50 protein-coding genes are annotated in these 46860 nt (G+C 37.3%); 37 read left to right on the top strand and 13 right to left on the bottom strand.

Annotation, left to right across the window (positions count from 1 at the left end):
* The first annotated feature begins 302 nt into the window (after nucleotides 1-302).
* Both Q1B07_RS18115 and mgrA read left to right on the top strand, forming a co-directional pair.
* Nucleotides 303-1634 (top strand): hemolysin family protein, encoded by a 1332-nt coding sequence (locus Q1B07_RS18115; protein WP_299092790.1) that lies wholly within the window; start codon nucleotides 303-305, stop codon nucleotides 1632-1634.
* 100 nt (nucleotides 1635-1734) lie between these two features.
* Nucleotides 1735-2727, top strand: coding sequence for an L-glyceraldehyde 3-phosphate reductase (gene mgrA / locus Q1B07_RS18110; protein WP_299092788.1), 993 nt, complete (start codon nucleotides 1735-1737; stop codon nucleotides 2725-2727).
* A gap of 260 nt (nucleotides 2728-2987) precedes the next feature.
* On the opposite strand, the gene Q1B07_RS18105 is transcribed toward mgrA, so the two are convergent.
* Genes Q1B07_RS18105 through pgaC form a run of 3 tightly spaced genes read right to left on the bottom strand, consistent with a single transcriptional unit; the run spans nucleotide 2988 to nucleotide 4763 of the window.
* Entirely contained in the window at nucleotides 2988-3110 is a 123-nt protein-coding gene (locus Q1B07_RS18105; RefSeq protein ID WP_299092787.1) for a hypothetical protein, read from the bottom strand.
* Nucleotides 3111-3123: 13 nt separating this feature from the next.
* A complete protein-coding gene (locus tag Q1B07_RS18100) occupies nucleotides 3124-3567 on the bottom strand; it encodes a poly-beta-1,6-N-acetyl-D-glucosamine biosynthesis protein PgaD (RefSeq protein ID WP_299092786.1) in 444 nt (147 codons plus the stop codon).
* Nucleotides 3528-4763 (bottom strand): poly-beta-1,6-N-acetyl-D-glucosamine synthase, encoded by a 1236-nt coding sequence (pgaC, locus tag Q1B07_RS18095; RefSeq protein ID WP_299092784.1) that lies wholly within the window; start codon nucleotides 4761-4763, stop codon nucleotides 3528-3530. The genes Q1B07_RS18100 and pgaC overlap by 40 nt, the downstream gene beginning before the upstream one ends.
* 374 nt (nucleotides 4764-5137) lie before the next feature.
* Between pgaC and Q1B07_RS18090 the strand changes: the two genes are divergently transcribed.
* From Q1B07_RS18090 to Q1B07_RS18055, 8 genes are all read left to right on the top strand, one after another.
* On the top strand, nucleotides 5138-5527 hold the full coding sequence (locus Q1B07_RS18090; RefSeq protein WP_299092782.1) for a ribbon-helix-helix protein, CopG family: 390 nt from the start codon (nucleotides 5138-5140) through the stop codon (nucleotides 5525-5527).
* Nucleotides 5528-5905: 378 nt separating this feature from the next.
* The gene (locus Q1B07_RS18085; protein WP_299092781.1) at nucleotides 5906-6859 is read left to right on the top strand and encodes an ABC transporter permease; all 954 of its coding nucleotides are present in this window, start codon (nucleotides 5906-5908) and stop codon (nucleotides 6857-6859) included.
* The gene (locus Q1B07_RS18080; protein WP_299092778.1) at nucleotides 6849-7802 is read left to right on the top strand and encodes an iron chelate uptake ABC transporter family permease subunit; all 954 of its coding nucleotides are present in this window, start codon (nucleotides 6849-6851) and stop codon (nucleotides 7800-7802) included. Before Q1B07_RS18085 ends, Q1B07_RS18080 begins: the two co-directional genes overlap by 11 nt.
* Nucleotides 7799-8566 (top strand): ABC transporter ATP-binding protein, encoded by a 768-nt coding sequence (locus Q1B07_RS18075; protein WP_299092777.1) that lies wholly within the window; start codon nucleotides 7799-7801, stop codon nucleotides 8564-8566. Before Q1B07_RS18080 ends, Q1B07_RS18075 begins: the two co-directional genes overlap by 4 nt.
* Before the next feature lie 200 nt (nucleotides 8567-8766).
* Nucleotides 8767-9813 carry a siderophore ABC transporter substrate-binding protein gene (locus Q1B07_RS18070; protein ID WP_299092776.1) on the top strand — a complete coding sequence of 349 codons (1047 nt, stop codon included), beginning with the start codon at nucleotides 8767-8769 and terminating at the stop codon, nucleotides 9811-9813.
* Between the two features lie 313 nt (nucleotides 9814-10126).
* Nucleotides 10127-12202: a GAF domain-containing protein gene (locus Q1B07_RS18065; protein WP_299092775.1), complete on the top strand. Its 2076-nt coding sequence runs from the start codon at nucleotides 10127-10129 to the stop codon at nucleotides 12200-12202.
* Between the two features lie 196 nt (nucleotides 12203-12398).
* On the top strand, nucleotides 12399-12977 hold the full coding sequence (locus tag Q1B07_RS18060) for an NAD(P)H-dependent oxidoreductase (protein WP_299092774.1): 579 nt from the start codon (nucleotides 12399-12401) through the stop codon (nucleotides 12975-12977).
* Between the two features lie 143 nt (nucleotides 12978-13120).
* Complete coding sequence (locus tag Q1B07_RS18055; protein WP_299092772.1) at nucleotides 13121-13699, top strand: class D sortase; 579 nt, start codon at nucleotides 13121-13123, stop codon at nucleotides 13697-13699.
* Between the two features lie 29 nt (nucleotides 13700-13728).
* Here Q1B07_RS18055 and tatC read toward each other — a convergent pair whose 3' ends face one another.
* From tatC to Q1B07_RS18040, 3 genes are all read right to left on the bottom strand, one after another.
* Nucleotides 13729-14475 (bottom strand): twin-arginine translocase subunit TatC, encoded by a 747-nt coding sequence (gene tatC / locus Q1B07_RS18050; protein ID WP_299092770.1) that lies wholly within the window; start codon nucleotides 14473-14475, stop codon nucleotides 13729-13731.
* Between the two features lie 99 nt (nucleotides 14476-14574).
* On the bottom strand, nucleotides 14575-14805 hold the full coding sequence (tatA, locus tag Q1B07_RS18045) for a twin-arginine translocase TatA/TatE family subunit (RefSeq protein ID WP_299092769.1): 231 nt from the start codon (nucleotides 14803-14805) through the stop codon (nucleotides 14575-14577).
* A gap of 266 nt (nucleotides 14806-15071) precedes the next feature.
* Nucleotides 15072-15965: an RluA family pseudouridine synthase gene (locus tag Q1B07_RS18040; protein WP_299092767.1), complete on the bottom strand. Its 894-nt coding sequence runs from the start codon at nucleotides 15963-15965 to the stop codon at nucleotides 15072-15074.
* A gap of 178 nt (nucleotides 15966-16143) precedes the next feature.
* Here Q1B07_RS18040 and Q1B07_RS18035 point away from each other — a divergent pair, with 178 nt between their 5' ends.
* Entirely contained in the window at nucleotides 16144-16548 is a 405-nt protein-coding gene (locus Q1B07_RS18035; protein WP_299092793.1) for a DUF5365 family protein, read from the top strand.
* 58 nt (nucleotides 16549-16606) lie between these two features.
* Here Q1B07_RS18035 and Q1B07_RS18030 read toward each other — a convergent pair whose 3' ends face one another.
* Complete coding sequence (locus Q1B07_RS18030) at nucleotides 16607-17077, bottom strand: thioredoxin family protein (RefSeq protein WP_299092766.1); 471 nt, start codon at nucleotides 17075-17077, stop codon at nucleotides 16607-16609.
* Between the two features lies 1 nt (nucleotide 17078).
* Entirely contained in the window at nucleotides 17079-17510 is a 432-nt protein-coding gene (locus tag Q1B07_RS18025) for a disulfide oxidoreductase (protein WP_299092765.1), read from the bottom strand.
* 191 nt (nucleotides 17511-17701) lie between these two features.
* Here Q1B07_RS18025 and Q1B07_RS18020 point away from each other — a divergent pair, with 191 nt between their 5' ends.
* The 7 genes from Q1B07_RS18020 to Q1B07_RS17990 all read left to right on the top strand — a co-directional run bounded on the left by Q1B07_RS18020 (nucleotide 17702) and on the right by Q1B07_RS17990 (nucleotide 25134).
* A complete protein-coding gene (locus Q1B07_RS18020; RefSeq protein WP_299092764.1) occupies nucleotides 17702-18133 on the top strand; it encodes a CBS domain-containing protein in 432 nt (143 codons plus the stop codon).
* 221 nt (nucleotides 18134-18354) lie between these two features.
* Nucleotides 18355-19014, top strand: coding sequence for an HAD family hydrolase (locus Q1B07_RS18015; RefSeq protein ID WP_299092762.1), 660 nt, complete (start codon nucleotides 18355-18357; stop codon nucleotides 19012-19014).
* 42 nt (nucleotides 19015-19056) lie between these two features.
* A complete protein-coding gene (locus tag Q1B07_RS18010; RefSeq protein ID WP_299092760.1) occupies nucleotides 19057-20601 on the top strand; it encodes a bifunctional GNAT family N-acetyltransferase/carbon-nitrogen hydrolase family protein in 1545 nt (514 codons plus the stop codon).
* Between the two features lie 303 nt (nucleotides 20602-20904).
* Nucleotides 20905-22650: a phospho-sugar mutase gene (locus Q1B07_RS18005; protein ID WP_299092758.1), complete on the top strand. Its 1746-nt coding sequence runs from the start codon at nucleotides 20905-20907 to the stop codon at nucleotides 22648-22650.
* A 162-nt stretch (nucleotides 22651-22812) separates the two neighbouring features.
* Nucleotides 22813-23928 (top strand): GAF domain-containing sensor histidine kinase, encoded by a 1116-nt coding sequence (locus Q1B07_RS18000; protein ID WP_299092757.1) that lies wholly within the window; start codon nucleotides 22813-22815, stop codon nucleotides 23926-23928.
* A gap of 13 nt (nucleotides 23929-23941) precedes the next feature.
* Nucleotides 23942-24595 (top strand): response regulator transcription factor, encoded by a 654-nt coding sequence (locus Q1B07_RS17995; RefSeq protein ID WP_299092756.1) that lies wholly within the window; start codon nucleotides 23942-23944, stop codon nucleotides 24593-24595.
* Between the two features lie 11 nt (nucleotides 24596-24606).
* On the top strand, nucleotides 24607-25134 hold the full coding sequence (locus Q1B07_RS17990) for an NADPH-dependent FMN reductase (RefSeq protein WP_299092753.1): 528 nt from the start codon (nucleotides 24607-24609) through the stop codon (nucleotides 25132-25134).
* A 192-nt stretch (nucleotides 25135-25326) separates the two neighbouring features.
* On the opposite strand, the gene Q1B07_RS17985 is transcribed toward Q1B07_RS17990, so the two are convergent.
* Nucleotides 25327-25566 carry a YhdB family protein gene (locus tag Q1B07_RS17985; RefSeq protein WP_299092751.1) on the bottom strand — a complete coding sequence of 80 codons (240 nt, stop codon included), beginning with the start codon at nucleotides 25564-25566 and terminating at the stop codon, nucleotides 25327-25329.
* Nucleotides 25567-25753: 187 nt separating this feature from the next.
* Between Q1B07_RS17985 and Q1B07_RS17980 the strand changes: the two genes are divergently transcribed.
* Together Q1B07_RS17980 and Q1B07_RS17975 are read left to right on the top strand one after the other, a co-directional pair.
* The gene (locus tag Q1B07_RS17980; RefSeq protein ID WP_299092749.1) at nucleotides 25754-26701 is read left to right on the top strand and encodes a M14 family zinc carboxypeptidase; all 948 of its coding nucleotides are present in this window, start codon (nucleotides 25754-25756) and stop codon (nucleotides 26699-26701) included.
* Between the two features lie 67 nt (nucleotides 26702-26768).
* Nucleotides 26769-27110, top strand: a complete 342-nt coding sequence (locus Q1B07_RS17975; RefSeq protein ID WP_299092747.1) for a DUF3889 domain-containing protein — start codon at nucleotides 26769-26771, stop codon at nucleotides 27108-27110.
* Between the two features lie 10 nt (nucleotides 27111-27120).
* Here Q1B07_RS17975 and Q1B07_RS17970 read toward each other — a convergent pair whose 3' ends face one another.
* Nucleotides 27121-27573 carry an Rrf2 family transcriptional regulator gene (locus Q1B07_RS17970; protein WP_299092745.1) on the bottom strand — a complete coding sequence of 151 codons (453 nt, stop codon included), beginning with the start codon at nucleotides 27571-27573 and terminating at the stop codon, nucleotides 27121-27123.
* Nucleotides 27574-28049: 476 nt separating this feature from the next.
* Here Q1B07_RS17970 and Q1B07_RS17965 point away from each other — a divergent pair, with 476 nt between their 5' ends.
* From Q1B07_RS17965 to Q1B07_RS17890, 16 genes are all read left to right on the top strand, one after another.
* Nucleotides 28050-28772, top strand: a complete 723-nt coding sequence (locus tag Q1B07_RS17965; protein WP_299092743.1) for a GntR family transcriptional regulator — start codon at nucleotides 28050-28052, stop codon at nucleotides 28770-28772.
* Nucleotides 28773-28851: 79 nt separating this feature from the next.
* On the top strand, nucleotides 28852-29886 hold the full coding sequence (locus Q1B07_RS17960) for a PhnD/SsuA/transferrin family substrate-binding protein (RefSeq protein WP_299092741.1): 1035 nt from the start codon (nucleotides 28852-28854) through the stop codon (nucleotides 29884-29886).
* Between the two features lie 27 nt (nucleotides 29887-29913).
* Nucleotides 29914-30702, top strand: a complete 789-nt coding sequence (phnC, locus tag Q1B07_RS17955; protein ID WP_299092739.1) for a phosphonate ABC transporter ATP-binding protein — start codon at nucleotides 29914-29916, stop codon at nucleotides 30700-30702.
* The gene (locus tag Q1B07_RS17950; RefSeq protein WP_299092737.1) at nucleotides 30695-31477 is read left to right on the top strand and encodes an ABC transporter permease subunit; all 783 of its coding nucleotides are present in this window, start codon (nucleotides 30695-30697) and stop codon (nucleotides 31475-31477) included. The genes phnC and Q1B07_RS17950 overlap by 8 nt, the downstream gene beginning before the upstream one ends.
* Before the next feature lie 56 nt (nucleotides 31478-31533).
* Nucleotides 31534-32331 carry an ABC transporter permease gene (locus Q1B07_RS17945; RefSeq protein WP_299092792.1) on the top strand — a complete coding sequence of 266 codons (798 nt, stop codon included), beginning with the start codon at nucleotides 31534-31536 and terminating at the stop codon, nucleotides 32329-32331.
* Between the two features lie 202 nt (nucleotides 32332-32533).
* Complete coding sequence (gene phnG / locus Q1B07_RS17940; protein ID WP_299092735.1) at nucleotides 32534-32971, top strand: phosphonate C-P lyase system protein PhnG; 438 nt, start codon at nucleotides 32534-32536, stop codon at nucleotides 32969-32971.
* The gene (gene phnH / locus Q1B07_RS17935; protein ID WP_299092733.1) at nucleotides 32958-33587 is read left to right on the top strand and encodes a phosphonate C-P lyase system protein PhnH; all 630 of its coding nucleotides are present in this window, start codon (nucleotides 32958-32960) and stop codon (nucleotides 33585-33587) included. The genes phnG and phnH overlap by 14 nt, the downstream gene beginning before the upstream one ends.
* Nucleotides 33588-34709: a carbon-phosphorus lyase complex subunit PhnI gene (locus tag Q1B07_RS17930; RefSeq protein ID WP_299092731.1), complete on the top strand. Its 1122-nt coding sequence runs from the start codon at nucleotides 33588-33590 to the stop codon at nucleotides 34707-34709.
* A 39-nt stretch (nucleotides 34710-34748) separates the two neighbouring features.
* The gene (locus Q1B07_RS17925; protein ID WP_299092728.1) at nucleotides 34749-35609 is read left to right on the top strand and encodes an alpha-D-ribose 1-methylphosphonate 5-phosphate C-P-lyase PhnJ; all 861 of its coding nucleotides are present in this window, start codon (nucleotides 34749-34751) and stop codon (nucleotides 35607-35609) included.
* An 11-nt stretch (nucleotides 35610-35620) separates the two neighbouring features.
* Complete coding sequence (locus Q1B07_RS17920) at nucleotides 35621-36463, top strand: ATP-binding cassette domain-containing protein (protein WP_299092791.1); 843 nt, start codon at nucleotides 35621-35623, stop codon at nucleotides 36461-36463.
* Between the two features lie 19 nt (nucleotides 36464-36482).
* On the top strand, nucleotides 36483-37676 hold the full coding sequence (locus Q1B07_RS17915; protein ID WP_299092726.1) for an alpha-D-ribose 1-methylphosphonate 5-triphosphate diphosphatase: 1194 nt from the start codon (nucleotides 36483-36485) through the stop codon (nucleotides 37674-37676).
* 16 nt (nucleotides 37677-37692) lie between these two features.
* Nucleotides 37693-38301 (top strand): DapH/DapD/GlmU-related protein, encoded by a 609-nt coding sequence (locus Q1B07_RS17910; protein ID WP_299092723.1) that lies wholly within the window; start codon nucleotides 37693-37695, stop codon nucleotides 38299-38301.
* 24 nt (nucleotides 38302-38325) lie between these two features.
* Entirely contained in the window at nucleotides 38326-39039 is a 714-nt protein-coding gene (gene phnL / locus Q1B07_RS17905; protein WP_299092721.1) for a phosphonate C-P lyase system protein PhnL, read from the top strand.
* A 25-nt stretch (nucleotides 39040-39064) separates the two neighbouring features.
* The gene (locus tag Q1B07_RS17900; RefSeq protein ID WP_299092718.1) at nucleotides 39065-39925 is read left to right on the top strand and encodes a PHP domain-containing protein; all 861 of its coding nucleotides are present in this window, start codon (nucleotides 39065-39067) and stop codon (nucleotides 39923-39925) included.
* 95 nt (nucleotides 39926-40020) lie between these two features.
* Entirely contained in the window at nucleotides 40021-41436 is a 1416-nt protein-coding gene (locus Q1B07_RS17895) for a SpoVR family protein (RefSeq protein WP_299092714.1), read from the top strand.
* A 530-nt stretch (nucleotides 41437-41966) separates the two neighbouring features.
* The gene (locus Q1B07_RS17890) at nucleotides 41967-42566 is read left to right on the top strand and encodes a YdhK family protein (RefSeq protein ID WP_299833205.1); all 600 of its coding nucleotides are present in this window, start codon (nucleotides 41967-41969) and stop codon (nucleotides 42564-42566) included.
* A gap of 58 nt (nucleotides 42567-42624) precedes the next feature.
* Here Q1B07_RS17890 and Q1B07_RS17885 read toward each other — a convergent pair whose 3' ends face one another.
* Nucleotides 42625-43311, bottom strand: coding sequence for a response regulator transcription factor (locus Q1B07_RS17885; protein ID WP_299092711.1), 687 nt, complete (start codon nucleotides 43309-43311; stop codon nucleotides 42625-42627).
* A 1-nt stretch (nucleotide 43312) separates the two neighbouring features.
* A complete protein-coding gene (locus Q1B07_RS17880) occupies nucleotides 43313-44680 on the bottom strand; it encodes a HAMP domain-containing sensor histidine kinase (protein WP_299092710.1) in 1368 nt (455 codons plus the stop codon).
* A 457-nt stretch (nucleotides 44681-45137) separates the two neighbouring features.
* On the opposite strand from Q1B07_RS17880, the gene Q1B07_RS17875 reads away from it, so the two are divergent.
* Nucleotides 45138-45767 (top strand): hypothetical protein, encoded by a 630-nt coding sequence (locus Q1B07_RS17875; RefSeq protein ID WP_299092709.1) that lies wholly within the window; start codon nucleotides 45138-45140, stop codon nucleotides 45765-45767.
* 48 nt (nucleotides 45768-45815) lie between these two features.
* On the opposite strand, the gene Q1B07_RS17870 is transcribed toward Q1B07_RS17875, so the two are convergent.
* Nucleotides 45816-46673 (bottom strand): Cof-type HAD-IIB family hydrolase, encoded by an 858-nt coding sequence (locus Q1B07_RS17870; RefSeq protein WP_299092708.1) that lies wholly within the window; start codon nucleotides 46671-46673, stop codon nucleotides 45816-45818.
* Nucleotides 46674-46860 lie beyond the last annotated feature (187 nt).

The raw sequence follows: 46860 nt of genomic DNA, 5'->3' as shown, positions 1-46860 counted from the left end.
TCATGGAATAGAGTACAAGCTATCGGATATTCGCTAGACAAAAAAGGACCGGGCGGTTTTTGCCCGGTTTTTCTTATGTTTTAAAGTAATTTGTTATTAGTTTTACTGATAAGCTGGGATTAACCAGAGTTTGTCCTTTAGGAGCTTTCAACGGAACTTTTCAGTGTTTTTTTAAAAGGGAGAATTCGCTTTTCAACATTCAGAAATATCTTCCTTAAAAAAATCAACAATTTAGGGCATGATAAAATATTATACTTTGGATTTGTATTGAAATGATTTATTAACACCGGGGGTTGGTTTTATTGGCATTGGAAATCATGATCCTAATCGTCCTTATTATAGTAAATGCATTTTTTGCTGCTTCTGAAATCGCTTTGATTTCATTAAATGATAACAAGATCAAGATATTAGCTGAAGGCGGGGATAAGAAGGCGAAAATGTTGAATAACCTTTTGTCTGAACCGAGCAGCTTTTTGGCAACGATTCAAATTGGGATTACGCTTGCAGGATTTTTGGCGAGTGCATTTGCGGCTGAAAGCTTTGCAGGGCAATTAGCCAGCTTGCTATATGAATGGGGTGTGCCAATTTCTGAGGAATTGCTAGGGACAATCTCGGTGATTGTCATTACACTCGTTCTTTCCTATTTCACGTTAGTTTTAGGTGAGCTTGTACCAAAACGGCTTGCGTTGCAAAAAGCTGAAGCGATCTCATCATTTGCTGCCACCCCGCTTACCCTTTTATCGAAAATATCATCTCCATTTGTTAAATTGTTGACATTATCGACGAATTTCATCGTTCGTTTATTTGGAGTAGACCCAAATGCGGATGAAGAAAATGTCACGGAAGAGGAAATCCGCATGATGGTCGATGTTGGAAAAGAAAGAGGAACGATTCAAGAAACAGAAAAAATCATGATTAATAATATTTTTGAATTGGATAACAAAACAGTTTCGGATATTATGACACATCGGACAAACATTGTCGGGATCCCTCTAGACTATACGTTAATTGAAACCGTTCGGTTAGTGAATGTTGAGAAATACACAAGATTCCCGGTTTATGAAGAAAAAATCGATCATATTGTCGGGATTTTACATGTTAAAGATTTAATTCAGTTTATTGAAAATTGCCATGAACAAGCATTTAAACTAAAGGAACTACTAAGAGAACCCTATTTTGTTTTAGAGTCAAAGCGAATTGATGAATTGTTTAAAGAAATGCAGATGAATAATATTCATATGGCAATTGCCATTGACGAATATGGAGGTACAGATGGGCTCGTAACAATTGAAGACGTGATTGAAGAAATCGTGGGAAATATCTTTGATGAATACGATGATCGTGGGATCGATGAAGAAGAAATAATTGAGCTTGATGAAAACACATATCTCATACCTGGGATGACCAATCTTTATGTTGTTGAAGATCTTTTAAACATTCATTTTCCAACAGAGGATTTTGATACATTAAGCGGCTTTGTCATTGGGCAGCTTGGCTATATTCCGAATGAGGATGAAAAGCCTGAAGTTGAATTGGAAAATATCGTGTTTAAAGTTGAGAAAATGAATGATAAGCGAATTATGCAATTACGTGCATCGGTAATGGAAAAGACTGAGGAAGAAGTACTTGAATGAAGCCAGCTTTTAAAAAAAGCTGACTTCATTCATTTTGAACACAAATAGAGAAGAAATTGAGGTAGAATGGAGGAGAAAGTAATTTTGAAAGGGGATACATATGGGATATATAGCGAGTAAAGAGCGTTATGAGACGATGAAATATAACCGTGTTGGGAACTCAGGTTTGTTATTACCAGCCATTTCACTTGGGTTATGGCATAATTTTGGTGGAGTAGATCCGTTTGAAAATGGCCGTGCAATATTGCATAGAGCATTTGATTTAGGAATTACCCATTTTGATCTCGCGAATAACTACGGACCGCCGCCAGGAAGTGCGGAAGAAATGTTTGGAAGGATGTTGAAAACAGATTTTGCTGCTTATCGAGATGAAATGATCATTTCGACAAAAGCGGGCTACCATATGTGGGATGGCCCATATGGTGACTGGGGATCAAAAAAATACTTGATTGCCAGCCTTGATCAAAGCTTAAAACGGATGGGGCTCGATTATGTTGATATTTTTTATTCCCACCGTCCTGATCCAAACACACCTTTAGAGGAAACAATGGGTGCTTTAGCTCAGATTGTTAAACAAGGGAAAGCATTATATGTTGGGATTTCAAGCTATGATGCAGTGCAAACAGCAGAAGCGGTGAAAATCTTAAACGATCTAGGTACACCATTACTCATTCATCAACCAAGTTATTCCATGTTCAATCGCTGGATTGAAGACGGGCTTCAAAATGTATTAGCAGAAAATGGTGTTGGTTCGATTGCATTTTGTCCTTTAGAGCAAGGTCTGCTAACGAATAAATATATTTCCGGCATCCCAGCTGACTCGAGAGCGGCAAAAGCGAATACGTTCTTAAATAGGGACAGGGTTACAGAGCAAGTAGTTAGCCGCTTGAGACAGCTAAATGAGCTTGCGGTAGAACGCGGCCAAAACCTTGCACAAATGGCATTGGCTTGGGTGCTTCGAGAAGGACGGTTAACCTCTGCTTTAATTGGCGCAAGCAAGGTAAGTCAAATCGAAGAAAATGTTGCTGCACTTAATAATCTTTCGTTTTCAGAAGAAGAATTAGCTATGATTGATGAGATTTTAAAACAATAATAGTGAAGCAATGGCTGACTAAAAGAATGACTTCACAATATGTTGAGGTTAATTATTTTCGTCAGCTTTTTTTATTTTTCGCAGACCATAAGGGCAAGATTGGGGACGAAATTCATGTAGATTCCTTGATAGAAAGAGAAACGACTAATATAGATAGTCACATCAATACAAGCTCAGCTCTCAAAAGTTCCTACGAATGCGTTGGCATCCTCATATTTTATCCTATTTCAGAGTTAGTTGTCCTTATTGGGTAAGGACAACTAATCAAGTTCTTCTGGAAAAAACATGGTTGATTTAGAATCATTCATATTATGAAAGAAGAAAAAAATACATCCAAAAGCAACAATTAAAACAATACTGGCACCAATAATTTTTTTCTTCATAAAAATGCACCTATTATATTTCTTTTATTGGATTTTTCTCAAATATAATAACATTTGATTGCTGTAATGAGTCATAATCTTTTTCGCTCATGAACTGAAGACTTAGAAGATCTTCTTTTGTAGCATTTGCTGGATAGGTTCTTCTATTTAAAGATCCAAATCTTTTTTTGTTGTAAATTTTCCAGCCCCAAAGCATTAAATAAAAGATAGCCCAAATGAATAGGATAATAAAAAGAAAGGCACGGATGTCGCTATTAGTCATTTTAAAGGACATTTTTATAAGACTGCTGTAAGGATCATGATAATCAAATATAGCAGTAATGAAAAAGATAACAACAAGTGCACAATAAGCCCAAACAACTAAAAAAAAAATCGAGATTACTAGTTCTCTTAAGCAATTCATTTTTGTATGAACGATTAACCCACTTTTCTGTTCCCTCTGTCTGGGCTTACCCATGTAGCATAACCTCCATTTAATCTGGATTTAATTGCTTTTGGAAGAGCAAACATCACTATAACCGTGTTCAATAACCAGTAAATTGCAGGATACCACGCAGCCCATAAATAATACATTAAAATATTGTCATACTTTGAATCTGTTCTTATTGATACCCAAAGCTGGATAAGACTCATAAAAACAAGGGAAAAGGATGAAAAAGTAATCCAGATAAAAAACTGCTGTATGGATGATGCTGATAATAAATAATAAAGAGTGACGAAAACCCATGAAAAAGACCATATTAAACTCGCCCATTGTTCTAAATAAACAGGCCAAATTCTCCTTTGTTTCCAGTTTAATAGAATCCGCCAATATCTCATCATCACCTCTTGTCCACCTTGAGCCCATCTGATTCTTTGTTTCCAAATGCCTTTTATGGTTTCGGGAACAAGCATCCAGCACAATGCACGAGGTTCATAGCGAATATCCCAAAAGCGCTGTTGCAATTTCCGAGAAATGGAAATATCTTCAGTGATCATATCTCTATCCCAAAGGCCAACATCAATAAGTGCTTTTTTTCGAAAAGCAACAACTACTCCTGAAACAGTCATGATTTTACCCAGTATTCTTTGGGTTCTTTTGATTGCTCCTATAATTGATGCGTATTCGACGATCTGTAAACGGCTGATCAGTGTATCCCGATTACGGATCCTAGGGTTACCTGTTACTGCTCCTAATCTTTCTCCTTTATGAAGAAAATGGTAAACTAGGTAATGTGCTGCATATGGGTCCAATAAAGCATCAGAGTCTACACATACAAGATACTCAGCATTCGATGCATGACTGGCAATAATTAAAGCATTTGCTTTCCCTCTATTTTCTTGGCAATCTATAACTTTTAGATCTTGATATTGTTTAGCTAGCTCCTGAAGGATTTTAAATGTATCATCTGTACTTCCATCATTTACAACGATAATTTCCTTCTTCGGATAATAGATTCCAGTTAAATTCTTGATCGTTTCTTCAATTGTTTCTTCCTCGTTAAAGCAAGGGACCAAAATGCTAATCAATGGCCATTCAATATGTTCAAAGTCAATAACTTTTTCTTTCTCACGATATTTAAAGAATAGACTGGAACCAGCTATCCAAAGCAAAGACATCATTAAAGGATACCAAAAGACAAATTCGGACAGAAAACGAATAAAGCCTTCCATATTTCACCTATCACTTCTACTTTATTTTATTTGAATAAGGGAATTAACTAGTGAACCATACATATTACCTAAGTAATAATACCCATTTTGTTAACCGACTACAAGATAAACTTACAGACTATTTATGAAAATCTCCAATTAGCTCCTACACATTGCCCGCAAGCATTGAAATAACTCCCAATGAAGGTTATCATTTTATTAAAAGATAAGTATAAAAATTGAACTTAGTTTTAGTGTCTAGCTCCAGGCGCCATCGGCTCTAGGGTCTAGTCAAATAGGAATTGAAGGTAAAGAACACCTTCTATTCCTATTCGCCTTATGCTTGTCGCCGAATGCTTAGCGCCTTGCGCTTTTCTTATTTCAGGAGAGGGAAAATGAAGGAACTTACATTTAAATCGTATGCTCAATTCCAGCAATTTATTGAGCATAAGGCGATGGAAAAGGCAGTCATGAAAGGTTTGGAAGGTGAAGAGCTGACCACATTTAAAAATGAATTTAAAGAAAGAGCAAATAAAATGTGGAAAGAAAATGATTGTGACCATTGGATTGAAAAGCATGGCTATGTCATTATCAACGTGTGGAAGGATGAAATTGGCAGAAGAAAAATAGCGAGAGGCAGGCCGAAAAAGCTTGATTCAGACAAGTTTAATCATTCAATCCATGTACGACTGGATGATGAGGCATACGCAAAGCTTAGCCAATATTGTCGTGAAAAAGATATGGATATCTCAGAAACGATTAGGGAAATGATTAGAAAACTCTAGAGGATACGTATATGATAGGATGGATCCCTCCGAAGTGGACAGATAAAAGTCTGTTTACATTGGGGGGATTTGTTATGCCGTCTCATTATTAATCGGAAATGGAACCTGCGTAAATAAATATTTGGAAATTTTGTGAACTTGATTTATTTAATAAAAATATTTCGAAAATAGTACTTTCCACTAAATATTTTTTGTGATACATTAAATAATGTAGTTGATAATCAATCTCATTGAAAACGAACTTGAAGCAAAACAAGCTCATTTTTTTTTGAGTCCAATGATAATGATTATCAAAGATAGTTAAAGAAAGTCAGCACTTGGAATGATAATCGTTTTCCAATTGTCATGCTGAGAATAAATACGTAATGAGGATTACATATGAGATTATGGATGTTAGTGATTGCGACGATCATCCTGTCATGTATTTCGCTTTTTATAGGTGCGATTGATATCAAGATAAGTGACTTGCTCGATTGGAATTCGGATAAGACGCAGCTTTTCTTGATCAGTCGAGTGCCTCGTTTATTGGCGATTATTTTGGCGGGAGCAGGAATGAGTATAGCGGGTTTAATTATGCAGTCTTTAAGTCGAAATAAATTTGTATCGCCAACAACAGCCGGTACGTTAGATGCAGCAAAACTAGGAATTTTAATTTCCATGCTGTTTTTTACAAATACAACATATATGCAAGAAATTATTTTTTGCTTCGGATTTGCTTTAGCTGGTACCTTAATTTTTATGCAAATTCTCGATCGTATTAAATTTAAAGATGTCATTTTCGTCCCGTTAATCGGGATTATGTACGGAAATATATTATCATCGATTACAACGTTTTTTGCATATGAAGAAGATCTTATTCAAAACATTTCTTCTTGGTTAATGGGGAGTTTCACCTTAATTATTGCGGGTCGTTATGAATTGTTATATGTAAGTATTCCCGCTGTTATTTTAGCGTATCTTTATGCAAATAAATTTACTGTTGCAGGTATGGGCGAAGATTTCGCGAAAAACTTAGGCTTAAGCTATAAGCTTGTGTTAAATATAGGTCTTATCCTTGTTGCGATTATTTCGACAACAGTTGTACTAACAGTCGGGGTTATTCCGTTTTTAGGTTTAATCGTACCGAATATTGTCTCTCTTTATTTAGGTGATAATTTACGGAAAACAATTCCTCATACGGCAGTATTAGGGGTTGTCTTTCTATTAATATGTGACATTATTGGCCGAATTGTTATTCATCCTTATGAGATTCCAGTTAATGTAACTGTAGCAGTAATCGGCAGTGCGATCTTCTTAATTATGTTATTTAGGGGGAGAGCATATGCGAAATAGTACGAAGTTGATATTATTAGCTGTAATAGCCATTATTTGTATTTTGTTATACGGGTTTTATGATATAAAAGGCGGCTTTGATTATGCCTTCCCACGACGTATGATTCGTGTGACGGCAATGGTTGTAACAGGGGTTGCGATTGCGTATGCAACAGTCGTGTTCCAGACAATTACACATAACCGTATTTTAACACCTTCTGTAATGGGCATTGACTCGATGTACGAAGTCGTACAAACATTAATTTATTTCTTTGCTGGGTCAATGTCGATTTGGGTATTAAATAAATATTTAAATTTCGGTGCAGCGATTTTTGCCATGGTCTTATTTGCTATCCTATTATATCGTTTCTTATTCCGAGCAGATAAGCATCCTATTTATTTACTCCTTTTAATAGGAATGATTTTAGGTGCGCTTTTAGGAAGTCTTGTGACATTTTTGCAAGTACTGATCGATCCGGTGGAATATTTAAGTCTGCAATCTCGTTTATTCGGGAGCTTTGCAAATGTAAAGGCTGATTTATTATATATTTCAATCGCTATATTAATCATTGCCTTTATTTACGGTTATTCGATTATGGATAAGCTGGATGTTATGTCACTTGGTCGTGAAAATGCGATTAACCTAGGTATTAACTATGACCGTATGGTAATGAATATTTTAATTTTATCGTCCGTCTTAATTGCGACATCCACAGCACTTGTCGGCCCGATTACGTTTTTTGGCTTAATCGTGGCGAATCTTTCTTATCAATATTTAGTTACGTATAAGCACTCTATTTTAATTTTAGGTGCAAGTTTGATTAGTATTATTGCATTAGTCGGTGGTCAGTTCCTTGTTGAACATATTTTTGAATTACGGACAACGCTAAGTGTCATTATTAACTTCATCGGTGGTATTTACTTCATTTACTTATTATTAAAGGAAAGTAGGGCAGCAGGATGATTGAAATCAAGGGATTAACGAAGCGATTTGGTAAGAAACCTGTTGTAGAAGACGTATCTGTCACAATTGAGCCGGGGACGATTACATCGTTTATCGGACCAAATGGTGCCGGTAAATCGACACTTCTTTCCATGGTGAGCCGATTATTAGAAGCAGATACAGGGGAAGTATTACTTGATCAAAATAATGTGAAAAAGTGGAAGTCGTCTGAGTTTGCCAAGCGAGTTTCGATTTTGAAGCAAGCAAACTTTATTAATGTTCGATTATCGGTACGTGAGCTTGTTGCATTTGGGCGCTATCCGTATTCAAAAGGTCGTCTTACAGCTGAGGATGAAAAATTTGTTGATCAAGCAATTGAATATATGAACTTGACAGAGATGCAAGATAAGTTTTTAGATGAATTATCGGGCGGGCAAAAACAACGTGCGTTTATTGCGATGGTTATTGCGCAAGATACGGACTATGTATTGCTTGACGAGCCTTTAAATAACCTGGATATGAAGCACTCTGTTCAAATCATGAAGATTTTGCGTAAGCTTGTAGATGAACTTGGGAAAACAGTGATCATTGTCCTGCACGATATTAATTTTGCATCTGTTTATTCAGACCGCATTGTTGCATTAAAAAACGGTAAGCTTGTTAAAAACGGATTAACAAATGAGATTATTAATTCGGATGCACTGCGGGATATTTACGATATGGATATTCCAATTCAAGAACAAAATGGATGCCGTATTTGTGTATACTTCAATTCACATATGTGAGCCAGCAGTAAAGACCAGCCTAGAGAAAATATCTATCAAGTATAATGTTTTTCTCTAGGTATTGTTATTCGAAATTGTCTAATATATTTTTTTAAATGTTTTGACGCTAATGATTAAATGATCTTATAATGACAATCGTTATCAATGATAATGATAATCATTAATGATAAAAACAAATAGATAAGAGGAGAGTAAGGCAAATGAAAAAATGGAATTTAGCCATTGTACTAGTAGCTATGTTGTTAATGCTTGCTGCATGTGGTTCTAATGAAGAAGCTTCAACAGAAGAACAAAATGAAACGATTGCAGCTGAAAATCAAGCAGCAGGAACAGAAGAAGCTAAAGAAGGAGAAGGTCCTGTTTATCCAATGACTGTATCTCCAACAATTGGTTCAACCGAAAGTGAAGAAGCAGGTACAATTAGTTTTGAGGATGTTACATTCGAAAAGATGCCGGAAAAAATCGTTGTATTTGATTATGGTATGTTAGATACATTAGATGCTCTTGGAGTTGAAGGGATCGTAGGGGTTGCTAAAGACTCAAGCTTACCGGCTCACCTTGAAAAATATGAAAGTGATGAGTATGCAAACATTGGTAATTTAAAAACCCCATTACTTGAAGATATCGCAGCACTTGAACCAGACGTTATCTTCATCTCTGGTCGTCAATCTGCCTTCTATGAAGAATTAAAAGAAATCGCTCCAGTCGTATTCGTTGGTACTTCACAAGACGATTACTGGAATACATTCTTAGCTTCTGTAGATACCGCAGCTAAAATGTTTGGTAAAGAAGCCGAAGCTGATGAATACCTAGCTAAATTTGATGCAGCTTTTGAAGAAATTAAAGCTTTAGCTGGTAACTATGAAACGTCATTAGTTTCGATGTACAACGAAGGGAACTTATCAGGATTCGCACCAAATTCTCGATTCGGTTACATTTATGATCTATATGGCTTCAAACCTGTAACAGAAGATATTGAAGCTTCTTCACACGGTTCAAACTTCGGATTCGAAGCAATTTTAGAATTTGATCCACAAGTATTATTCGTAATTGACCGCACAGCGGCAACAAATGGTAACAAATCTAACATTGAAGCAGACATGGAAAACGACATTATTAAGCAAACGACAGCTTATAAAAACAATCGTATCGTATACTTAGATGGTCCACTTTGGTACTTAAGCGGCGGCGGTTTACAATCTGAGCTTGCAAAAATTGAAGAAGTATTAGCTGAATTAGGACAATAATTTGTGTGAAGGCTGTCCAGGGAGTTAGTGAAAACTGACTTTCTGGCAGCCTTTTTGTTGTTTTTTAAAGGTCTTTTATCTCATATAGGAACTTAAAACATTTTGTACAATAGGGGCTGGGACAATAATAGGTTCCAGTTTTTGTTTTTTCTCTCACTAGTACAATAGTACCTCAAGTATTTACTTTTAAATATGGTAGGATAAATATAGTTTGAAAGTAAGGTAATTTTTATAAATCTCATTGGCCAATAAACCCTAAAGGGATGCTGTATTTTTTTAACATAGAATTTTCGGATAGGGTACATGTGATTAAATGTTTGGAGTGATTTCTATTTTTAAGCTAGAGGGTATGTATAATGAAAATAGCTCCTCTTTTTTAGAAAAAGAACAGAGGAGATTAACAGAGCTATATCATCTTAATCTCATTGATACTCCTGAAGAAAAATCTTTTGACCGGATTACAAAATTGGCAAGCAAGCTTTTTAACGTTCCAATCTCTCTCATTACGTTAATAACAGAGGATAAACAGTGGTTTAAATCATTCGTTGGTTTACCTGAGAACATAAAGGATTCGCGTTCAACTGAAAGAAGTGCTGCTTTTTGCCATTATGTAGTGGTTGATGAGAACCCAATGGTTGTTCAGGATTCATTAATGGATGAGAGATTTGTTCATAATCGACTTGTAAAAGAATACAATATCCGTTTTTACGCAGGTGCGCCGATTATAACAAAAAATAATAATGTATTAGGGACTTTATGTATTATCGATACAAAGCCCCGTTCGTTCAGTGATGAAGATTTAAAAACATTAATCGATTTAAGCAATTGGGTCAAAGCAGAAATTGATTTAAAGGCAGACTTAATGGAGAAAACCATTAGTGAACGGTCAATCAGGATTCTGCATGAAGTAACTAGTAATCTTGAACTGGGTTTTCAGGAAAAGTTAAAAAATCTTTTGGAATTAGGTTGTGAACGGTTTCAGATGCCCCACGGGATTGTTTCCCGGATCAATGATGGAAAGTATAAGGTTTTGGAGGCCAAAACTGAGACAGGCTTTCTGAAATCAGGAGATCAACTTCCATTGGAAGAAACCTGTTCATCCAAAGTGGCTGAAGCTTTAGAGCCGATTCATCTTAAACAAACTCCATATAATATTAATGGTTTCAAAATCAATGAGTATATCGGAGCACCAATCTTTGTCAATCATCAATTCTATGGAACGTTTTGCTTTTTATCTGATAAACAGGCTGCTTATAAAATAAGTTATACAGACTTAGAGTTTTTGCAATTAATGGCCCAATGGATTGGAAATGAAGTTGAGCGAATCCAATCAGAAAAAAAGCTGAAGGAAAGTCAAGATCGCTTTCAACAAATTGTGAACAATATTAAAGAAGCCTTTTGGATGTATGATTTAAATGAAGAGAAGCTTTTATACCTGAGTTCGACATGGCATGATTTTTCAGGGAGGACCTTTGAGGAGTATAGCGAAAATCCTTTACTATGGCTAAACGCTATTCACCCGGATGATCTTGATTTCACCCTGAAAAGTTTTAATAATCGTAAGGAAAGAGTAGATTTTGAATCCCGCATGTTTCATGCAAATGGGTCAATGCGTTGGATACGTCATCGCGTCGTACCAATCATAAATAAGGACGGATCAATCAATCAAATCGCAGGGGTTGCCGAGGATATAACGGAAGCAAAAATGAAGGAAGATCTCCTTAGAAAAGCAGATAAGCTGGCAGCGGTAGGGCAATTAGCAGCAAGTATCGCTCATGAAATAAGAAACCCGCTAACAAGTATTAAAGGCTTTATGCAGTTAATTAATGACACTCAGTTTCCTTTTCAGGATCTTTTATTTTCAGAACTGAAGCAAATTGAAAATTTTATCACTGAAATTTTGCTGCTTGCGAATCCGCATCATGAAATAAAGCGAGAGCAAAAGAATATGTATACACTTCTTCAGGAGGTTTTGTCTGACATAAAGGATCAGGTAAGCTTGTTAAATATTCAGTTTTCATTAAAAGTCGCTGATTCTTCTGTATCCATTCTTTGTGATGAAAGTCAGATTAAATTAGTATTGAGAAATATAATAGACAATGCGATTGAGGCGATGCCAAATGGCGGAACCGTTTCAATTGAGCTCGGCAAAGAAAAGAATCAATTTGTCTATATTCTCATTGAAGATGAGGGCATTGGGATAGCCGAGGAAAGGCTGGATACTCTCGGGGAACCCTTTTACTCCAATAAGGAAAAAGGCAGCGGTTTAGGCTTAATGATCAGCTATAAAATGATTCAAAATCATAAAGGAACCATCGAGTTTAAAAGTCAGGTGAATATTGGTACAAAAGTGAAGATTTTATTGCCAATTGAAGATCTTGAAACATGATCCATATACAATCGGAATTGGACAAGCTCATACTGGATAAGGCAGAATGAGCATGCAGGCAGATAACCGGCAATATGACCTCACCCCAGGCTTTTATGCCATGTTCCTGTTTAACAATCATTATTTGTAAAGCTTTTTTATGAATACAGGCCACGAAAAGATCCATACTAGAAAAAAATAACGTTTGGAGGCTTGTATGAAAACGCTCATCATATTGGCACATCCTAATGAGGATAGCTTTAATCATGCTATTTGCAGTGAGGTAAAAGAACATTTAACCAAGAGAAATTTTGAGGTTAAAATACGGGATCTCTATAAGCTGAAATTTGATCCACTATTAACAGAGGATAATCATACAGAGTTTTATCAAACTAAGCTTCCTAAAGACATTTTGGAAGAACAAAATGAGATAACCTGGGCGGAAAACCTCGTCTTTATTTTTCCTACCTGGTGGTGCGGCATGCCAGCAATTCTGAAAGGGTATATTGACCGTGTGTTTACAAATGGATTTGCATTTAGATTTGGAAAAGGGGAGATTGACGGTCTTCTTAAAGGGAAACGAGCCATCATATTGCAAACGACCAGCCAAACAGAAGAGTTTATGAAGCCCAGCCAGCTTGTTTCATCCATGGAAACATCAATGGATGTTGGGATTTTTGATTATTGCGGAATCAATGTGATCACACATAAATTCTTATTTTCCGTGCCCCATGTTGATAAAGAAACGAGAGAAAAAATGTTAAAGGAAATTAAAGGGATAACGGAAATTTTATAAATTAGTTTCACAGTTAGTTATCGGAATGATCGGCATTTACAAAAATTTAACAATTGAACCCCCTATTTACTCTGCTCTTTTAATAAAGGACATCTTCTCTGTGATATAATGAACTTATTAATAGAAGAAAGAGTGGAAGGTAGATGAAGAAGCTATCCTATTTATTAATTGTTGTTGGCCTTTGTATTGTGGCATATGCTGGTTGGGAAATGGTTGATACCAAAAAGCAAACGTCAAAATCATTAGAGGAAGCTCAAGCAATGGTTGAATCTCCACCTGCTAAAGAAGTGTTTAAGGATAAGAATGGGGCATTTAAACCGCCGGTAGGGGAAGCGGTTGGGATCTTACATATACCAAGGCTAAATGCGCATTTGCCGATTGTGGAGGGAACAGATCCTGATGATCTCGAAAAAGGTGTAGGCCACTATAAAGGCAGTTATTATCCGGGTGAAAATGGACAAATTGTTCTATCAGGACATCGGGATACTGTATTTCGCAGAGCTGGAGAGCTTAAAATCGGTGATTCGCTCGAAATTGGTTTGCCATATGGCAGCTTTGAATATGAAATCACGAAAACAAAAATTGTCGAAGCAGATGATGTTAGCATTATCACCTTACAAAATGAAACAGAGGAGCTTCTTTTAACAACCTGCTATCCGTTCAGCTATGTTGGCAATGCTCCGCAACGTTATATTATCTATGCCAAGAAAAAGAGTGTTTAATAGTAAACAGCCTGAAGAAGTGAGAAAGCTCAGGCTGTTTTTTCATTTGATTGCAGCATGGTTTGTTCGAGAGAAATCTTCTTACGGTACACAATTTTTGATAAGGTAATGCTGAACTCGTAGAGCAGCAATAAAGGGATAATCACTAAAATATCTGATATAAAATCAGGAGGTGTAATAAAAACAGAAATGATGATTAAAACAAAATAAGAGACCTTTCTGGTTTTTGCTAGCCTCTGCGGATTAATAATACCTAGTCTTGTTAAGAACATGACAACCGCGGGCATTTCAAATAAAAATCCGAAAGGTAAAGTAAGATTAATCATAAAACGAAAATATTTATCGACTGTAAAAAAGGTTTCAAATTGATCTCCAGCAAGGCTTTGCAGGAACGACAGGACGATGGGAAATAATACAAAATAACCAAAGGTAATCCCTGAAAGAAATAAAATAAAAATTCCAGGAATAAATGCTAACGTAACCCTTTGCTCCTCCTTTTTTAACCCAGGCTTGACAAAAAGCCATATTTGCAAAGCTGCAACAGGAATCGTTAAGGTAATCGCGCTAAAACCTGCGATCGCCATATAAATCCAAAGAATATCTCCTGGCCCCAAAATGGCTAATTTATCATGAAGGTCTTTTACTAAAAAATCATGAATGTCCTTTACGAAGATAAAGGAGGCAAGGAGGGAGAGGAGGAAAAAACTCAAGGTAATAATGATCCTTTTCCGCAGCTCACTCAAGTGTTCAATCACGTTCTTTTCTGTTAAGTCCATTCCATTGCTCCTTTCCGTAAAAAAGAAAGATTCGAATTCATCATAAGAGAAAAAAGATGTAAGCAAGTTATGGATTATTCCTGCCTACATCAACTTATGTTAGCTTCCAGTTTTCGTTTTTGCACTTTCAACCGCATGAAGCTTTTTATCATCTTCCTCGTTATCTGAATCCTTTTTGTCACCATTTACTAAATCATTTGTTGCCTTTTTAAACTCTTTTAAGGTTGATCCGAAAGCACGTCCAATTTCCGGTAGCTTTGAAGGGCCAAAAATAATTAATGCAATAACTAAAATTAAGATCAGTCCTGGTATACCTATGTTTTGTAACATATGAAACCTCCAATTATAAATATTGATGTTAAAGTACCGAGAAAATCCTGCCTATGTACAAACTATCAATAAATTATTAACTTCATGTTGATGTACTGTAAATATTTTATTAAATCAGAAATTCAGGCAAAAAGCACCACATAGTCCGTAAACCATAGGAAATAATTCTCGGAAAATGTGGTGCCTTTGTTTGTCAAATAAAGTTCGTAGATCAATCAGTCTTCTTCTTCAAAAATAAATCATCGAATTAGTGAATATTGCCCTTTTTAAAGAAAGGGAAGCATATCCTTTGGAAATTCAGCTTCAACCTCGACCCCTTCTCCAGTTAGGGGATGGATAAGTGTCACCTTTGCAGCATGTAGTGCTTGTCTGTTCATGATTCGCTTTTTCGCCCCATATAGCACATCACCAATGATTGGATGGCCGATCGAGCTTAGATGCACACGAATTTGATGAGTTCTTCCTGTATCAAGCCTGAGTTCAACAATTGATAATTGTTGATCAGGGATATAATGTTTGACTTGAAAATGGGTTATCGCCCTCTGACCAGTAGGTGATACCCTTCTTCGTGTCGCATGGTGACGGTCCTTTCCAATCGGCTTATCAATCGTTCCTTTCCTTTGAGCAAGCTTGCCTTCAGCTATAGCAATATAGGTCCGTTTAATTTTTCTTTGCTCAAGAGCTTTATCCAATAATGTATGGGCCAGGTCATGCTTAGCAAAAATGATCGCTCCCGATGTATCCTTATCAAGTCGATGAATATGCCTTACTTTGAGTTGTTGTTCGTTCATTTGATAGTAATAGGCAATGCCATTTGCCAATGTCCCTGTTTGTTCAGGAGCATTTGGGTGTGTATCGATACCTGCCTGTTTATTCACAATCAGCATATGGTCATCCTCATAAAGGACTTCAATAGGAAGCTGCTCTGGAACTACACCATAATCCTCCGTTTTAAATAAATGTAAGGATAAGCTGTCATTGATATGAAGCCTATGATTTACATCTGCTTGCTGATCATTTTTTCTAATGGCTTTCATCTGATTCCATTTTTGAACGAGGGCTTTTGAAGCGCCAAGTTTATTAGTTAGAACATGGAAGACGGTGTTATTTGCCCAGTTTTCGGGAATGTCGATTTCAAGCCATTCACCCACTCGTTTCAAGTACTTCACCAACCTTAACTGTTTTCATTTATCTGTAAAAAAGTATACAGAACCAATATTGGATGTACAATCTAGTTCCGGTAACACTTACCTCTAAAATGACCGAATATACTATGGTATGCTTACAGTAGTTCAAGATAAAGAAGAATTGATAGGAAGAATAAAAAGGGTGATTGAAATGAAGGTTGTTGTTGCGTCAACTGAGGAACAAGAGCGTCATATAGATGAACTTGTTGAACAATTATATACGGAGATTTTTCCGAGATTTTTTCCAGACAAAGAAATTAAATTGCTAAAAGGACAAAAGGTATTACAGCCGCAAGAATCTGATCAAATGTATAATGGGACTTTAAAGGATGCCTTTCATATTATTTCAAGCCTTCAAGCGGTCATTGCGGTGCTTGATCATATTGACGATTGCAAGCATGAAAAAGAATATCAAGAAATGTTTGAACGAAACAGTCATAATTTAAATGAATATGGCTATTTTTTTCCGCTGTCTTTTTCTCAATTCAAAGAAGCTGAAAGTCAGGATGGGGAGTTTAGTCAGTTTATAAAACCGGCAAATAACTTAATCATTTAACAAAAAAGGAGGATGTTTCAAAAGGGTCTGACCCTTAGAACATCCTCTTTTTACATGTTTATTTAGCTTCCCATTCAGTCAGCAAATTACGGAAATATTCCTCCGTATTTGAACCTACACTGCGGGCAACCTCTTTTCCATCCTTGTAATGAACAAGCGTTGGTGTTGACTCAATACCATATTGGGTCCAGCCGTCCTCAAATTCTAACAAATTAAATTGGTCGATCTCAACACCAACCTCGTCTGCAACAGGCATAAGAACAGGGGTTGTTGCCTGACAATGTGTACATTCTGGACTGAAGAAGTAAACAATGATTTCCTCTTTATTTTCCAGTTTTGCTTCCAGCTCGTCTGGAAGGATAATGTTTTGATAATTCGGGTCATCTAATTGATCAATAGTTGCTGGCTTAAGATTATCTTTTCCATATACATTTCCTTCTGCTTGTTGTTTATTTTGATAGGTATTGATGAATGCCAGTGCCCCAAATAAAATGACTATGATTGCACCAAATATAAGTATTTTCTTCAAGTTAACGACCTGCCTTTTTTAAAATTAGTAAGCTTGTGGAGAAAATAATGATAAATCCGACAAGTGCCAAAAACGGGATCGTAATAAATCCCAGCCAATTGATGTATTCACCTGTACAAGGGACAATCCCGCAAGAAATCGATTTTTCCCCCAAAAAGTCGATCTTCTGAATGCTGTAATGGTAAATGGAAATACAGCCGCCAATGGCTGACAGAATAAGTGAATAAAGCGCAATTGAAGCATCCTTCTTAAATACGCCAACACCTAATATAATGACTAAAGGATACATAAATATTCGCTGATACCAGCAAAGATCACATGGTGTATATTGTAATATTTCTGAGAAATAGAGACTGCCTAATGTAGCAATAAATGAAGCAATCCAACCGATGGATAATAAATTTTCAATCTGCTTTTCCTTAGTACTCGACATGACATCTCCTCACAGTGATAATGTTTTCTTAAATTATAGTCGTAATCTGTATGATCTGTAAAATGGATAGATTGTGAACAGAAGTGAAACGGTCTATACAAGAAAACGAATTATCCGTTACTATTCCCGAGAAAATTTTCTATAAATAAAGTACAGCAATCTGTTCAAACTATGTACGAAAGGAGATGATGATGTTGAATAATACAATTCAGGAATGTATGACAACAAATGTTGACACGATTTCTTCTAATCAAACGATTAAAGAAGCAGCAGAATTAATGAGTAGAGATAATGTTGGCTCAATCCCGGTGGTTGATAATGGTCAGCTTAAAGGAATTGTAACTGACCGTGACATCACGGTTCGTTCAACTGCACAAGGACTTGATGGTAATACACCTGTTTCACAGGTTATGTCCACTAACCTTGTATCAGGACACAAATCAATGTCTGCTGCTGAAGCAGCAAAGATTATGGCACAGCATCAGATCCGTCGCTTGCCAATTGTCGAAAACAATCAACTAGTTGGTATCGTTGCATTAGGTGACCTTGCAACGAACCAATTGTCAGACCAAGCTGCTGGTGCAGCCTTAACAAACATTTCTGAACCAAACAAAACAACTTAAGCAGAAATCTCCTTGAGGGCTGACGATGTCAGTCCTCTTTTTCATTTAAAGGACAAAATTCAATAAGAGAACCTAAGAAGAGTCCCATAAAAGGCTTATAAAGGACAAAAACCAGTAAGAGAACCATAGAAAAGTCTCATAGCAGGCTCCCTGAATTAGGCCTACACCTCAAAAATGAAAAGTAATGTTAATTTCTGTATAATGAGGTAGAGGTGATCGATATGATAAAAGCGATAATTTTTGATTTTGATGGATTGATTTTAGATACGGAAACACATGAATATGAAGTTTTATGTGAAATTTTTGCTGAGCATAACTGTGAATTGCCTTTAAGTCTTTGGGGGGAATTGATCGGTACGAAGTCTGATTTTAATCCTTACACATATCTTGAAGAGCAGGCGAAAAAAACACTTGATCACAATGAATTGTCACAACGCCAAAAGGAACTATTTATGAAAAGGATCGTCGAAGAAAAGGAAAGGCCTGGTGTCGTGGACTATTTAGATGCTGCAAAAACTCTAGGTCTCAAGGTTGGCCTGGCATCGAGCTCTAATTACGAGTGGGTGTCATCACACTTAAAAAGGCTAAATCTATTAGAGCGGTTTGAATGTATCCGTACATCAGACCATGTCCAAAACGTAAAGCCTGATCCAGCACTATATCTGGAAGCTGCCAAATGCCTCGGAGTAATGCCTGAAGAGTGTATTGCTTTTGAAGACTCGGCAAATGGCGCTTTAGCAGCAAAGCGAGCGGGGATGAAATGTGTTACAGTTCCAAACACTGTCACAAAGGATTTAACATTTTGCGAAATAGATCACAGCATAGAATCAATGGCACATATGGAATTGAAGGAATTAATCTCGTTTTTAGATAAGCAATAAAGGGTAAAATATACTGAAATTAGATCAGGAGGAGTATCCATTATGTCGGAAAAGCTAGATTTATCTAAATTTGAGAAGAAAATGGTTATACGCAATATTGAAGAAAGTGACATTGATGAAATTTTAAAGCTGCAAACGAAATGTTTTCCAGGAATGACACCGTGGAAGCGAGAGCATTTAGAAAGCCATCTTGAACATTTTCAAGAGGGTCAGTTTTGTGCGGAACTAGATGGGAAAATCATTGGTTCCTGTTCCAGCTTGTTAATTAACTTTGATGAATACGATGACCGCCATACATGGGATGATATTACAGATAACGGCTATATTACAAACCATAATCCTGATGGCTATAATATGTACGGAATTGAAGTGATGGTCCATCCAAACTACCGCAGGATGAAAATCGGTCACCGTTTATATGAAGCGAGAAAGGATCTTGCAAGAAGGCTGAATTTAAAAAGTATTATTATTGGGGGAAGAATTCCTAATTATTATAAATATGCAGACGAATTAACACCAAGACAATATGTCCAGCAAGTAACCTTACATAAAATTTATGATCCAGTTCTTTCTTTCCAATTATTAAACGGGTTTACGTTAATGCGAATTAATCCTAATTATTTGCCGGATGATTTAGCCTCTTATAAATACGCAACACTTATGGAATGGAATAATGTTGATTATCATGCAAATACAAAACGATTTTATAAAACATCCCATCCCGTTCGGATCTGTGTTGTACAATATATGATGAAGCAAATTAATTCTTTTGAGGAATTTGCGAAGCAAGTAGAGTATTACACAGATGTCGCTTCAGATGCCGGTTCCGATTTTGCTGTTTTTCCAGAAATCTTTACAACACAGCTCATGTCCTTCCTTGATGAAAAAGTACCAAGTAAGGCGATACAAAGGCTGACTGAGTATACGGAAGAATATATCGAGCTATTCACCGAGTTAGCAGTACGATACAACGTCAACATCATTGGCGGATCACATGTTGTAGAGGAAGAAGGGCGAATCTACAATATTGCCTATTTATTTAGAAGAGACGGGACAATTGAAAAGCAATATAAACTTCATATTACGCCAAACGAACGTAAATGGTGGGGGATTAGCAGAGGCGATCAAGTAAAAGTGTTCAATACTGACTGTGGGAAAATTGCCATCCAAATTTGCTATGACATTGAATTTCCTGAGCTTGCAAGGATTGCAACAGATAAGGGAGCGAAGATTATTTTCACTCCGTTCTGTACGGAAGACCGCCAAGGCTACTTACGAGTCCGGTATTGTGCGCAGGCTCGTGCTGTTGAAAATCAAATTTATACAGTGATCGCTGGAACTGTCGGCAACCTGCCGCAAACCGAAAATATGGATATTCAATATGCACAATCTGCTGTTTTCGCACCTTCAGATTTTGAATTTGCCCGCGATGGCATTGTTGTTGAATGCAATCCGAATATTGAAATGGTTGCCATCGGAGATGTAGACTTGGAGATCTTAAGACGCCAGCGCCAATCCGGTACAGTTAATCAATTAAAGGACCGCAGACATGATATCTATTCCATTCATTATAAAAAGAACAAGTAAGCGAAAGGGTCTGTCCTCAATCATCTCGGGGACAGACCCTTTTTATACTTTGCCCATATAATGACGGCTTTTGTCGATTTTTTTTATTATACTAGAAAAATAAAAAATAAGTTGAATGTTGTTTATCAATCTTTGCCTTACTTCCCAACATTGTTTTAAAATAACTTCCCCCCTAAACTTCCTAAACAACACCACCAATTCTGTTGGAATTTGTAGAAATTCAAGTATGTGGAAAGTCCAAGAATATGCTAAAATAGGAATGTTATTTCGGGGAGAATACTATGAAGAATCCAGGAGGTAAAGATGAGCTGGGAACAAAGCTATCAACGTTGGAAAAATAAGCAGGATTTAGATCAAGAATTACAAACGTTATTAAGTACGATCGAAGGAAATGCCAAAGTATTAGAAGATTGCTTTTACAAGGACTTAGAATTTGGAACAGGCGGTATGCGCGGTGAGATTGGACCTGGTACAAACCGAATGAATATCTATACTGTTCGAAAAGCATCTGAAGGATTGGCAACTTACATAGATTCATTTGGTGAAGAAGCGAAAAAGCGCGGTGTAGCGATTGCATATGATTCTCGCCACAAATCACCGGAATTTGCAATGGAAGCGGCTAAGACATTAGCTTCACACGGCATTCAAACATATGTATTTGAGGAATTACGCCCTACTCCAGAGCTTTCATTTGCTGTTCGTTATTTAAATGCATTTTCAGGAATTGTCGTAACAGCAAGTCATAATCCGCCTGAGTATAATGGCTATAAGGTTTATGGTGAGGATGGAGGCCAATTGCCCCCAGCAGCAGCTGATACGGTGATTTCTTATGTCAATAAAGTAGAGGACGAATTGCTTGTTGAGGTGAAAGAAGAGGCAGAATTAAAAGCACAGGGTCTAATCAAAATGATCGGCGAAGAAATTGACCAAGCCTATACAGAAAAATTAAAAACGATTTCTGTTAACCCTTCTTTATCAACTGAAGTGGATGTAAAAATCGTCTTTACGCCATTACATGGAACAGCAAATAAGCCTGTACGCCGCGGGTTAGAAGCGTTGGGCTATAAAAATGTGACAGTTGTAAAGGAACAGGAGCTTCCAGATCCTAATTTCTCTACAGTTAAATCTCCTAATCCAGAAGAGCATGAAGCTTTCACACTTGCGATTCGTGATGGTGAAGCAATTGATGCAGATATTCTGATCGGAACAGATCCTGATGCTGACCGCCTTGGAGTTGCCGTAAAAAATAATGAGGGACAGTATGTTGTATTAACAGGAAACCAAACGGGTGCATTGCTGCTTCATTATTTGCTTTCTGAGAAAAAGGCAAATGGAACTCTTCCAAGCAATGGGGTTGTGTTAAAAACGATTGTGACATCTGAAATTGGCCGTGAGATCGCAAAATCGTATAACTTAGATACAATTGATACATTAACAGGATTTAAATTTATTGGTGAGAAAATCAATGAATACGAAAGAACTGGACAGTATGAATTCCAGTTTGGCTATGAGGAAAGCTATGGCTATTTAATCGGAGATTTCGCACGTGATAAAGATGCGGTACAAGCAGCACTGTTAGCTGTTGAAGTATGTGCTTTCTATAAAAAGCAAGGATTAACCTTATATCAAGGGTTGCTGGAAATTTTCAAACAATACGGCTATTACAAGGAAGGACTGCAGTCATTAACATTAAAAGGAAAAGAAGGAGCTGAACAAATTCAAAGCATTCTTCATTCCTTTAGAACAAATCCTCCTTTAAAAGTAGCTGGTAAAAAAGTGACAACAATTGAAGATTATAAAACAAGCGAGCGTCAAAATGTTTTAGCTGGCACTACTGAAAAGATCGATCTGCCAGGTTCTAACGTGTTAAAATACACACTTGAAGACAACTCTTGGTTCTGTGTAAGACCATCAGGAACAGAGCCGAAAGCAAAGTTCTACTTTGGTGTTAAGAGTGATTCCCTCGAACAAAGTGAACAGCAGCTTGCAGCATTAGAAGCCGAGGTTATGGAAAAAGTAAATGATTTGATTGCAGAATTGAGCAAATAAAAAGCAGAAAGCGGACAAGCCTATTTGTCCGCTTTTTCTTTTTATTTGCTTTTAACCCTACTCCAAAAGTCTTAGGGGAAATTCATACGGATTGAGAAGGTCGCAATTGATAAGAAATTGTTATAATAAAGTTAGAAAACATTGGGGCTGGGAGAGGCTTGCATGAGTGATAATCGGATCCATGAATTAAATACGTTAAAAACAATTGCTGAAAAGCTGAACGAAGCAACAGATGTAAGGGATATGTTAAGTGATGTTTTAAAGGAATTGCTTCATCTGATCGAGCTTGATGCAGGGTGGATTTTCTTAATTAACAAGCAGGGAGAATATGAATTAGCAGCAGACTATTCTTTACCGGAAGGCTTAACTTGGAACCGGAAACAGCCTTTGTGTACGGGCGGCTGCTGGTGTATTGATCGTTATAAGGATGGGCGTTTGAAAACAGCTGCCAATATTATTTCATGCAAACGAATTGAAGATGTGATTGAACACAAATGGGGAGAGACGAGGGGAATTACACATCATGCTACCGTTCCGTTGAGGGCGGGCAAAGAAAAGTTTGGCTTGTTAAATGTTGCTGCACCAAAGAAAACACATTTTTCCGATGGAGAACTCGCATTATTAGAGGCTGTTGCCTTCCAAATTGGTACGGCCATAAAACGTAATCAGCTGGTAGAAAAGGAAAGAAGACATGCCTTAATCGAAGAACGAAACAGGCTTGCTCAAGACCTGCATGACTCTGTCAATCAGCTGTTGTTTTCCATTATGTTGACAGCAAGAGGCACGAAGGAAATGACCAATCAGCCGGATATACAAGAAATGCTTACTTATTTACAGGAGCTATCACAGGAAGCATTAACGGAAATGAAGGCGCTCATTTGGCAGCTGCGGCCGCAAGGATTGGAAAATGGAATTGCTGCAGCCCTATTAAATTATGCAAATGTATTAAGATTAAGAATCGAGTCGGACATTTCTGGTGTTAGTACGTTGCCATGCCATATCGAAGAGGAGCTTTGGCGAATTGGGCAGGAGGCATTAAATAATTGTAAAAAACATGCTGGAACCAATCAGGTTTATCTATCCATTACACGTTCAAAGCAAACAGTGGAAATGATTGTCAGAGATAAAGGGAACGGGTTTAATTATGATGAAACAACGTCTATTCCAACTTTGGGTCTTAAAGGTATGAGGGATCGGGTCATGAAATTAGGTGGATGCTTTAACCTGACAAGTGCACCTGGTCAAGGTACGATGATTAAAATCATCATTCCATTGTGAAAGGGGGTTGACTATGTCAAAAATAAAAATATTAATAGCGGATGATCATCATGTCGTTCGCAGGGGCTTATTATTTTTTCTTAAAACACAAAAAGACATTGAGGTAATTGGTGAAGCAAAAAATGGGAAAGAAGCGGTTGAGTTAGTTGCTAAGCTAAAACCGGATGTTGTTTTAATGGATTTGTCGATGCCTGAAATGGACGGTGTGATGGCAACGAAAGCCATTCGAGAGCTTAACGATTCAGTAAAGATTATCATTTTAACTAGTTATGCCGATCAGGATCATGTCATTCCAGCCATCCGTGCAGGGGCTTCTGGCTATCAGTTGAAAGATATAGAACCTGATGATTTGGTACAAACGATTCGGGATGTGTTAAGAGGGGAGAGTAAACTCCACCCTAAGGTAACATCACATGTTATGACACATTTATCAATGGGGGCAAGTCAAAAATCCTCAAAAATAGGTGAGTTAACGAATCGGGAAAAAGAAGTTTTGAACGAGATTGCAAGAGGGAAAAGCAATAAGGAAATTGCTTCGTCCTTATTTATAACTGAAAAAACGGTGAAAACACATGTATCAAATATCCTTTCTAAGCTGCAGCTGGCAGATCGTACCCAAGCTGCATTATATGCTGTAAAAAATGGGTATTTAGAAAATGAAAGTTAGGAGTTAATGATATGAAATTTTTAGTCGTAAATGGAAGTCCTAGAAAAACCGGAAGAACAAGAATAGCGGCATCGTTTATAGCGGCAACCTATAATGCTGAATACTTCGATTTAAGTGAACGGGAATTACCATTATTTAATGGAGAAGAGGAGCAAAAACAGCTGCAAGTAGTGAATGAATTAAAGCAAGCAGTTGTAAGTGCAGATGCGATTATTTTATTATCTCCTGAATACCATAGCGGTATGAGCGGCGCGTTAAAAAATGCATTAGATTTTCTTAGCAGCGAACAGTTTGCTCATAAGCCTGTAGGGCTAATTGCAGTTGCCGGCGGCGGAAAAGGCGGGATAAATGCCTTAAATAATATGCGAACAGTGATGCGCGGTGTTTATGCAAATGTGATACCGAAGCAACTTGTTTTAGATCCAATTTGCTTTGATTATGAAAACAGGGAAATTAAAACTGAACCTGCACTGCTTGTTAAGCAATTAATTGATGAATTAACAGTATACACAAACGCAAGTCGTGTGTTAAATCAATAAAGAAAACTCGCCGACTGGCGAGCCTGAAAGGCGAAGCGTGATGAGAAGTTGCACTTATACTTTATACTTTAAATTGGCCACTACGTCGAAATTCCTTCTTCGCTGCCAATTTATCCTTTCTTAAAGTGTAAAAAAGAGGCTGAATTACAAAGTATGGGAAATACTTTGTAGTGAAGCCTCTTTTTTGTGCTATCACATCTGATATGCATATTCCAGTTCTGGAGTTTCAACAGCGTGATCAATATATCTTAGTAATGCATATAACTGTTTTTCGACTTCTTTATAGTCATGTTCAAAGTTATAGGCATGTAAAAAATGTTCAATTTTCTTTGATAAAAAATCGTCCTTTGTACGGACCATTAGGATAAGAAGGTTATCCCATTGTGAACGATGTGTGTAATACAAGGCTTTATCATAATCAACATTGTTCATTTCATTTCCTCCCTCTTAAGGAGATATGATTATTGTGTGCGAAATAAGGCTTTTTTTACTGTGAAAAACTTGGTGTTGTTGTTAGATTAGCTGTGGTAGTGATTCCCTTTATAAAATGGGATGGTTAAGAAAAGATAAAAAAAAGGGTGTTATCTATAAAATGCGGAAAAGGTTGTTCATACTTTTTATGTTGGTTTTTTTAGGAATGAATCAAGACGTTATCGAGGCTGCTGAACCTTATACATATGAATCCATGAAGAATGAATTAACTGATTTAGCTGAAACATATCAATTGGAATTAAAAACGATTGGACATTCAGAATTTGGAAGAGAGCTTTTGGCTGTTAAAGTTGGTAAAGGTGAACGTTCTATTCTTATATCAGGAAGTCATCATGGACGTGAGTGGCTGACAACTCATATCATCATGAACATGATAAAGGAATATGCATCAGCTTATGATCAAAAGCAATTATTATATGGAAATTGTTTGAAGATTTTAGATCATATTTCGATTTGGTTTGTCCCGATGGTGAACCCTGATGGGGTAACGATACAGCAGGAAGGAATAAAGGGGTTCCCCTTTTTATTACAGGACGTATATATGGATATGAATAAAGGGAGAAAAGGCTTTTCAAGATGGAAAGCAAATGGACTCGGAGTGGATCTTAACCGCCAATATCCTGCGGGGTGGGAGAATATTGAGGGAAGTCAAGAATATGCCTCATATTCCCGTTATAAAGGGAAAAAACCTCTTGAAGCAAAGGAAGCAAAGGCACTGGTTAGCTTTACTGAACAAATTCAACCTCTTATAGCTGCATCTTACCATACCTCTGGACAGATGATTTATTGGTACTACTTTAATGAGCTTGAACATCTTTTCCGTGATTATCAAATAATTGAGCAGGTTGCACATGCAACGGGATATGAAATTGACTATCCTCCAGCGAATGCTGTTGGCGGAGGGTTTACCGATTGGTTTATTCAAAGATATAAAAGACCTGCTCTTACGATCGAAGTGAGCCCGCCATATTATGAAACAAGCCCGCCGTTATCTGTCTTGCCTGAAGAGTGGGAACGAAACAAGGAAGTGGGACTCATTTTAGCAAAGTATGCAGAGAGTGAATTTTTGAAATGAAAGTCGAATAGGATCAAACGATTTAGGACAAATTAATTTCATAGCAAAAGCAACTATGGAGGATGTTATGAAATCAATATCATTTTCAAAAGTTCTATTCGCAATTGTCGCATTAATGGTTATTTTAACAGCAGGAATGAAAGCGTATGGGGAACAAAATGTTGACTATGAGAAGTGGAGTAAAATTGCTTTATCAGCTGTAAAAGAAAAATATCCGGAATCACAGCTCATCGATTATAAATATGTAAACCGAGAGGAAGTTAATGAAGAGGAATCAAAGGATATTTTTCATGTGAAAGTAAAGGAAAAAGACAAGCAATTTATTGTCTATGTGAATGTTGTGTTTAATCCAAAGACAGGTAAGCTTATTACAGTAAATCTTGAAAAGAAAGAAGACGCTCCTTTGTAGAAGCGTCTTCTCAACTTTGTTTATCTTTATCAAGTGAAAAATAAGCCAATAAGGAATGCTGATTCTTAACCAAATCAGCTAAGGTATACTCATCAAGCACGGCTAGATAAGCTTGTAAGGCCTTATTGAGGACATGTTTTAATCCGCAGACAGGTGAGATCACACAATGATTATGATCTGCATCAAAGCATTCCACAATATGAAAATCTTCCTCGGTTTTACGGACGATCTCTCCGACATTAATTTGTTCTGGAGAGTGGGCCAGGCGGATGCCGCCATTGCGACCGCGAATGGTTTCAATTACATTCATTTTGCCGAGTTCATAGGTGACCTTCATTAAATGGTTCTTTGAAATGTTATAAGCCTCAGCAATTTCTTTTATATTCGATAGCTCACCCTCTGGTTTCATCGCTAAATATATTAAAACTCTAAGCGAGTAATCTGTGTAATTTGTTAATCTCATGCTTAATACCCTCACCATATTAGATTTATTTATCTACTCTATCGTATCTTACCACACATCCATTAAAAAACTTGAATCAAAGACGTTAATTTTGAATTATCAGGTGCATCTGGAAAAGATTATTTGAAAATTTCCGTGAAACGTGAGGGTGCTGAGGAAACGATAAGAAATATTTAACATATCTCTGAACATTACATCATTATTTCTGAATGACACATAAATATACATGGCCGTTTATAGGAGAATGGTTATAGGGAGAAATGCTTGTTTTGTAAAAAATACGTCAATTTTCCGTGTGAATTTGAAGCGGTTGTAAAAATGTAAAGGGGTTTTTTTCAAGAGTGATCATTTCTTAAAAATAAATTAACAAAAGGAAGGAAATTTCATGCAACTTTTACTCTAGCTTAACCTAAGAAACTTGTCGATAAGTTAGAGTGGAATTGTCGAAAGAAACGAATAAGGAGTCAAACAAGACGATGAGATTAAAAGAGGACATGCCGTGCCATTTGGAAATTTCAGAGTACCTCATTCAAAAAATCCAATCTGGTGTCTTTCGGGAAAATCAGAAGATTCCTTCTGAAAATGAGCTTTGTCAGCAATTTAATGTCAATCGCCATGTTATCAGACAGGCATTGGCAAGGCTGACAAATTTAGGCTGGATCACTCCATTTCAAGGAAAGGGCTGCTATGTAAATAGTGTTCAAAAGCCTATTCAGTATGTGTTGTCATCAAGGACTCGTTTTACAGATAATATGGAAAATTTGGGTCTTGTGTATCAGAGTAGATTATTAACTTGGGAAAAAGGATTGCCAAGTGATGTTGAACAGAAGAATCTCTTTCTATCAGAAAATCAAACAATCTACCGTTTAGAAATTCTTAGATTTATAGAAGGGCAGCCTATTTCTATTACCACTACGGTCATGCCTGAGGAAGAAGTCCCGCAACTGGAACAATATTTACAAAATTTCAAATCACTTTACCGGATTTTGTCAGATTATTATCAATTACGTCCTGTAAGATCCAAATCTATATTCCAAGCTTTATTGCCGATCCTAAAGGATGCAAAAGTTCTCGAAATCCCTGAAAGTGTGCCAATTATTCAAATGGAAAGCATTATGAATCATCCAAGCGGCAACCCGATTGAATACAGTGTTGCACGAATAAGAGGCGATATGCATAAATGCCTGGTGGAATTTTAAGTTGAATCAACATTGGAAGAATCGCTAACACTTCCAGGATGATTATAAAAAAACATTTACTTTTTAGGAGGAATGGAAAATGAAAAAGGCATTATTATTAGTGATGGCTCTAATGATGACAGTAATTTCTGCAGCTTGTTCAGCTGGTGGCGGGACACAAGCAAGCGGTTCAAGTGATGATGATACACTTACGATTGCTTGGTACCCTAATGAGTCAGGAGCAGATCTGAAAGATGCGCGTGATGAAATAGGAAAGGTCATTGAAGAAGCAACTGGAAAGATAGTGGAACATAAAACAACGACTGATTATATTATTGCCATTGAATCACTGGCTTCAGGTAATGCCGATTTAGCGTTCATGGGTGCACAAGGATATATTGAGGCAAATGCAAAAAATGATAAGGTTCAGCCTTTAGTTGTGCCAAGCGGTCCTTCAGGAACATTAGATGATGCTGTATATCACAGCTGGCTCGCAGTTAAAAAAGGAAATGAAGAAGCATATAAGAATGGTGACGAGTTTTCAATCGATAACATCGTAGATAAAAAGTTTTCTTTTGTATCAAATAGTTCCACTTCAGGGTTTAAAGTACCTTCAGATGGAATCGTCTCTCACTTTAGTGAAAAAGAAGAGTACAAGGATCTCACTCCAGAAGATCTTCTTGAAGGAGGAAAATTCTTTAGTGAAGTTCTTTACGGAGGGTCGCATCAGGGCTCTGCAGTTAACCTATTGACTGACAAAGCAGATGTCGCTGCTTTTTGTGATACATGTGTAAGCAATTATGTAGAATTGGCAGATGGTGAAGAGAATACACCAGGCGCAACTTATAAAGTAAAAGCTGATGCAGCTGAACCATTCAATACGGTTCCTGGTGAAGAGTTTAAATTGATCTCCGTTACACCAGTATTAAATGCACCGTTTGCGATTAATACAGATACGGTTAGTGAAGAAGATAGACAAGCTCTAATTGATGCCTTTACTTCTGATGAACTAGCGAATAATGACAAAATTTTTGTCCCGGAAGATGCTACTGGATTGTTTAAGAAAACGGATAAAGAGCGTTTCTTAGAAGTTGAAGATGCTTGGTTCGATCCGATTAGAGAATTATCTAAGTAATTCGAAAAAATAAAAAAGGAGTTAACAATGAAAACGTTACTTGAAGTAAAAAATGTATCAAAACAATATGGTCAAGATGCATTTGCGTTATCAGATGTTAGCTTCTCTGTTAAAGAAGGAGAGTTTGTTTCCATTATTGGTCCGTCTGGAGCAGGGAAGTCGACTCTCCTTCGCTGCATTAATCGCATGATTGATGCTAACGGAGGGGATATCATTTTTGATGATGTCAATGTGATGGCTTTAAAAAAGCGGGAGCTTAGGAAATTAAGAACAAGGATTGGCATGATTTTTCAACATTATAATCTCGTAAACAGGCTGAGCGTTATTGAGAATGTCCTGCATGGAAGACTTGGATACAAATCAGTTATTGGCGGTGCACTCGGTCTCTATAGTGAAGCCGAAAAAATACAGGCTTTTTCTTTATTAAAAACGTTAGGGTTAGAAGATCAGGTTTATAAAAGATGTGATCAATTAAGCGGGGGACAAAAACAGCGTGTTGGAATTGCCCGGGCCCTCATACAAGATCCGAAAATGCTTTTATGTGATGAACCTATCGCATCATTAGACCCTAATTCATCAAAAGTCATTATGGATCACTTACGAAATATATCCACAACAATGGGTATCACCGTTCTTGTAAATTTACATCAAGTTGACGTTGCCCTTACGTATTCTGATCGAATCATCGGTGTATGTAAGGGGGAAGTGGTATATAATGGATCTCCAAAAGACATAACAAATGAAGCGATACACAAAATTTATGGATCTGAAGCAGGTGAATTAATGATGAATCTAGGAGGAAAAAACGTTGGATAAGTTCTTTTTAAAGAAAAGAGCACAGTCGGTTCTTGTCCTTTCCTTAATCATAATTGTTGCATATGGATCCATCCTTATCACTGAATTTGATGTCATAAAGGGTTTACATTCCATTCCTAATGCGATTATGTGGGGGTTCTCTAATTTTTATCCAACACAGGAATCACTTGAGAAGCTCCCAAGTATATTAGAAAAATTGCAGGAAACTGTATTAATCTCAATTGCAGCGGCATCTGTTGCATCTGTTTTTGCTATTGTATTTGCAATCTTCGGATCCAAGACAACAAAAATGAACGGTTTTTTAAGTACAATTAGTCGCGGGATTGCGACATTATTCCGTAATATTGATGTAGCGGCATGGGCAATGATCTTGCTCTTTTCCTTTGGACAAAGCTCATTAACTGGATATTTTGCCCTGTTTTTTGTATCGTTTGGATTTTTAACAAGAGCCTTTATGGAGACTATTGATGAAGTTGGTGTTCATTCTGTTGAGGCATTAACGGCAACAGGTGCCAGCTATACATCCATTATTATTCATTCTGTTATTCCTTCAAGCATTCCCCAGATCATCAGCTGGGTGTTATTTATGATCGAAACGAATATTCGCAGTGCCACTTTAGTCGGAATCCTGACTGGCACAGGTATCGGATTTTCCTTTGACTTGTTTTATAAAAGCTTGAATTATAATGCAGCAAGCTTAGTGGTGCTGACAATTGTTGCTGCCATTCTAACCATTGAATTCATTTCAAACTATGTAAGAAGGGTGATTTTATAGTGAGAGTTGCTGACATTAGCAAAGAAGAGCCTTCACACAATAATCCTTTTCAAAATATGAAAATTAAACCATTAAGTAAGGCAGTTTTGACAATAAGATTAACAATTGTGATTCTAGCTATCCTTACAATATATGGGTTTTTTACATTTGACTATAAGGATATCAATCTATTTGAAGGGGTAGTTTCTACACTTACTAATTTAAAAGTGATGTTTCTCGAACCTCATTTCGTACATTTTTCATTTACTGATGCCACCTATCAAGTATTGGTTACAATTGGTTTGGCGCTACTAACTACCTTAATAGGAGCACTCATTGCACTCTTTCTAGCGCTTTTTGCTGCGCAAAATTTATCGTCAGCAAAGGTATCCAATATAATCAAAGGAGTTGTTGCGTTTATAAGAGCTGTTCCAACGGTATTGTGGGTATTAATTTTTGCCGTTGCTGCAGGGTTAGGGAGTGTAGCAGCTGTTATTGGAATGACCTTTCATTCTGTTGGATATTTAATAAAAGCATATTCAGAATCGTTTGAAGAGTTGGATGAGGGGGTCATTGAGGCATTACGGGGAAGCGGTGCAAGCTGGTGGCAGATCGTTTTTCAAGCTGTTATTCCATCTTCTTTAACCTATCTCGTTTCGTGGACCTTTTTGCGATTTGAAATCAACTTTGGTGTTGCGGTCGCAATGGGAGCAGCTGCAGGTGCAGGCGGGATTGGCTTTGATATGTTTATGGCCAGCAGCTTCTATCTGGATTTACGTGAAGTAGGGACAATTACATTCTTCATCTTATTCTTTGCTATTGTGCTGGAAATGATTGCAACAAGAATTAAATCAAGATTACGAGTGAAAATATAACTTTATTATTCTTTTTAAGCACAGGAAACTCTTGTGCTTTTAATTTTGTCTATAAAGCTAAAAGAGAATTAGCGCAAGGATCGCATCTTTAATAAATCTTCATATGTTATTTACAATAGCTTAACCATTGTAACTTATCAATAAGTTACCTTTTATGTATCACAAAGATTGAAGAAACAATACGATGGGGAGGTTATCCAAAATGAAAAAATCGAGGTTGATGAAAATTCTCGTTGAAGGCAGACCAGAGTTTCTTGCTAAATGGACAGATGCCATTGAAAAAGCATCGATAGTCAGCGTTGATCGTGCTCCTTCAACTGGCCTTGTCATGCTTAAAACACGGGATTCTGTCTCAAAGCAACCATTCTATATGGGAGAGGTTCTCGTAACAGAATGTTCAGTTTCTCTTGATCAGCATTCTGGAATAGGGATAGTCATGGGCGATGATCCGGTAAGATCCTATCAGATCGCAGTAATCGATGCGGCGATGAATGCGAAGCTTCCAATCACAAATCAATTACTGATCGAATTGGAATTCGAAGAAGCATATATCCAGCAGAAAGTAAAAGAAGAAGCAGCACGAATTGCCAAAACAAAAGTTCAATTTGATACGATGGAGGATTACAATGCAAAAAGCTAATCTTGCTGCATTTGATATGGTACATGACACACAGCGTATTTTTCGTAAATTACTAGACTGTATGGCTAGACCGGGGAAAATTGAAAAGATCGCTGAAGAGATTACTACTAATCAGGAAATGGAAGGATTTTCCAAGTCGCTCCAAGGAATCGCTTATACGCTAATTGATCGGGAAGTGAGTTTCCATATTCTAGCGGAACATTCCGAAATAATCACACGGTCATTGGAATGGAAAACATATAGTAAAGGCAGCCCAATTAATGCTGCCGATTATCTTTTTATCAATCATCCAGAAGAAGTGGATAACATTTCGGAATGTATTCAACAGCTAAAGAACGGAACGCTATCAGATCCGCATGATAGTGCCACTGTCGTACTTTGTGTCGACGAAATAACGGTTAGCAAAGTACCTTCCTCTTTAAAACTTACAATGAGAGGGCCTGGTATTGAAACAAGTAACGTTGTCTACATTAAGGGACTTCCTTCCAAGTGGATCGAAGAACGAAACCTTGCGACAAGTGAATTCCCTTTAGGAATTGATTTTATTCTGACAACGAATTGTGGTGACATCATGGCACTACCTAGAACGACATTAGTAGAAAGTGAGGGATTGTAGATGGGTTATGTTGCAGTAACAGGGGGACAAAAGGCAATTGAAGAGGCTGATACTCTGACCAAATACTATAGTTTAAAAAATGCTGATCAAGTTCTGAAGGTAAAGGATATCGAATCACAGCTCCGGCTTTTGATTGACCGGGTTATGGGAGAAGGAGGGCTATATGCACCAGAATATGCTGCTTTAGCGTTGAAACAGGCTGAAGGTGATCCGGCAGAAGCAGCCTTTTTACTAAGAGCCTATCGGTCAACATTACCGAGAAATTATTACTCTCGAACAGTAGAACCTAGCAAGATGAGAGTCATACGAAAAATATCTTCCTCATTTAAAGATATACCCGGAGGTCAATTATTAGGACCAACCTATGATTATACGCATAGACTGTTAAATTTCGAATTGCACCAAGAAGAAACAGACGTGATAAAGCAATTTTTAGCTGATTTTGCATTAAATGAAAAGCTTGATGAACATGAGGCCGCAACTTTTGGAAAAGTGGCCGATTTGTTGGAAAAAGAAGGATTGATCGGTAACAAACAGTGTGAAGAGATTGAGCCCTTTGATGTAACAAGGGACAAGCTTATTTTTCCAGCGTCTCGTTCTGCACGCCTGCAAATTCTCTCAAGAGGTGAAACAGGGGCGATGACCTCTTTTGCCTATAGCAGTATGAGAGGATATGGTGTTGTTCACCCGACAATAGGTGAGTTAAGAGTCGGCTATACGGAAGTGTATATCCCTTATCCATATGGTGATGAAGAAGACTCCATTTACATTGGTGAGGTGATGGTAACCGAGGTAGAAACGATCAATTCTTTTGCTGAAACCGAAGAAGGAAATGTGGAATTTTTACTAGGATATGGCTTAACATTTGGACAAAACGAGGTGAAGGCCATTGCCATGGCGATTTTAGAAAGAAGCTTAGAAACAGAGGGAACGTCTCCTACACAGGATGAGGAATTTGTTCTTTTGCACATAGATAGTGTTGAAGCACATGGGTTTGTTTCACATTTAAAATTGCCGCATTATATTACATTCCAATCAAAGCTTGATCGGATTAGAGAAGCAAAAAATAAGAAGAAAAATGATACCTTGCAAGAACAGTCTGTGACGTTTAGTCCATTTTAAGATGATTTGTATGACCAAATGCAAAGGAGGAAAAGGGAAATGAAAATGGAGGTTGCCCACACTTATAATTACGCCTTTTTAGATGAGGGATCTAAAAAGGAAATAAGAAGATCCGTTTTGAAGGCTGTCGCCATTCCTGGCTACCAAGTCCCGTTTGCATCAAGAGAGATGCCGATCGGAAGGGGCTGGGGGACAGGAGGATTACAAATCACCCTTTCACTTATAGGTGAAAAGGATACGTTAAAAGTCATTGACCAGGGTCATGATGACAGCGTAAATGCCGTCAGTATTAAACGATTAGTACAAGCTTGTTCGAATATAGGAACGACAGAAAATTCTGAAGAGGCTTCTCTTATTCAAACGAGACACCGAATCCCGGAGGTTCCTTTGAGAGAGGATCAAATATTGGTTTTACAGGTTCCATTACCAGAACCGTTAAGAAGAGTAGAAGCAAAGGAAAAGGATACAAAAAGACTCCATGCCGAAATGGATTACAGCAGCATTTGGCTGAGATTATATGAGGATATCGTAAGGTGGGGTGAAATTACGATTGGTGCTGATTATCCGAGCATGGTGAACGGACGATATATTTTTAACCCTAGCCCCATCCCGCGTTATGATTTATTGAAATTGCATCAAGCAAAAGGTTTGTTTTTATTTGGTGCAGGCAGAGAAAAGAAGATTTATGCGATTCCGCCATTTACAGATGTAAAGCCGCTTGAATTTGATGATTACCCATTTGAGGTAGAAAAATTTGATGGATTATCCTGTCATTGTTGCGGCAGCCAAGATGTTTTTCTTGATGAGATTTATGATGCGGAAACCGGAGAGAAAAGATACCAATGCTCAGACACCGGATACTGTCAAACACAGCAAAAGGAAAGAGGGTATGTCGTTTGATTACACATTCGATGCAAATAGAAGGACCTGAGCTTGAAGTGCATGGCTTAAATAAAAGATATGGAAAAGGGTGTTCCCATTGCCAAACACCTGAAATGCTTCAAGCAAAAGATAACCGCTGCCCGAATTGCGGGAGTGTTTGGGCGTGTATTGATGTTAACTTAAAGCTGTATAAAGGGGAAATTTTAGGAATTGTAGGTGAGAGCGGATCTGGAAAAAGCTCATTAGTGAAGAGCTTATATTTTGATGATGGGATTTCATCGGGCCGCGCTACCATTTCTTCCTATAAAAATGGAGAGGCAAACATTTTTGAAGAATCTGCTCAACAAAAGCGATACATCCGAAATTATATGATGGGCATGGTTTATCAAAACCCCTACTTAGGGTTAAAAATGTCTTTTTCAAGTGGTGGCAATATCGCTGAAAAACTAATTGCATCAGGTACTCTTCATGTCGGCACGATACGAGACCGGGCAAAACAGTTATTAGAGCATGTGGAAATTCCGATCAGCAGAATGGATGAGCTTCCCAAAAATTTTAGCGGCGGAATGCAGCAAAGGGTTCAAATCTCGAAAGCGTTGGCGAATAATCCGCCGATTCTTTTGCTTGATGAAGTAACGACCGGACTTGATCTTTCTGTTCAAGCTAGAGTATTAGATTTAATTCGAAAAATTCAACGTGATTTAGGTGTAGCGATGATTGTTGTATCCCATGACTTAGGTGTGATCAGAATGCTCGCTGATCGTACGATGGTGATGCGTCATGGGCGTGTTGTTGAAAGAGGCCTTACAGATCAAATATTAGAGGATCCGCAGCACCCTTATACACAGCAGCTTGTCCATTCGCTTTTATAAAAATGATGAGGTGAAAACGATGATGAACATGCTAAAGATTCATTCTGCCAATATTGTCACACCTGATGAGGTTATTTATAACGGAACCATTATCATAGAAGATGATCAAATTTCACAAATTTTAAAAGGAAAACCAGAGAATATTCAACCAGGTGATATAGATGCCGAAGGGGCATGGGTGCTTCCTGGTCTTGTTGATTCACATAGTGATGCCATTGAAATGGAGCTCGAGCCTCGTCCGAGCAGTACGTTTCCTATTGAAGTATCCTTCTATGAATTAGAGAAAAAACTAGTTGGTGAAGGTATTACAACCATCTATCATTCTCTCTCTTTACTTGAAGAAAATGCAAAAAAATTTGTTAGACAAAATAAAACCGTTCTATCTGTTATTGAAGAAATTAACCGCTTGGCTCAAGGTGCCTACCTTATTCGCCACAAAACTCATTTGCGATACGAGATTACAAATATAAGTGCAGTTAATCCAGTTAAGGAGTTACTTAAACAACAGAAAATCAATCAGCTTTCCTTTATGGACCATACCCCTGGTCAAGGACAGTTTAGAGACATTGAAATTCATAAAAAGCTGTTAGTGGAACACCGTCGCTTTTCTGAAGAAGAAGCAATGGAAATCATTGAGCAAAGTAAAAAACAAGAAAAATTAGAGGAGTATGTTCTAAAGGAATTAGCAGATTTAGCTCATGAACATCATATTCCAATCGCGTCCCATGATGATGACACATTAGAAAAACTCGAGCTTGTAAAAGACTGGAATGCTTCTATTAGTGAATTTCCAATCGAACTTCATGTAGCCAAGAAAGCAAAAGAAATGGGACTGTTTGTTGTGATGGGTGCTCCGAATGCTTTATTAGGCAAATCTCATAGTAATAATCTATCGGCAATGGAAGCATTAGAACATGAGGTTGTTGATATTTTGTGCTCAGATTATTATCCGTCCTCCTTGCTGCATGCTGCCTTTAAACTTTATAAACAAGGTACTCCGATTAATAAATCAATGAATATGGTCTCATTAAATCCTGCAAAAGCATTGCATATTGATCATGAAGTCGGATCAATCGAAGTTGGCAAAAAAGCAGATCTTTTAATTGTGAGAGAGGAAAAGGCACGCCCTGTATTACAAACTGTACTTGTAAATGGAAAGGTTGTTTGTCAAATGAATTACCAAATGCCGCTTTCTGTAACAGGAAGGGTGTAGAAAGGACGTTTACTCTATGAAAAAACGTTTAGCAAACGAGCCAACCATCCATCCGAGCTCGCAAATCGTAGATAGCTTCATAGGAGAGTGGACGGAAATTGGTCCGAATACAAAAATAGAAGAATCGTATTTTGGTGATTATAGTTACACATCTGGTGATGCCGAAATCATTTATGCAACGATTGGTAAGTTTTGCTCGATCGCCTCACATGTTCGGATCAACCCTGTGAATCATCCGATGTGGCGAGTGACACAGCATCATCTTACGTATCGCCTCACACAATATCAATTAGCTGATGAGGATGATCATGATTTTTTTAATTGGCGCAGAGAGCATCATGTTACGATCGGGCATGATGTGTGGATTGGTCACGGCGCTATTATCATGCCTGGAGTCTCAATTGGAACAGGTGCGGTCATTGGAGCGGGATCGGTTGTCACGAAAGATGTTCCTGCCTATACAATAGCTGTTGGTGTCCCAGCAAAACCAATTAAAAATAGATTTTCAGATGAAATTGCGGAAAAGCTTATGGAAATTGAATGGTGGAATTGGGATCGTAAGCTGATCGAGGAACGGTATAAAGATTTAAAAAATGTAGAGGAATTTATTAAGAAATACTCATAAGTTTTTTTGAGAGGAGGAAAAGATATGGCTGTGCTTTTAAGCATGAAGGGATTAGTGAAAACGTTTGTCATGCATTACTTACATGGGGAGCATGTAGTTGGCTGCAATAATATAAGCTTTGATTTGAGTGAAGGAGAGTTTATTGGGATTACCGGACAAAGCGGTGCAGGAAAATCAACGATCTTAAAAACGATTTATCGTACCTATTTGCCTACGGGAGGAGAACTTATCTTCCACTCAGTCCAGTTTGGCCCCATTGATCTTGTCACAGCTAATGAACGTGAAATCATTGCCTTAAGAAAAAGAGAAATCGGTTATGTGTCACAATTTCTAAATGTGATGCCAAGGGTGACAGCATTGGAGGTTGTCATGGATGCGATTTTAGAGATGGGCGTAAGCACAACCGAAGCAGAAGAACAAGCCAAAAAGATGCTCGCACATTTTCAATTATCTGAATCTTTATGGAACTCCTTTCCAAGAACATTCAGCGGCGGTGAAAAGCTTCGATTAAATTTAGCGCAAGCCATGGTAAAGAAACCAAAGCTGTTATTGCTTGATGAACCAACTGCTTCATTAGATGATGCTTCGAAACAGTCTGTAAAAGAAATGATTGAACAGCTGAAACAATCGGGAACAAGTATGATCGGTATTTTTCACGATCTTGAATTTATGGAAGCTGTCGTAGATTCCCATTACCATTTGGAAAATGGTGCTTTAAATAAAAAGATCGTCGTTTAAAATCATCTAATTGGAGCTGATCGATATGATAGATTTACATTGTCATACAAATATTTCTGATAATTCGTATTCAATCGAGGAAGTCATTCGTCTTGCTAAATTAAATGGTGTCAAGCATTTAGCGATAACCGATCACGACACGACGAAAGGTCTTTTTCAAGCTATGGAAATCGGAGAGACATTAGGAGTAGAGATTATTCCAGGAATCGAAATTTCTGCCTATGATTATGAGAGAAAGAGAAGAGCTCATATTTTAGGCATGTATATTACGCCTGGACATGCATCGATTGATGAATTATGCAGCCCATTGGTTGCAAAAAGGCATGAGGCATCATGGCAAATGGTGTCACGCATTCAAGAGGCTGGATATGATATTACATGGGAAGAGGTTCTTGAGTTTTGCAAAGAAGGAACCGGGGTGTATAAGCAACATATTATGCATGCCTTACTAAATAAAGGATATACAGATCGGATCTATGGAGATTTATATAAAAAGCTCTTTAAAAGAGGAGATTCACCTAATGATCGGGGACTAGCCTTCATTTCGATTGAGTACATCGATGTCTTTGATGCGATTCGTGTCATTAGAGAAGCTGGCGGGTTACCAATTCTTGCACATCCTGGACAATTTGATAATTTTTCAGCAGTTGAAGATTGTGTTCAGGCAGGGTTAGAAGGAATCGAGGTTTTGCATCCATTACATGATAAAGAAGCGGAAAAGAAAGCAAGGGCTTTAGCTGAGAAGTGGGATCTCATTCAAACAGGTGGATCTGACTTTCATGGTTTTTATGGAGAATCATCTGCTGTCAGCATTGGAGCAAAAAGTATAGGCTTGGAGCACTTTACCAAATTGCTTGAACGGAGAAATATCCTTCAAAAGAACTAAGAATGAAAGTATTTCAAAAGAGTTGAAAAGATCAAGGAGCATGTTTCCACACCCTCGCTCATAAACTATTGTAACAATAGCTTAGGGGGGAGACCATGAAGGAAGCTGATCATAAGGCTCTTGAATATGCAATTGGGGAAATAACGGAGATTGCAAAAGGGTTCGGCTTAGATTTTTATCCAATGAGATATGAAATCTGTCCTGCTGATATTATTTATACATTTGGGGCATACGGTATGCCAACTAGATTTTCACATTGGAGCTTTGGGAAGCAATTTCACAAAATGAAGCTGCAATATGATCTTGGGCTAAGTAAAATATACGAGCTTGTGATTAATTCTGATCCATGTTATGCCTTTTTATTAGATACGAACTCACTGATTCAAAACAAATTAATAGTCGCCCACGTGTTAGCTCATTGTGATTTCTTTAAAAATAACGCCCGCTTCAGTAATACAAAGCGCGAGATGGTAGAAAGCATGGCAGCAACTGCCGAGCGAATTAAGCAATATGAAATTGAATATGGCAGACGGGAAGTCGAAACATTTTTAGATGCTGTTCTCTCCATCCAAGAGCATATCGATCCATCATTAGTTCGTCCAAAGCTTGCATGGACAATCGATGATATTGAGTTCGAGGAGGAAGAGGAAAAAACGATAACACCATATGATGATCTATGGAAGCTTGATCAAAAACAAGATCCGAAGCCTGCACCGAAAAAGAAAAAACGGAAATTTCCTCCTGCACCTGAGAAAGATATTCTCTTATTTATTGAGGAATACAGCCGCGAGCTAGAGGATTGGCAGCGGGACATTTTAACGATGATGCGTGAAGAAATGCTGTACTTTTGGCCGCAGCTTGAAACGAAAATCATGAACGAAGGCTGGGCCTCTTACTGGCATCAACGAATTATCCGGGAGCTTGATTTAACATCTGATGAATCCATTGAATTTGCCAAGTTGAACGCAGGTGTTGTGCAGCCATCGCGCACAAGTATAAACCCTTACTACTTAGGATTGAAAATCTTTGAGGACATTGAAGAACGCTATAATAACCCAACCGAAGAGATGAAAAAGTTAGGAGTTGTACCAGGCTCTGGCCGTGAGAAGATATTTGAAGTTCGCGAAATTGAATCTGACATTTCCTTCATTCGCAATTATTTAACAAAGGACCTTATTATGCGTGAGGATATGTACTTATTCCAAAAGCAAGGCAGGGATTACAAAATCGTTGATAAGGAATGGGAAGCTGTCCGGGATCAGCTGGTAAGCATGCGGGTGAATGGCGGATTCCCATACATCACTGTAAATGATGGCGACTATCTGAAAAACAACGAGCTGTATTTAAAACATTGGTATGAAGATATTGAGCTTGATCTTAAATATTTGGAAAAGGTTCTGCCATATGTGTATCAGCTTTGGGGAAGACCTGTTCATATGGAAAGTGTGTTAGAAGATAAGCCTGTGCTGTTTTCTTACGATGGGAAGAGTGTGACAAGGAAATATTTATAAAGTGAGAAAAGTCACTGAGTGTTCAGTGGCTTTTTACTTTTCCTAAAGTATAGTTTAGAAGGAATTTGAAACAAAATGCTTTTGAAACTCGTACCACCACACCCTTAACCCGACTGCTGACGAGTGCTTTCTAATTACAAGTAATACCATACACTGGATTAATATACATTATTTTACAGATGGTGATTTGTTAACTATAATGTTTCGTAGAGGGAGTGAAACAAGATATGTCTAGACAATTATTAGGAAAATACTATTGATATTAGGTGCCTTAGCTATGTACATAAACGTATTATTCCTTAAAACCTATGAATATTACGATCTAGTTCGAGGAGTTTCTTTTGGGTTGCTTCTATTAGGGATCATTTTAATCCCAACGTATACAAAAACTCAAAAAAATTGATTCTTTTGTCAATTCCCTTGATCAAATTAATTTAGTTAAGATAAATGCATATTTTCTGCAAACTATTTTGTTATCCTCCAATAAAGAAGTACCTAGTAGGGTATCGAATATTGAGGAGGGAACATGAATGAAGAAAAAAATAAGTGTAGGAATTGCAACCATTCTTTTCGCATCCATCTTATCTGCTTGTGGTTCGAACACGGAGGAAGCAGAGCAGGAGAACAACACTGAGATGAATGCAAGCTCAGAAGAAAGGATGGAAAACGATCACGCAGAGATGGATCATGCAAATATGGACCATTCCAGCTCGGGCGAAGTTCCTGAAGGGCTGAAAGAAGCAGAGAATCCTACTTATAAAGTAGGCAGTCAAGCGATTCTTGAAACCGACCATATGGAAGGGATGAAAGGCGCTACAGCAACGATTGTAGGAGCGTATGAAACGACAGTCCATGTTGTAACATATACACCAACAACTGGCGGAGATAAAGTGGAAGGTCATAAATGGGTTATTCATGAAGAAATAAAAAATGCAGGTGAAGACCCACTAGAAGCTGGTTCAGAGGTTACTTTAGAAGCAGATCATATGGAAGGGATGAATGAAGCAACAGCTGTCATTGAATCAGCAGAGGAAACAACCGTATATATGGTCGATTACACACCAACAAATGGCGGGGAAGAGGTTAAAAATCACAAATGGGTAACGGAAAGCGAACTTTCACCTGAGTAAGAATGGAACTAAAAGGGAAAAGAGCTTAATTGCTAAATAAGCTCTTTTTCCATATTGGCTATTCCTCTGTACTCCATTTATATCCGATTCCCCAAACTGTTTTCAAATGCTGGTCAACTGGAAATGCTCGATTTCGCAGTTTTTCTCTAATATTTCGAATATGGGAATCTATTGTTCTGTCCTCTGTTTCAGCACTTAGCCCCCATATGGTTGTAAGAAGGTGATCACGTGAAAACACCTTATTCGGGTAGTTTAGAAATAATTCTAACAAGGCAAATTCCTTCGGTGTCAGGGTGATGCCTTTATTCAAATATTTCACTTCAAACGTTGTTGGATTTAACGTTAAATGGTTAAACGACAGCAGTTTTTCTTGATGAAATGGTCTGCCTGTCCGACGGATTACAGCATCGATTCTTGCTACTAATTCTTGCTCATTAAAAGGTTTAGATAAGTAATCGTCAGCTCCGATTTTAAGCCCTCTAACGATATCTGCTTTATCACCTCTTGCTGTTAACATGATGATCGGTACATCTGAAAACTCTCTCATTTTTTTACAGGTTGTCCAACCATCCATTCCCGGCATCATGACATCAAGTATGACAAGATCAACAGTTTCATTTTCTAAATAAATGATTCCATCTTCTGCTGAAACTTTTTTTATGCATTTGTAGCCATGGGGGGATAAATATAAAGATAATAAATTTAGCATCCTTTCTTCGTCATCAATAAGTAAAACAGTTTTCATTTTATGGCTCCTTCAACAATATTTTAAAGCAAGTTCCTTTCCCGATTTGGCTTTCTACGAAAATTTCACCGTCATGTGCTTCCACGATTTCTTTTACAATCGACAGGCCTAATCCAAAACCGCCAGTTAACCTTGAGCGAGATTTGTCAACGCGGAATAAGCGGTCAAAAATATAGGGTAAATCATCAGAAGGAATGCCTATTCCTTGATCTTTAATCGTAATGATGATGTTCTTTTTCTCTTGTATGGCTTTTATCTCAGTGATTGTCTGTTCATTTGAGTATTTTAGCGCGTTATCTAAGAGATTAAATAAGACTTGTTCAAAGCGCACTGGATCGATTTCAGCAATCAGATCTTTTTGACAATGATAGGATAATTGGATCCCTTTGCTTGTAAAAACAGGAAGGATTCTTCGACAAATGGATTGAAGGAAAGAACAGAGATTGATTTTTTCCTTTGTGATGGTAAACGTATTTTGGTCCATTTTTGCAAGGTCAAATAATTCTTTTAGCAGGTTGCTTACGTGATCAGCTTCTTCATGAATGATATGTAAATATTGCAATCTTTCGGTTTCATCAATCGAGTTTCTTTTGCCAATATCGGCATAGCCTTTTATGTAAGTTAATGGTGTTTGAAGTTCATGAGAAATACTTGCTAAAAATTCATTACGCTCTTTTTTTAAATAATTTAAGTCGTTTGCTAATGTTTGGATCGAATGGGCCAGCTCGCTAAGCTCATCCTTAGATGAGACCGGAAGTGTTACAGAAAAATCTCCACTACTCAGCCTGCTGGTTGCTTCTTTCATTGAGATAAGCGGTTTCGTTAATGCCCTTGATAAAAAGAAAATCGTTATGAACAGAAAAAATAGAATGAGTAATGATGCAAAAAGGAAATGACTATTTAATTGTAAAATTAAATGTTGAATCTGATCTTTGCTCTTGAACATGTAAACATAGCCTTTTGATTCGTTTCCTCCTTCATACGGTGAAACTGTTGAAATGTACTTCTTCTTTTGCCAATCTGATTGTAAAATTAGTCCTTTTCTTGGAATGTCATCAACCTTCAACTTTAGAATGGCTTCCATATCGTGATCGATTGGATTGGAGGATTCAATTACTTTACCGAATTTATTCGTAATGACAACTTCTGTATCTGTTTGAGATTCCATCAATCCAATGTGATGAAGTGTAGCTTTATCAAGTGATATTTCTAATACATCCCGATGACTATTTCCTCTTGCCAATAATGAATCAAGCTCATCACTTACAAGGGATTGCACGATGTTGCGATGAAGAAAGATCATGGAACACGTTTCAATGATAAAAATACATATAAAAAACCATAAGCCTAATTTAACTGAAATGTTCATACTTGTTCACCTATTGCATTTTTTTGAATAAATAAAATCCTCTTTATCATACTAGTTTAATGTGTAATTGTTGAGAAAATATGCAGTTTAGTTACGTTTTCAAGAAGAATATCGCCTCCTTATTCCTATTGAATAATTAAGGGGGAATAGACGAAAACTACTTACTAACCTAATGATTAGGAGCAGGATTATGAAAATGCGGATAAAGAAGAAAACAATTAAAAATTCTACACCATTCCTTATTTTATTAATCATGCATTTTCTTCTTTTAATGTATACCCTATTTAAAAAAAGACATAAAAGCTATTTGATCTTATTATTTACGAACATTGGCTTTTCCTATTTTTTCGAGTATTTTGTTCTCAATTTATTCCAAGGATATCGGTATAAGCCTAAAATATTTAGGAACAAGTACTTTGATAATATTTTGGGTGCAATCTTTTCTCAGGGGATGTATGTGCCGATTACTGCGACAGCTCTTACTGCATTTCGATTAGGTTTTGGTTGGAAACTACTTGTTGCCATCAGTTATGCTTTAATTGAACGGCTGTTTATTTCGATGAAGATCTTTAACAAGAAATGGTGGAAAACATATTATACCCTTATCTTCATACCTATCTCTTTTATGTGTAGTGACATCTGTCATCGTTTATTAAAACATAATCATCCTGTCGCACAAGGGGTTACCTCGTATTTAACAATCACTTCAATCAATGTGAGTATCTTATATATTCTTGCATTATTTGGTAAAATAAAATTTGGTTTAGGTGTTATTCATTCGTGGAGAGAGCATTTTATTATTGTACCTGGGTATTCCTTTATCTTATCAGCTGTGCTATTGATTACATACAAAGTAAATACGAGGTTATCTACTTATTACAGAATGATATTTGTTGTTATATTTGACTTTGTCCTGTATCAAAAAAACGTACTAAAAAACAAAAAGACGATCCTTATCCTTTTTCCGTTTCATATGTTAATGTGCTTTATATCAAATAAACTATTTAATATGATTTATAAGGTTTATCCGAATGACTCTGAAAATAAGGAAACACAATTAAATAAGCAGCAAATCCAAAAAAGCTAACAAGTGGATTGATACGACTTGTTAGCTTTTTTAGAAGATAAAACGAGATTATTTTTCTAAAACATATGTTTCAATTGCATGTGCAACCCCATGCTCATTGTTCGTTAAAGTTACAACATCAGCAATGTCTTTAACAGTTGGGTCAGCATTACCCATTGCAATGGAAAGTCCGGCTGCCTCCAGCATCGGAACATCGTTGAAATTATCGCCGATTGCCACTGTGTTTTCAATTGGAATCTTGAAGTACTCAGCCATTACTTTAATTCCGTTGCCTTTATGTCCATTTGTGTCCATAATTTCAATATTGAACGGCCCTGAAGTTGTAATAGAAATGCCTTCAATCGCTTTAAGGGTAGCGATTAGCTCGTCTTTTCCTGAAATCGTTGGGATGAAGAACTTTTGAATTGCGATCTCTTCGATTTTAAGTACTTCTTCAATTTCATCAAATACTTTAATTGTATCTGTCTCCTTTGGCTGCTCAGTCAGGAATTTATATTCTTTAGGTGTTAAACCTTTGCTGAATTCCTGATTTTGCTCAAGGAATGCTAACATACGCTCTGTCCAAGTGGAAGCAACTAATATCCCGTGGCTTGTATAAAGTTTAAATGGGTATTTTTTCTCGTTAAGGATTGCAGCAACTTTTTTCACATGTTCTTTGTCTATGGAAATTTGACTTAATAATTTTCCGTCTGCAAGTACCTTTGTGCCATTACTTCCTGCTACAGGACAATCAAGCGGTGTTTGATCAATGAGCTGTTTGATATCTTCCGGTGCACGTCCAGAACAAATCATCACAACATGGCCGGCTTGTTGCGCTTTTTGAATCGCCTCCACATTTTCTTTAGAAATTTCGATGTTTGACGATAACAATGTTCCATCAAGGTCAATTGCGATTAATTTTTTCATCTTGTGTGTCTCCTTTGCAACGGTTGGATTCTGAATATATGAAAAATAATATACATGATTACTCAATTATCTATTATGACATATTTTCCGATAATTAATTAGTAAAAAAGTGTCCGCTGCCATTTTCAATGGCAGTGTTTTTTGTTGTTTTAGGAAAATTTTATGTCGGTACTTTTGGAGGGATATA

The sequence above is a fragment of the uncultured Metabacillus sp. genome (genome assembly GCF_947503125.1).
Lineage (GTDB): Bacteria > Bacillota > Bacilli > Bacillales > Bacillaceae > Metabacillus.
This window is presented reverse-complemented; position numbering and strand designations above follow the sequence as displayed.

Excerpts from the sequence above, each read along its gene's own strand:
- mgrA (WP_299092788.1), top strand. The coding sequence starts at position 1,735 with ATGGGATATATAGCGAGTAAAGAGCGTTATGAGACGATGAAATATAAC.
- Q1B07_RS18105 (WP_299092787.1), bottom strand. The coding sequence starts at position 3,110 with ATGAAGAAAAAAATTATTGGTGCCAGTATTGTTTTAATTGTTGCTTTT.
- Q1B07_RS18100 (WP_299092786.1), bottom strand. The coding sequence starts at position 3,567 with ATGGGTAAGCCCAGACAGAGGGAACAGAAAAGTGGGTTAATCGTTCAT.
- pgaC (WP_299092784.1), bottom strand. The coding sequence starts at position 4,763 with ATGGAAGGCTTTATTCGTTTTCTGTCCGAATTTGTCTTTTGGTATCCT.
- Q1B07_RS18090 (WP_299092782.1), top strand. The coding sequence starts at position 5,138 with ATGAAGGAACTTACATTTAAATCGTATGCTCAATTCCAGCAATTTATT.
- Q1B07_RS18085 (WP_299092781.1), top strand. The coding sequence starts at position 5,906 with ATGAGATTATGGATGTTAGTGATTGCGACGATCATCCTGTCATGTATT.
- Q1B07_RS18080 (WP_299092778.1), top strand. The coding sequence starts at position 6,849 with ATGCGAAATAGTACGAAGTTGATATTATTAGCTGTAATAGCCATTATT.
- Q1B07_RS18075 (WP_299092777.1), top strand. The coding sequence starts at position 7,799 with ATGATTGAAATCAAGGGATTAACGAAGCGATTTGGTAAGAAACCTGTT.
- Q1B07_RS18070 (WP_299092776.1), top strand. The coding sequence starts at position 8,767 with ATGAAAAAATGGAATTTAGCCATTGTACTAGTAGCTATGTTGTTAATG.
- Q1B07_RS18065 (WP_299092775.1), top strand. The coding sequence starts at position 10,127 with ATGTTTGGAGTGATTTCTATTTTTAAGCTAGAGGGTATGTATAATGAA.
- Q1B07_RS18060 (WP_299092774.1), top strand. The coding sequence starts at position 12,399 with ATGAAAACGCTCATCATATTGGCACATCCTAATGAGGATAGCTTTAAT.
- Q1B07_RS18055 (WP_299092772.1), top strand. The coding sequence starts at position 13,121 with ATGAAGAAGCTATCCTATTTATTAATTGTTGTTGGCCTTTGTATTGTG.
- tatC (WP_299092770.1), bottom strand. The coding sequence starts at position 14,475 with ATGGACTTAACAGAAAAGAACGTGATTGAACACTTGAGTGAGCTGCGG.
- tatA (WP_299092769.1), bottom strand. The coding sequence starts at position 14,805 with ATGTTACAAAACATAGGTATACCAGGACTGATCTTAATTTTAGTTATT.
- Q1B07_RS18035 (WP_299092793.1), top strand. The coding sequence starts at position 16,144 with ATGAAGGTTGTTGTTGCGTCAACTGAGGAACAAGAGCGTCATATAGAT.
- Q1B07_RS18025 (WP_299092765.1), bottom strand. The coding sequence starts at position 17,510 with ATGTCGAGTACTAAGGAAAAGCAGATTGAAAATTTATTATCCATCGGT.
- Q1B07_RS18020 (WP_299092764.1), top strand. The coding sequence starts at position 17,702 with ATGTTGAATAATACAATTCAGGAATGTATGACAACAAATGTTGACACG.
- Q1B07_RS18015 (WP_299092762.1), top strand. The coding sequence starts at position 18,355 with ATGATAAAAGCGATAATTTTTGATTTTGATGGATTGATTTTAGATACG.
- Q1B07_RS18010 (WP_299092760.1), top strand. The coding sequence starts at position 19,057 with ATGTCGGAAAAGCTAGATTTATCTAAATTTGAGAAGAAAATGGTTATA.
- Q1B07_RS18005 (WP_299092758.1), top strand. The coding sequence starts at position 20,905 with ATGAGCTGGGAACAAAGCTATCAACGTTGGAAAAATAAGCAGGATTTA.
- Q1B07_RS18000 (WP_299092757.1), top strand. The coding sequence starts at position 22,813 with ATGAGTGATAATCGGATCCATGAATTAAATACGTTAAAAACAATTGCT.
- Q1B07_RS17995 (WP_299092756.1), top strand. The coding sequence starts at position 23,942 with ATGTCAAAAATAAAAATATTAATAGCGGATGATCATCATGTCGTTCGC.
- Q1B07_RS17990 (WP_299092753.1), top strand. The coding sequence starts at position 24,607 with ATGAAATTTTTAGTCGTAAATGGAAGTCCTAGAAAAACCGGAAGAACA.
- Q1B07_RS17985 (WP_299092751.1), bottom strand. The coding sequence starts at position 25,566 with ATGAACAATGTTGATTATGATAAAGCCTTGTATTACACACATCGTTCA.
- Q1B07_RS17980 (WP_299092749.1), top strand. The coding sequence starts at position 25,754 with ATGTTGGTTTTTTTAGGAATGAATCAAGACGTTATCGAGGCTGCTGAA.
- Q1B07_RS17975 (WP_299092747.1), top strand. The coding sequence starts at position 26,769 with ATGAAATCAATATCATTTTCAAAAGTTCTATTCGCAATTGTCGCATTA.
- Q1B07_RS17970 (WP_299092745.1), bottom strand. The coding sequence starts at position 27,573 with ATGAGATTAACAAATTACACAGATTACTCGCTTAGAGTTTTAATATAT.
- Q1B07_RS17965 (WP_299092743.1), top strand. The coding sequence starts at position 28,050 with ATGAGATTAAAAGAGGACATGCCGTGCCATTTGGAAATTTCAGAGTAC.
- Q1B07_RS17960 (WP_299092741.1), top strand. The coding sequence starts at position 28,852 with ATGAAAAAGGCATTATTATTAGTGATGGCTCTAATGATGACAGTAATT.
- phnC (WP_299092739.1), top strand. The coding sequence starts at position 29,914 with ATGAAAACGTTACTTGAAGTAAAAAATGTATCAAAACAATATGGTCAA.
- Q1B07_RS17945 (WP_299092792.1), top strand. The coding sequence starts at position 31,534 with ATGAAAATTAAACCATTAAGTAAGGCAGTTTTGACAATAAGATTAACA.
- phnG (WP_299092735.1), top strand. The coding sequence starts at position 32,534 with ATGAAAAAATCGAGGTTGATGAAAATTCTCGTTGAAGGCAGACCAGAG.
- phnH (WP_299092733.1), top strand. The coding sequence starts at position 32,958 with ATGCAAAAAGCTAATCTTGCTGCATTTGATATGGTACATGACACACAG.
- Q1B07_RS17930 (WP_299092731.1), top strand. The coding sequence starts at position 33,588 with ATGGGTTATGTTGCAGTAACAGGGGGACAAAAGGCAATTGAAGAGGCT.
- Q1B07_RS17925 (WP_299092728.1), top strand. The coding sequence starts at position 34,749 with ATGAAAATGGAGGTTGCCCACACTTATAATTACGCCTTTTTAGATGAG.
- Q1B07_RS17920 (WP_299092791.1), top strand. The coding sequence starts at position 35,621 with ATGCAAATAGAAGGACCTGAGCTTGAAGTGCATGGCTTAAATAAAAGA.
- Q1B07_RS17915 (WP_299092726.1), top strand. The coding sequence starts at position 36,483 with ATGATGAACATGCTAAAGATTCATTCTGCCAATATTGTCACACCTGAT.
- Q1B07_RS17910 (WP_299092723.1), top strand. The coding sequence starts at position 37,693 with ATGAAAAAACGTTTAGCAAACGAGCCAACCATCCATCCGAGCTCGCAA.
- phnL (WP_299092721.1), top strand. The coding sequence starts at position 38,326 with ATGGCTGTGCTTTTAAGCATGAAGGGATTAGTGAAAACGTTTGTCATG.
- Q1B07_RS17900 (WP_299092718.1), top strand. The coding sequence starts at position 39,065 with ATGATAGATTTACATTGTCATACAAATATTTCTGATAATTCGTATTCA.
- Q1B07_RS17895 (WP_299092714.1), top strand. The coding sequence starts at position 40,021 with ATGAAGGAAGCTGATCATAAGGCTCTTGAATATGCAATTGGGGAAATA.
- Q1B07_RS17890 (WP_299833205.1), top strand. The coding sequence starts at position 41,967 with ATGAAGAAAAAAATAAGTGTAGGAATTGCAACCATTCTTTTCGCATCC.
- Q1B07_RS17885 (WP_299092711.1), bottom strand. The coding sequence starts at position 43,311 with ATGAAAACTGTTTTACTTATTGATGACGAAGAAAGGATGCTAAATTTA.
- Q1B07_RS17880 (WP_299092710.1), bottom strand. The coding sequence starts at position 44,680 with ATGAACATTTCAGTTAAATTAGGCTTATGGTTTTTTATATGTATTTTT.
- Q1B07_RS17870 (WP_299092708.1), bottom strand. The coding sequence starts at position 46,673 with ATGAAAAAATTAATCGCAATTGACCTTGATGGAACATTGTTATCGTCA.